At 64.8% G+C, this 45173-nt stretch carries 35 protein-coding genes and 2 tRNA genes (1 of these 37 cut by a window edge); 27 read left to right on the top strand and 10 right to left on the bottom strand.

Going from position 1 to position 45173, the window contains the following annotated elements; genetic code table 11:
- The 3 genes in view from V6M89_RS01690 to V6M89_RS01700 are tightly spaced (at most 13 nt apart) and all read right to left on the bottom strand, a layout consistent with a single transcriptional unit that may run on beyond the window.
- Positions 1-1427 carry the 5' portion of a hypothetical protein gene (locus tag V6M89_RS01690; RefSeq protein ID WP_332851525.1) on the bottom strand. It extends 136 nt beyond the left edge of the window, so 1427 of the gene's 1563 nt are visible here — the first part of the coding sequence; its start codon is at positions 1425-1427; its stop codon lies beyond the left edge, outside the window.
- 13 nt (positions 1428-1440) lie between these two features.
- The gene (locus V6M89_RS01695; protein WP_332851526.1) at positions 1441-2109 is read right to left on the bottom strand and encodes a polar amino acid ABC transporter permease; all 669 of its coding nucleotides are present in this window, start codon (positions 2107-2109) and stop codon (positions 1441-1443) included.
- Positions 2106-3719 (bottom strand): transporter substrate-binding domain-containing protein, encoded by a 1614-nt coding sequence (locus tag V6M89_RS01700; protein WP_332851527.1) that lies wholly within the window; start codon positions 3717-3719, stop codon positions 2106-2108. The genes V6M89_RS01695 and V6M89_RS01700 overlap by 4 nt, the downstream gene beginning before the upstream one ends.
- Before the next feature lie 163 nt (positions 3720-3882).
- Here V6M89_RS01700 and V6M89_RS01705 point away from each other — a divergent pair, with 163 nt between their 5' ends.
- The 22 genes from V6M89_RS01705 to tssA all read left to right on the top strand — a co-directional run bounded on the left by V6M89_RS01705 (position 3883) and on the right by tssA (position 33297).
- Entirely contained in the window at positions 3883-4521 is a 639-nt protein-coding gene (locus tag V6M89_RS01705) for a hypothetical protein (protein ID WP_332851528.1), read from the top strand.
- Complete coding sequence (locus V6M89_RS01710; protein ID WP_332851529.1) at positions 4522-8415, top strand: hypothetical protein; 3894 nt, start codon at positions 4522-4524, stop codon at positions 8413-8415.
- A 244-nt stretch (positions 8416-8659) separates the two neighbouring features.
- The gene (gene tssB / locus V6M89_RS01715) at positions 8660-9193 is read left to right on the top strand and encodes a type VI secretion system contractile sheath small subunit (protein WP_217945839.1); all 534 of its coding nucleotides are present in this window, start codon (positions 8660-8662) and stop codon (positions 9191-9193) included.
- A gap of 49 nt (positions 9194-9242) precedes the next feature.
- Positions 9243-10736 (top strand): type VI secretion system contractile sheath large subunit, encoded by a 1494-nt coding sequence (gene tssC, locus V6M89_RS01720; RefSeq protein WP_332851530.1) that lies wholly within the window; start codon positions 9243-9245, stop codon positions 10734-10736.
- Between the two features lie 76 nt (positions 10737-10812).
- A complete protein-coding gene (locus V6M89_RS01725; protein WP_116993407.1) occupies positions 10813-11298 on the top strand; it encodes an Hcp family type VI secretion system effector in 486 nt (161 codons plus the stop codon).
- Between the two features lie 140 nt (positions 11299-11438).
- Positions 11439-11897 (top strand): type VI secretion system baseplate subunit TssE, encoded by a 459-nt coding sequence (gene tssE / locus V6M89_RS01730; protein WP_332851531.1) that lies wholly within the window; start codon positions 11439-11441, stop codon positions 11895-11897.
- A 25-nt stretch (positions 11898-11922) separates the two neighbouring features.
- Entirely contained in the window at positions 11923-13674 is a 1752-nt protein-coding gene (gene tssF, locus V6M89_RS01735) for a type VI secretion system baseplate subunit TssF (protein WP_332851532.1), read from the top strand.
- Positions 13662-14678 (top strand): type VI secretion system baseplate subunit TssG, encoded by a 1017-nt coding sequence (gene tssG / locus V6M89_RS01740; protein ID WP_332851533.1) that lies wholly within the window; start codon positions 13662-13664, stop codon positions 14676-14678. The genes tssF and tssG overlap by 13 nt, the downstream gene beginning before the upstream one ends.
- A 5-nt stretch (positions 14679-14683) precedes the next feature.
- Entirely contained in the window at positions 14684-17380 is a 2697-nt protein-coding gene (gene tssH / locus V6M89_RS01745) for a type VI secretion system ATPase TssH (RefSeq protein WP_332851534.1), read from the top strand.
- The gene (locus V6M89_RS01750) at positions 17377-19368 is read left to right on the top strand and encodes a type VI secretion system Vgr family protein (RefSeq protein WP_332851535.1); all 1992 of its coding nucleotides are present in this window, start codon (positions 17377-17379) and stop codon (positions 19366-19368) included. Before tssH ends, V6M89_RS01750 begins: the two co-directional genes overlap by 4 nt.
- 1 nt (position 19369) lies before the next feature.
- The gene (locus tag V6M89_RS01755) at positions 19370-20107 is read left to right on the top strand and encodes a toxin-antitoxin system YwqK family antitoxin (RefSeq protein WP_332851536.1); all 738 of its coding nucleotides are present in this window, start codon (positions 19370-19372) and stop codon (positions 20105-20107) included.
- A 112-nt stretch (positions 20108-20219) separates the two neighbouring features.
- Positions 20220-20606 carry a DUF4280 domain-containing protein gene (locus V6M89_RS01760; RefSeq protein ID WP_332851537.1) on the top strand — a complete coding sequence of 129 codons (387 nt, stop codon included), beginning with the start codon at positions 20220-20222 and terminating at the stop codon, positions 20604-20606.
- A gap of 22 nt (positions 20607-20628) precedes the next feature.
- Entirely contained in the window at positions 20629-20883 is a 255-nt protein-coding gene (locus V6M89_RS01765) for a hypothetical protein (protein WP_332851538.1), read from the top strand.
- Positions 20880-21764, top strand: a complete 885-nt coding sequence (locus V6M89_RS01770) for a substrate-binding periplasmic protein (protein ID WP_332851539.1) — start codon at positions 20880-20882, stop codon at positions 21762-21764. Before V6M89_RS01765 ends, V6M89_RS01770 begins: the two co-directional genes overlap by 4 nt.
- Before the next feature lie 9 nt (positions 21765-21773).
- The gene (locus tag V6M89_RS01775; protein WP_332851540.1) at positions 21774-23060 is read left to right on the top strand and encodes a dicarboxylate/amino acid:cation symporter; all 1287 of its coding nucleotides are present in this window, start codon (positions 21774-21776) and stop codon (positions 23058-23060) included.
- An 8-nt stretch (positions 23061-23068) separates the two neighbouring features.
- Positions 23069-24490, top strand: coding sequence for a cation:dicarboxylate symporter family transporter (locus V6M89_RS01780; RefSeq protein ID WP_332851541.1), 1422 nt, complete (start codon positions 23069-23071; stop codon positions 24488-24490).
- 22 nt (positions 24491-24512) lie between these two features.
- A complete protein-coding gene (locus V6M89_RS01785; RefSeq protein ID WP_332851542.1) occupies positions 24513-25019 on the top strand; it encodes a hypothetical protein in 507 nt (168 codons plus the stop codon).
- Positions 25020-25037: 18 nt separating this feature from the next.
- Positions 25038-26363: a type VI secretion system baseplate subunit TssK gene (tssK, locus tag V6M89_RS01790; protein WP_332851543.1), complete on the top strand. Its 1326-nt coding sequence runs from the start codon at positions 25038-25040 to the stop codon at positions 26361-26363.
- 10 nt (positions 26364-26373) lie between these two features.
- On the top strand, positions 26374-27141 hold the full coding sequence (locus tag V6M89_RS01795) for a DotU family type IV/VI secretion system protein (protein ID WP_332851563.1): 768 nt from the start codon (positions 26374-26376) through the stop codon (positions 27139-27141).
- 127 nt (positions 27142-27268) lie between these two features.
- A complete protein-coding gene (locus V6M89_RS01800; protein WP_332851544.1) occupies positions 27269-31408 on the top strand; it encodes a type VI secretion system protein in 4140 nt (1379 codons plus the stop codon).
- A gap of 23 nt (positions 31409-31431) precedes the next feature.
- Positions 31432-32070, top strand: coding sequence for a formyltransferase family protein (locus V6M89_RS01805; protein WP_332851545.1), 639 nt, complete (start codon positions 31432-31434; stop codon positions 32068-32070).
- Positions 32071-32082: 12 nt separating this feature from the next.
- A complete protein-coding gene (gene tssA / locus V6M89_RS01810; RefSeq protein ID WP_332851546.1) occupies positions 32083-33297 on the top strand; it encodes a type VI secretion system protein TssA in 1215 nt (404 codons plus the stop codon).
- Positions 33298-33301: 4 nt separating this feature from the next.
- On the opposite strand, the gene V6M89_RS01815 is transcribed toward tssA, so the two are convergent.
- Together V6M89_RS01815 and V6M89_RS01820 are read right to left on the bottom strand one after the other, a co-directional pair.
- Complete coding sequence (locus tag V6M89_RS01815) at positions 33302-33427, bottom strand: hypothetical protein (protein ID WP_332851547.1); 126 nt, start codon at positions 33425-33427, stop codon at positions 33302-33304.
- Between the two features lie 124 nt (positions 33428-33551).
- On the bottom strand, positions 33552-34004 hold the full coding sequence (locus V6M89_RS01820; protein ID WP_332851548.1) for a hypothetical protein: 453 nt from the start codon (positions 34002-34004) through the stop codon (positions 33552-33554).
- A 182-nt stretch (positions 34005-34186) separates the two neighbouring features.
- Here V6M89_RS01820 and V6M89_RS01825 point away from each other — a divergent pair, with 182 nt between their 5' ends.
- A complete protein-coding gene (locus tag V6M89_RS01825) occupies positions 34187-35698 on the top strand; it encodes a mechanosensitive ion channel family protein (RefSeq protein ID WP_332851549.1) in 1512 nt (503 codons plus the stop codon).
- Between the two features lie 80 nt (positions 35699-35778).
- Here V6M89_RS01825 and V6M89_RS01830 read toward each other — a convergent pair.
- The 4 genes from V6M89_RS01830 to V6M89_RS01845 all read right to left on the bottom strand — a co-directional run bounded on the left by V6M89_RS01830 (position 35779) and on the right by V6M89_RS01845 (position 38946).
- Positions 35779-35854 (bottom strand) — tRNA-His (locus tag V6M89_RS01830).
- Positions 35855-35967: 113 nt separating this feature from the next.
- Entirely contained in the window at positions 35968-36798 is an 831-nt protein-coding gene (gene murI, locus V6M89_RS01835) for a glutamate racemase (protein ID WP_332851550.1), read from the bottom strand.
- Positions 36798-38327 carry a fumarate hydratase gene (locus V6M89_RS01840; protein ID WP_332851551.1) on the bottom strand — a complete coding sequence of 510 codons (1530 nt, stop codon included), beginning with the start codon at positions 38325-38327 and terminating at the stop codon, positions 36798-36800. Before V6M89_RS01840 ends, murI begins: the two co-directional genes overlap by 1 nt.
- 28 nt (positions 38328-38355) lie before the next feature.
- On the bottom strand, positions 38356-38946 hold the full coding sequence (locus V6M89_RS01845) for a YqhA family protein (protein ID WP_332851552.1): 591 nt from the start codon (positions 38944-38946) through the stop codon (positions 38356-38358).
- Positions 38947-39170: 224 nt separating this feature from the next.
- Here V6M89_RS01845 and acs point away from each other — a divergent pair, with 224 nt between their 5' ends.
- The 4 genes from acs to V6M89_RS01865 all read left to right on the top strand — a co-directional run bounded on the left by acs (position 39171) and on the right by V6M89_RS01865 (position 43614).
- Positions 39171-41159, top strand: a complete 1989-nt coding sequence (gene acs, locus V6M89_RS01850; RefSeq protein ID WP_332851553.1) for an acetate--CoA ligase — start codon at positions 39171-39173, stop codon at positions 41157-41159.
- Positions 41160-41327: 168 nt separating this feature from the next.
- Positions 41328-41418: transfer RNA gene (locus V6M89_RS01855), tRNA-Ser, on the top strand.
- A 230-nt stretch (positions 41419-41648) separates the two neighbouring features.
- Complete coding sequence (locus tag V6M89_RS01860; RefSeq protein WP_332851554.1) at positions 41649-42959, top strand: tyrosine-type recombinase/integrase; 1311 nt, start codon at positions 41649-41651, stop codon at positions 42957-42959.
- The gene (locus V6M89_RS01865; RefSeq protein ID WP_332851555.1) at positions 42952-43614 is read left to right on the top strand and encodes a DUF4102 domain-containing protein; all 663 of its coding nucleotides are present in this window, start codon (positions 42952-42954) and stop codon (positions 43612-43614) included. The genes V6M89_RS01860 and V6M89_RS01865 overlap by 8 nt, the downstream gene beginning before the upstream one ends.
- Positions 43615-43661: 47 nt before the next feature.
- On the opposite strand, the gene V6M89_RS01870 is transcribed toward V6M89_RS01865, so the two are convergent.
- On the bottom strand, positions 43662-43967 hold the full coding sequence (locus V6M89_RS01870) for a helix-turn-helix transcriptional regulator (protein WP_332851556.1): 306 nt from the start codon (positions 43965-43967) through the stop codon (positions 43662-43664).
- Between the last annotated feature and the right edge of the window lie 1206 nt (positions 43968-45173).

The following is a 45173-nucleotide window of genomic DNA, read 5'->3' on the forward strand; positions in this document are numbered from 1 at the left end:
ACCGGATCGAGCACATAGCGCGATTCGGAAATGAAGCGCGCGCACTCCGTCAGCAGCGGATCCAGGTGCTGGCGCTTGTTCTGTTCCCATTGCGCCATCCAGCCATCCTCGATGATGTTGTTGCACAGGATGTTGAGCACGCTGCTGGTGCTGTTGTTGGCCAGGTAGTAGCAGCCCAGCAGCGGCGACACCAGGAAGATGTTCGAGCTCAGCGCATCCATCGCCGAGTTGCTCAGGATTAGGTTGACCTTCTTCATCTCCTTGTAGCGCGCCCCCATGATCATGATCTTCTGGCAGGTGGTGGCGATCGCGCTGGCGGCCGCCACGGCCGGCCCGGTCACGCCGCCCAGGTCGGCGAACAGGCCGGCCGTGGACACCGCCAGCTGCGTGGTCTGGATCGCCGCCAGCGCCGCGTGCTCGTTGCGGCTGGTGCGCAGCAGATCGGCCACGGCGTCGCAGGCGTCGCGGGCGTCGCCCGGCAGCAGGAAGCCGCGCTGCACCGTGGTCTTGCGCGCCTTGTGCCAGTCCATCGCCGCCGTGCCCCAGTTGTTGGCCGCCTTGGCGCCGGCCTTGACCTGCTGCACCAGCGGTAGGGCGGAGCTGATGAAGTCGGCCATGAACTCCACGCCCAGCTCGGCCAGGATGACGTTGATGTCGAGCGAATCGAACAGCTCGAACAGCAGCCGCAGCACCTTGTCGAAGCCCGGCACCTTGAGCATGGTGGGGAAGTCGAAGCCGGGGATGTGGATCTTGCTGAAGTCGATCTCGCCCAGGTTGATGTTCGGCAGGTCCAGCGTCGGCAGGTTGACGTTGGGCAGGCTGATGTCGGGGATGGCCAGGTGCGGCAGGCTGACGTTCAGGTCGATGTTGAAAAAATCCGGGAACAGGTCGCGGATGCGCGGGAAGGCCACGTCGAAATCGATGTTCAGTATTTTGCTCAGGTCGAACAGCAGCGAGGGCATGTTCAGCTCGGGGAAGGTCAGCCCGATCTTGAACACCAGCGCGCGCAGCGAGATATCCGGCAGCAGGTCCTTGAACTTGATCAGGCCCTTCAGGTTCAGGCGCACCGTCGGCAAATTGAAGCCGGGAATAGCGCCCAGCCGGATGTTGGGGATCAGGTTGATATCGAAGTTCGGCAGGCCGATGGCGGGTATGCGGAAGTCGACCAGCCCGCGCAGGTCCAGTCCCTTGAACAGGTCGATGTTCAACTGCGGAACGCTGAAATGCGGCACCGCCACGCCGGGTATCGCGCCCAGTTTCTTCTTGCAATCCTTGGCATCCTTGGCCAGCGTCTTGGCGTCTTCCACCCGGCTCTTGGCGCGCAGCTGGGTGCCGTTGAACATGGCCTTCAGCGATTCCTTGCGCTCACGCTTGATGTGCATGAAGGCTGCTTGCAGTGCGATCTCTTCGTTGAAAGTGAGTGGCATGACGGAACGCTCCTCAAGATATCTGTGCGTGGGACTGCGTTAGTTTGCGATGGATGCCGGCCATGAAGGCCGACGTCTTGAAGCGGCCGATCAGCGCCGTGAACACCAGCGCGGTGATGACAAAATAAAAGCTGCAGTAAATGTACACCGGCACCATGACGCTGGTGCCGGTGGCGGCGATCACCGTGTTGCAGCGGCTGACCAGTTCGCTCACGCCGACCAGCGACGAGGCGCTGGAGGCGATGAAGGAAATCAGGAACACATTGATCCAGGTGGGGATGAACAGCAGCGCCGCGCCGATGTCGCCGCGCTTCCAGGCGCGGTGCGCCACCACCAGGCTCTCGGAGGTGAACGACAGCGGCGCCGCCGACAGGCCGATCACCGCCTTGACCCACTGCGGTATATGCAGCGTGACGCTGCTGCCCGGCAGCGTGAACTCGGCCGGCAGCACGAACACCGCGTAAAAGATCAGCGCCAAGGTCGGCACGCCGCGGAAGAAGGTCGACACCTGTTCGGCGACGACGGCGGTGCGGCCATGCCGGGTCACGCGCAGCCAGGCCAGGCCCGCGCCCATCAGCGAGCCCAGCGCCACGGCGCACACCGCGATCAGGATATTCCACAGGAAGCCCTGCAGCAGGAAGGGCGTCCACGTCAGCAGGAAGGCCAGGGTCTCGTTGTTCATGGTCGCTCCGCCGTTGGCAGCCAGGTTTTTTCCACGTAGTTGAAGATGCGCGTCCACAGGCTGGTGATCAGGTAGAAGGTGATCAGCAGCACCGTCATGGTCACGAAGATATTGCCCTTTTCCGCGATCAGCAGGCTGCTCGCGCTCAGCAGTTCCGGGATGGCGATGGCCGAGGCGATCATGGTCTGCTTGGTCAGGTTGATCAGCGCCTGCTTGACCGGCCAGCTGGCGTACTGCGCGGTGGGCGCCAGGTGGTTCAGCCGCAGCCGGTAGCCGGCCTCGGTGGTGCGCACATGGGCGGCGGCCTCGAGGAAGGCGCGCATCACCATGCCCGCCGTGTAGTAGCCGGAACAGAACGCCGCCACCGCGAACGCCGGCAGCTTGACGCCGAACTGGTGCATGGTCCAGCCGCCGAGGCCGAAGAAGATCAGGTACATCATCAGCAGCGGCGGCGTCAGCCGGCCGTAGGCCATGATGGCGTGGATGGCCTGCGTGCCCCAGCCGCCGCGGCCGTCGACCGTGACCGCGGCCGCCACGCCCAATGCCAGGCTGACGCCGACGCCGGCGGTAATCAACAGCATGGTATAGCCTATGCCTTGCAGGAACTGGGTGCGGTCGTAAGGGTCGTAGACGAAGTTCAGGTCCACGCCCAGCTGCTCCTTGATCCACAGCCCCACCGCCTGCACGCCGGCCGCATCGGTGCTGGACACATTCTCGGCGCTGCGGCAGGCGGCGATCCAGTGGCCGCTGCTGTTGCGCACGCACTTGTAGAGCCCGGCCGCGTCGCGCTCCGACCAGAGCGCCTTCTGCGCCGTCAGCCACGAGGTGGAGGCGATGCCCCACCGATTGTTGGCCTCCAGCAGCCAGCCGGTGCGGTGCAGCTCGGCCACGATATTGCCCAGCGCCAGATCCAGTTCGCTGCCGCTTTCATTGCGCGAGATGAAGATCGCCATCGGCGTGATCAGCGCGTTCGGCAGCGGCATGGTGTAGCCCTGCCACTGGGGCAGCTTGCTGGTGTTGGCCAGCGCCGCCGTCGCGTACAGGAAGCCCGAACATTGGCCGTCGCGCAGCGCCAGTTGGGCGTCGCGCACGGTCTTGTAGTTTTGCAGCTCCAGCAGATAGCGCTCGCTCATCGGCTTGTTGAAATAGCTGCCTTGCACCGCGCAGATGGTTTCATGGCGTATCTTGGGCCAGGCGTCGACCGCGTCGCCCGGTTTGAACAGCACGTTGACGCTGGTCTCGTTGTAGCCCGGCTCGATGGCGGTGGCGATCTTGCGTCGCGCCGGCGTGTCGCCGACGGTGGAGATCAGGATGTCGACATCGCCCAGCTCCAGCTTCTGAAAGCGGTTCTCGGTGGTGATGCTGACTTTTTTCAGGGTCACGCCCAGGCGCTGGGCGATCAGCGCGGCGATGTCGCTCTCGAAGCCGACCACCTCGCCCTGGGCGTTGAGTGAATTGAAGGGGCTGAAGTCGGTCTTGACGCCGACCCGGATCACGCCGTTCTTGCGGATGCTGTCCAGCGCCGGGCTGCTGTCGGCCGCCTGCGCGCCCAGCGCCACGAGCAGCAGACCGATGAGACCCAGTACTTTTAAAAAAGCGCTATTCCACATTGTCGTTTTCTCTGGGCCGCGGACCGGGGTTCATGCTACCCCAAGGCAGGCTCATCGCGCAACGACGGCGCTACCGACTGTGGTGTGGCGGGGCTTGGCGGCCGATTGCGTTATCAAGCTGCTCATGATATTGTCAATCGACACTTGTCCTTCCGAGACATCCATGCTGCATCCCCTGGCCAGCTTATGGCGCCACTCCAGTCGCGTCACGTTCTACGAATCTGGCGGCCAGGCCGGACAGTCATTGCTGCACAGCGGCGTGCCGATTCCGGGTGCGCGGCGGCGTTTCTCGTCGTCCGACGACGCCAGCACCTACCTGCGCTTCTGGCTGGGCGAACCGGCCGCGCGCGCCGAACTCAAATGGATACTGCAACGCTCCGGCCCCTCGCTGGCGTCCGGCCACGGGGGCGCGGACGGCTGGCTGAACGCGCTGGCCGGCCGGCTGATGAGCGGCGCCGTCATCGTGCTGGAAGAGCTGAGCCGGCAGGCCCAGCCTGGGCGGCTGGTGGCGCCGTCCACGGCGGCCGCGTCGGCCGCTGCGCTGTCGGCCCTGCCGGCGCTGAGCGCGGCGCCGGCCATTCCGGTGGTGCCCGACCTGCTGCCGGCGCTGGAGGACATCCGCATCGAAGGCGCGGAAGTGCTGCCGGAGCTGAACCAGGCGCTGGCCGAGGTCAACGCGACCATCTCGACGGTGGGCTCGGCCTCGTTGTCGCTGGAACCGGCGCCGAGCAAGGTGGCGGCGATCAAGACGGCGCTCAGCGACGCCACCTCGCGCACCACCTCCACCCTGGGCGCGCTGTAGATGAAAGTCATCGACCACTCCATCGAAGTGCTGCCGCAGTGTCCGGTCAACATCGCCAAGGCGGTGCAGAAGGCGGCCGACACCATCGTCGACCAGGGCAAGATCTTCGCCACCGAAGTCACGGCCACCGCCACCTCGCTGAACCAGGACATGCAAAAGGTGGCGGAGCAGATGAAGGCCATCCCGGACCTGCTCAATCCGCAGCCCATCATTGACTGCTGCACCGGCGTGCTGGAGCAGGCCGCCAGCGACCTGCGCAAGCTGGCCAACGACGCCGCCGCCATTCCGCAGCGCCTGCTGGCGCAGACGGCCGGCGTGCAGAAGGTGATCGATTCGGCCAACGGCGCGGTCGAAGCGATGAGCACGCTGCTGCCGGAGCTGTCCGGGCTGGTGCCGGACTTCGGCGCGCAAATGACCTTCTTCAACAGCCTGCCGGGGCGAGGGCAGGCGCTGGCCGAGCTGGCCAAGCGCACCGGCGTCATGGTCGAGCAATACGGGCGCGATCTGCTGCCGCTGTCCAAGCAGTTGCAGCAGTTGGGCACGATGCAGGGCGGGGCGGGCGCCGGCAATGCCGCGATGCAGGCGGTGCTGGCGCGCGCCGAACAGTTGCAAAACGATAGCCTGGCGCAGGTCAAGGCGCTGCGCGCTACGCTGGACGGCAACGTCGGCGATCTCGATACGGCGATGCAGGATGCCACCGCGCAGGCCACGCAAACTATCAGCGGCATTTCCGACCTGCTCAACGAGAAAGGCAATGCGCTGCTGGCGCCGTTGCAGGCGCAGATCGATCTGGTCGATCAGCTCAACAGCGCGCTGGGCGACGAGGCGCGCAACTGCGATGCGCTGTTTGATGAAGCCTCGTCGCAGCTGAGTCGCCTGGGCGACATCCTGATCAAGCCGCTGGCCGCCGCGCGCGCGCAGGTCGACGCCGTGATCGACCAACTGGCCGCAGCGGCCGCCACGGTGGACGGCATGGTGAAGAAGGCGATGGAGCCGCTGGACGCGCTGGAGCGGCGGATGGAGGCCATCAAGCAAGCCTTGCAGGAAGTGCTGGACGCGGTCCGCGCCGAGGTGGAGAAGGTGCTGCAACTGATGACCGAGCTGGACGGCGAGGCGGAAAACGCCAAGACCGTGCTGCGCCAGCTGCCGGAGAATTTCGTCCCGGTGCGCACCATGATCGCGGACGCCATCGCCATGCTGACGGAGGTGAAGGACAACATTCCCGTATTCGTTTCCGAGGCCAACAGCACGCTCGACGCCGCCTCAAGCGAGCTCGACCAGGCCGACGCCCTGTGCACCGGCGCGATAGAAATCTGCACCCGCTACATGATGAAGGCGCCGCCGTTGATGATGGCGCGCACGCTGTTCGTCGGCGTCAAGGCCATGATCCCCGGCGTGAAGACGGCGATCGCCGGCGCGCGTACGGCCGTGAAGGCGGCCGGCGACCAGGCCACCGGCTTGATGGAACAGGCCATCACGCTGGTCGATTCCCTGAATTCCTTGCTGGACCAGGCCATCGCGAAAGTGCAGGAGGCCATCGACGCGCTGGTGAAATTGCTGGAGCAGATGCAGGCGGCGCTGAAGCAAGTGTCGGACGCCGCCGAGAAAATCCCGCCGCTGCTGCAGGAGCAGCTGGACAAGGCCGGCGCGGCGCTCCAGCAAATCATGGACAAGGCGCGCGCGGCCGCCGAGCAGTGCCTGGCCAAGCTGCAATGCGAACCGCTGGTCAAACGTTTGCAACAGGAGCTGTCGGATCTGCTGGACCGTACCTTCAAGCCGCTGGAGGCGCAGATCCAGGCCGCAGGCGCGCCGTTGCAGAACGTCCTGCAACAGGGCAAGGCGGAGGTCGGCAAGGCGGCGGCGATGGCGCAGGACGGCTTGGGCAAGCTCAGTGCGGCATTGACCTCGGTGAAGCAGCAGGCCATGCAGCCATTGCAGAAGCTGACCGATACGCTGACCTCCGCGCGCGGTCAGGTGGATACGGTGAGCGGTACGGCGCGCCAGCAGGTGCGGCAGGCGGCGGACCAGGCGCTGTCGTATGTGGACCAGGCGTCGCAGGCTATTTCCGGCTTGAACATCCGCGCGGTAGGCGACCAGATCGCGCCGTATGCGCAGTTCTACGACGACGTGGCGGGCACGTTCAGCCAGGTGCAATCGCAGGTGCAGAGCGCCGCCAATGTGGCCGATAAGGTGAACAGCTGGAAGAGCGATGCGCAGCAGTCGGCTAATGATTTGCTGGACCGCGTGCATCAGGCGGCGGACGAGGCGCAGCAGGGCGCGAGCGAGGTGCAGACGGCGGCCGACAACACGGCATCCGGGGCGCAGAGTGCGGGCGAGTCCATCGTCGATAGTCCGGTGTCGGAGCAGGTGCAGGCTTCGTTCGACGGCATGAAGCAGGATGCCGAGGGCGTGGCGGCGGAGTCCGATGCGGCATTGGCGGACATGTCCGGATCGCTGGACGATGCGCAGAAGGAATCGGAGACGGCGACCGATCCGTATGTGCCGGATACCGACGCCATGCTGGCAGATGTGAAGGCGGAGGCGGACAAGGCGGAGCAGGCGGCCAACGCGGCCAAGGAGTCGGAGCAGGCGTTGGCGGCGCAGGTGGTCGCCAGCGAGAAGGACGTGGGCGCAGCGGCGGACGACGCGGCATCGCAAACGACGGCGATGAAGGATGAGGCGCAGGCCGCTATCAACAAGACGGTGGCGCAAGTGGAGGCGGTGCAGGCGCAAGTCAATGCGGCGCGCGCCGAGGCGATCAAGGCGGAGTCGATAGTCGATGCGGAAGTGGTCAAGCACGGCGGCACGTCAGCGAACGCCGATGCCAAAGCCGCCGCCACCGACGCCGCTACCGACACCGCCGCCGCGTCCGCCGCGAGCGATGCCACCGCCACCAGCACAAACGATGCCGCCGTCACCGACGCTGCCGCGCCAGCGGCAACCGACGCTGCAGCCGCTGCTGAGGGGGCAGCGCCCGTCGCTCCCGGCGCGGCGCCAGCCGATGCTGCGAAGGGTGACACCGCCGCAGGCGATGCGACATCCGCCGCTGCCGCGCCAACCGGATCGGCCGGTGAGGCCGCAGACGCATCGGCAACAAAAGCGCCCGCAGATAAAGATGCAGCCAGCGCGCCAGACACTACCGCTGCTGACGCCCAACAAGCAACTGGCGACAAGCCCGCAGCCGCAGACGCACCGTCCGCCGAAGCCTCTACCGCAGCTGCGCCGAAGTCCGAAACGCCAACAGGCGATACGCCAGCAGCGGACGCACCCAAAGCCGCTGCGCCAACAGCCGACGCGCCTGCTGCGGATGCACCCAAAGCCGCCGCGCCAGGAGCCGATGCGCCAGCAGCCGAAAAGCCAACTGCAGACGCGACGCCATCCGCACCAGCAATCGATCCTGCCAAACCGCCTTCGCCCGCCGCACCTGCGCCGCGTCCGAAAGCCGGAGCTGCCATGCCCACGGGGGCAGATGCCGCGACTGGCAAGATGCCAGCGACTGCCGACAGCATGGCAGCCCCAACGACCCAAGCTGCAGAAGCGGCAAAACAACTCGACCCACTCGCCGCCGCGAGCGAGAAAGCGGCAGCAAGCAAAGTCGCTACCGATGCCGCCTCCATCGCCAAAGCCGCCGCCGACAAAGCCGCCGCCGCCACCGAGGCCGCCACCAAAGCAAAAGCCGCCACCGAGGCTGCCGCTCAAGCCAAAGCCGCCGCCGACTCGGGCAGCGCCGCCGCAGCCGCCGCCGACAAAGCGAGCTCAGCCAAAGCACTGGCCGACAAGCTCAACGCCGCCAAGGAAGCCGCCGCCAAACTGCCCGCCCACGATCCGAACGCGGCGTTACAAAACTTCAAGGATGCAATCCCCCCACCGCCCAACACGCCGCCCACCAGCTGACGACGCTGTCACCAATTTGTCATCTGAGCGCGTGGCGAAAATATAACGGGCCAAATTTTGAAAAAGCTTGTGAGCTAAAGAATTTACATTTAATATCAATTGAGTATCGGAAATCTTTGTACCTATCAATTACGTTGCGGCTCCGCGAAATGGTGGTAACACGAGAAGTAGCTTAGTGCTCAGTCCGCCTGTTTTTGAAATAGATGTATCGTCGGCCGCTAGTCACCATAATGTGAGGATGTGAATGTCAGATAGCTTACAAAAATGGGTAGGACGCAACCGTCCCCCACGTGTGCAAATCACGTACGACGTCGAAATTGGTGACGCCACTGAAAAAAAAGAGCTGCCCCTGGTGGTCGGCTTGCTGGCCGACCTGTCCGGCCAGCCGTTGGTGCCGCTGCCCAAGCTCAAGGCCCGACGCCTGATCGAAATCGATCGCGACAACTTCAACGAAGTCATGGGCAAAATCGCCCCGCGCCTGGACCTGTCCGTGCCGGACACCCTCAAGGGCGAAGGCAATCTCAAGGTGGAACTCAACTTCACCGAGTTCGACCACTTCCATCCGGAATCCATCGTCACGCAAGTGCCGCGCCTGGCCAAGCTGCTGGAAGTGCGCCAACAACTGCGCGACCTGCTCGGCAAACTCGATGGCAACGATGAGCTCGATGCGCTGCTGGAAAACATCATCCAGAACACGCAAGAGCTGAAAACACTCAAGGACCAGGAACCGGCCGCCGACGCGGCGCCGGCGGCGGACGCAGAAGCGACCCCATCCTGATAGCGCGCCCACGCGTGCTTCCCCTCATCGTTTAAGAGAGAGCTAAATCATGGCTACTAGTCAATCCGCCAAGGGCGGCGCCAAGTCGACGGAATCCGCCGGCGAGCTGAGCTTACTGGACCGCATCGTCCAGGAAGGCAAGATGGCGATCGAACCGTCGCAAAACGCTTACGCCAAAAAACTGCTGGGCCAGTTCGCCACGCAGGTGCTGGACGAAGGCATGAAGACCGCACCCGACAAGGGCGTGGTCGCAATGATCAACGAGCGCGTGGCCGAGATCGACCGCATCCTCAGCGACCAGCTCAACGCCATCATGCACCACGAGGAATTCCAGAAACTGGAAGGCTCCTGGCGCGGCCTGCACGACATGGTGTACGGCACCGAAACCAGCACCACCCTCAAGCTGCGGCTGCTGAACGTGTCGAAGAAAGAACTGCTGAAAGACCTCGAAGGCGCGGTCGACCACGACATGAGCGTGCTGTTCAAAAAAATCTACGAAGAAGAGTACGGCACCTTCGGCGGCGCCCCGTATTCGGTGCTGATCGGCGACTACTACTTCGGCCGCCACCCGCAGGACGTGGCGCTGCTGCAGCGCTTGTCCAAGGTGGCCGCCGCCGCGCACGCGCCGTTCATCACGGCCGCCGCGCCGTCGCTGTTCGACATGACCGAGTTCACCGAGCTGGGCGTGCCGCGCGACATGTCGAAGATCTTCGAAAGCGCCGAGCTGGCCTCGTGGCGCGGCTTCCGCGAATCGGAAGACTCGCGCTACATCGCCATGGTGCTGCCGCGCTACTCCGCGCGCCTGCCATACGGCGCCAAGACCAACCCGGTGGAGAGCTTCAGCTTCGAGGAAGACGTCGACGGCCGCGACCACAGCAAATACCTGTGGGCCAACTCGGCCTACCAGCTGGGCCTGCGCATCACCGACGCCTACGCCAAGCACAGCTGGACCACCGCGATCCGCGGCGTCGAAGGCGGCGGCAAGATCGAGGGCATGACCGCCCACACCTTCAAGACCGACGAAGGCGACATCGTGCTCAAGTGCCCGACCGAAGTGGCGATCACCGACCGCCGCGAGAAGGAGCTCAACGACCTCGGCTTCATCGCCGTGGTCAACTCCAAGGGTTCGGACTTTGCCGCCTTCTTCGGCGGCCAGACCGTCAACAAGCCCAAGCTCTACAACCTGGATGCGGCCAACGCCAACGCGGCGCTGTCGTCGCGCCTGCCGTACGTGCTGGCGGCCTCGCGCTTCGCGCACTACATCAAGGTCATCATGCGCGACAAGGTCGGCAGCTTCCAGACCCGCCAGAGCGTGGAGAACTACCTGAACTCGTGGCTGAGCGGCTACGTGCTGCTGAGCCCGAACGCGACGCAGGGCGAGAAGGCCCGCTTCCCGCTGGCCGAAGGCCGGGTCGACGTGACCGAGAAGCCGGGCAAGCCGGGCGCGTACTCCGCCACCGTGTTCCTGAAGCCGCACTTCCAGATGGAGGAGCTGACCACGTCGATCCGCCTGGTGGCCGAACTGCCGGCCGCCGTCGGTTGATGCCAGTCCACACACACTGATGTCCCCGCCCATCCGGCGCAGCCGCCGGGTGGGCCCATAAAATTTGGAGCCAGCAATGTCTGACGTACTCATTTTGGATTTGGGCACCACCATCAAAGGCAACTGCATGGTGACCGGCTATGCCGACAAGGTGATCGTGCTGTCGTATTCGCACAGCGCCTCGATGCCGCTGCAAATGGACGCTTCGAACACCGAGCGTACCTCCGGCCGTCCGGTGTTTTCCGAGATTTCGTTCTCGAAAATGTCTGACCTGTCGACCACGGAAATGTACAAGGCCTGTACCCAGGGCACCAAGATCGGCGTCGCCAAGCTGCACGTGGGGCGCGTGGAAAACGGCAAGTACATGAATTTCTTCACGTACGAAATGACCAACGCCATGATCTCGAACATCAGCACCTCCGGCGGCGGCGGCATTCCATCGGACTCGTTCTCGATCAGCTTCACCAAGATCAAGTGCGACTACACCCAGCAGCAGTCGGACTCGACCGCGAAGGGCACCGGCACCTGGAACTGGAACCTGGAGACGATGAAAGCGGATTGATGCCCGGGTACGCCGCGCCGTCATTCCCGCGCAGGCGGGAATCCATGCACCATAGGCTCAGCTGGCGTTCTATGGATTCCCGCCTGCGCGGGAATGACGGGGGCGGGGCCTCGTGTCTCTTTCCGTATCGTTGAGAAACTATGTCTAAAGCCATCACGGCGTCGCTTGTGCCCATGTTTGACCGGTTGACCGGCGTGCTGCACGCCTCGCCGGACGGCCGGTTGCTCGATGGCGGCGGTTTGCAGCACTCGCTGCAACTGGACCTGATGCGCTTGTTCAACGTGCGCAATGCCTTGACCATCCGCGAATATCTGGAAGGCGATCCCACCGTGCTCGACTACGGCCTGCCCGATATGCTGGGCCTGTCGCCGCAATCGGACCAGGACCTGTTCGTCTGGTCGCAGGTGCTGGAGCGCAGCCTGGCGCTGTACGAACCGCGGCTGTCGCACGTCAAAGTGGACGTGACCGCCGATCCGGCCAAGCCCTTTGCCGCGCGCGCCGCGATCGCCGCCGTGGTGCTGCTGGGGCAGCAGCTGTGCCGGGTCAATTTCGACGTCGCGCTCGATGCCCGTTCCGCCGCGATGCAGGCGGCCGCATGACGGTCGGGCAGCGGGAGGCCATGCCGTGAGCGACGACATCCTGGAATACTACCGGCGCGAGCTGTCCTACCTGCGCACCCAGTCGGCCGACTTCGCCACGCGCTATCCCAAGGTGGCGCAGCGGCTGGTGCTGAGCGGCGGTGAATCGGCCGATCCGCACACCGAACGCCTGATCGAATCGGTGGCCTTCCTGACGGCCCGCGTGCACCGCGACCTCGACCGCGATTTCCCCACCATCGCCGGCGCCATGCTGGACAACCTGTGCCCGAGCCTGACGCAGCCGGTGCCGGCCATGACGGTGGTGCAGATGAAGCTGGACTCCTCGCAAGGCAAGGTGATGGCCGGCATGCCGGTGGCGCGCGGCGCCATGTTGTCGACCACCGCCGCCAGCGGCGAGAACTGCCGCTTCCAGGTGGCGTGGAACACCACGCTGTGGCCGTTGAAAGTGGCGGCCATCAAGATGGAAGACACGCGCACCCTGCGCCTCGACCTGCGCTGCGACACCGGCCTCGACGTCTCGGAGCTGGAACTGGATCGCCTGCGCCTGCACCTGTCCGGCGACCTGATGACGACCATGCCGCTGCACGAACTGCTGATCAGCGGCCTGGAGCGTATCGAGCTGCTGGCCGGCGGCGGCCAGCTGCACCGCCTCGGCCCCAACAGCCTGAGCGAAGTGGGCTTCGACGAAAACGAAGCGATCCTGGCGCAACCGGCGCACGCCCATCCGGCCTATGCGCTGTTGCAGGAATACTTCGCCTTTCCGCGCAAGTTCCAGTTCTTCGACCTCAGCGGCCTGCGCGGCTTGCTGGGGCAGGGCGAGGGCTTCTCGCTGCGCTTCGTGTTCAACCGCAGCGCGCGCGTGTTGTCGCAGCTGAGCGCCGACAACTTCCTGCTCGGCTGCGTGCCCGCTGTCAACCTGTTCCCCGTCACCAGCGAGCCGATCCGCCTGCATCGCCGCCACTACGAATACATCCTGGTGCCGGACTACCAGCGCGAGGCGGTGATGGAAGTGCATTCGGTGGTCTCGGTCACCGCCTCCGATCCGCGCGCCGAGCGGCCCAGCATCATCCCCAGCGTGTTCGCCGAATCGGCGGCCGACGCCGAGGACGCCAAGGTGTTCTGGTCGCTGCGGCGCGAGGTGAGCATGCGCAAGGGCATCACCGGCACCGACGTCTACCTGAGCTTTGTCGACCGCACCGACGTCCACAGCACACCGGACGAGCCGGTGGTGTATGCGCAACTGCTGTGCACCAACCGCGGCCTGGCCGAGCAGATCGCTCCCGGCACCCGTTTCTACGGCGAAGGCATTTCCACCTCGACCGACATCCGCGCGTTGTACCAGCCCAGCGCCCAGCGGCCGCCGGTGATGGAAGCCAAGGCCTTGTGGTCGCTGGTGGCCTTGCTGCGCCTGAACCACCGCTCGCTGGTGGACGGCACCACCGGCGTCCACACCTTGCAGCAGATGCTGATGTTGTTCGCCGGCGACAGCGCGCGCGACCAGGCGCAGGTGCGCGGCGTCAAGAGCATGGCGGCCTCGGTGGCCACCGCGCGCCTGGGCACCGATACCTGGCGCGGCCACTGCCGAGGCACCGACATCGTGCTGGAGTTCGACGCCGACGCCTTCGTCGGCACCTCGCCGCTGGTGCTGGCCGGCGTGTTGTCGCGGTTCTTTGCCTTGTACACCTCCGCTAATTCCTTCGTCCGCCTGGCCGTCACGCGCGGCGGCGAACCGTGGATGCAGTGGCCTGCCATGAGTGGACGCCAATGCCTGATCTGATGACGCTATTGCGGGACGACCCGCATGCCTTCGATCTGTTCCAGGCGATCAGCATCCTGGAGCGCAGCGAACCTGCGCGCGCGCACGTCGGCACCTCGGTCGGCATGGATGAGGCGTTGCGGCTGTCGGCCCAGGTGGACCTGGCGTTCGCGCCGAGCGACGTCAGCGGCCTGAACGAAAGCAAACAGCCCGGTCCGCCGTTGACGCTGAAGACGCCGGTGCTGACGCTGGCAGGCTCGCAAGGCCCGCTGCCGATGCCGTTCACCGAGCTGCTGATGGAACGCCGCCGCGTGCGCGACATGTCGGGGCTGGATTTCCTGGATATTTTCAACCAGCGGCTGCTGGGCTTCCTGTACCGCAGCCGCCGCAAGCACCACCTGGCGCTGAGCACGGACAGCATCAACCACGCGCCCATCGTGCGCAGCCTGGATGCCTTGTCCAGCCTGGGCCGGGCCGAAGGCGTGCGCGGGCCGGACGGCCAGCAAGCCTGGCTGCGCCACGCGGGCTTGCAGGGCGCGGCGCCGCGCTCGATGGTGTCGCTGCTGGCCGTGGTGCGGGACCGCATGGGCGTGCATTTCAGCGGCAAGCAGTTTGTCGGCGGCTGGCATGCGCTGGCGCTGTGCGACCGCGCCAAGCTGCACGATCCCGGCAAGCCGGCGCCGATGACGGCGCGGCTGGGCATGGGCGCCAGCCTGGGCGCGCGCGCGTGGGACCAGGGCGCCGGCATGGCGCTGGACGCGCCGCCGCTGCAACCGGCGCAGTTTGCCGCCTTGCTGCCCGGCGCAAAAAACAACTCCCTGCTGGGATGGCTGGTGGCGCGCCATCTGCAACGCGACATCCAGGTGCGGCTGCGGCTGGACCTGGCGGGGCAGCCGGCAACGCGCTTGAGCGCCAGTGGCGATTTGCCGCCGCGCCTGGGGCTGAGCACCTGGCTGTGCAGCCCAGGACCTTCGAGCGCGCCGCACCAGCCGGCGAACTTCCTGCTGTCGACGGAAGAGGATTGAACGGCATGGAAATCGATATCCGCACCTTGCTGTCCAAGCTCAACCCCGAATGCAAGCGGGCGATGGGGCATGCGGCCGAGCTGTGCGTGAAGCAAACGCAGTACAACGTCGAGCTGGAGCATTTGCTGTTCACCTTGCTGGAAGAGCGGGCGCCGGATTTTGTGGTGGTGCTGCAACGCTTCGGCATAGGCGAGAGCGCGGTGACGGCGCAGCTGCAGCGCAGCATGGATGGCTTCAAGCGCGGCAACGGCCGCACGCCGGCCCTGTCGCCGCACTTCATACCGTTGTTCCAGGAGGCATGGCTGCTGAGCTCGATGCTGCTGGGCAGCCAGCAGGTGCGCTCCGGCACCGTGCTGCTGGCGATGCTGGAAGTGGACAGCCTGCGCGGCATGCTGATCGAGAGCGCGCCCGAACTGCTGAAAATCCCGCGCGACCAGTTGAAGCAGGAGCTGCCGTCGCTACTGAGCGCTTCGTCCGAGGATGGCGGCGTCACCGGCGCGCCGTCCGCCGCGCCGGCCGCGCAGAATAGTGCACAGACGGGCACGATGCCGACGCCGCAAAGCGCCGGCGGCGCCACGCCGTCGCTGGACCAGTACACGGTGGACATGACGGCACTGGCGCGCGCGGGCCGCATCGATCCCATCCGTGGCCGCGACGCCGAGATCCGCCAGATCATCGACATCCTGTTGCGCCGCCGCCAGAACAATCCCATCCTGACCGGCGAGGCCGGCGTCGGCAAGACCGCCGTGGTGGAAGGCTTTGCCCAGCGCATCGCCGCCGGCGCGGTGCCGCCGTCGCTGGCCAATGTGGTGGTGCGCACGCTGGACCTGGCGCTGTTGCAAGCGGGCGCCGGCATCAAGGGCGAATTTGAAAATCGCCTCAAATCGGTGATTGCCGAGGTGCGCGCCTCGGCCACGCCCATTATCCTGTTCATCGACGAAGCGCACCAGCTGATCGGCGCTGGCGGCAGCGAAGGGCAGGGCGACGCCGCCAACCTGCTCAAGCCGGCGTTGGCGCGCGGCGAACTGCGCACCATCGCCGCCACCACCTGGGCCGAGTACAAGAAATACGTCGAACGCGATCCGGCGCTGGCGCGCCGCTTCCAGGTCGTCAAGGTGGAAGAGCCGACCACCGACGCCGCCATCGGCATGTTGCGCGGCATGGTCGCCACCTTGGAAAAACACCACGGCGTCGAGATCCTCGACGAAGCCGTGACCGACGCCGTGCGCCTGTCGCACCGCTACATCTCCGGCCGCCAGTTGCCGGACAAGGCCATCAGCGTGTTGGACACGGCCTGCGCCCGCGTCGCCATCGGCCAGGCCGGCGCGCCGCAGCAGCTGGAGGCGCTGGAACACGACATCGTCCTCAACAGCGAAGAGTTGCGCATCGCCCGCCAGCAGCACGCGCGCGGCGAGGACCGGGCCGCCGTCATCGCCAAGATGGAGATCCAGCAGGCGCTGCTGCAGGCGCGTCAGGAACGGCTGATAGAGAAGCTGGCCGAGGAGCGCCGCGCCGTCGAGGAAATCCTGGTGCTGCGGCGCGAAATCGCTGCAGCCGCCGACGACCACGCTTCGCTCGACGACGAGGAGCGCATCTCGCGCGGCGACCAGTTGCAGCGCCTGCAAAAAGGCCTGGAGGCGATCCAGGACGACGAGCCGCTGGTGCCGGTGTGCGTCGATTCAAAGATCGTCGCCGGCGTCATCTCCGGCTGGACCGGCATCCCGGTCGGCAAGATGCTGGCCGATGAAATCCACACTGTGCTGCAATTGAAGGAACGGCTGGAAGACCGCGTGGTCGGCCAGCCGCAGGCGCTGGACGCCATCGCCCGCCGCGTGCGCACCTTCCGCGCCGAGCTGGACGATCCGAGCAAGCCGGTCGGCGTGTTCCTGCTGGTCGGCCCCAGCGGCGTCGGCAAGACCGAGACCGCGTTCGCGCTGGCCGACATGCTGTACGGCGGCGAACGCAATATGGTCACGATCAATATGTCGGAGTTCCAGGAAGCGCATTCGATCTCCAGCCTGAAGGGCGCGCCCCCCGGCTACGTCGGCTATGGCAAGGGCGGCGTGCTGACCGAGGCCGTGCGCCGCCGCCCGTATTGCGTGGTGCTGCTGGACGAAATGGAAAAAGCCCACCCGGACGTGCTGGAGCTGTTCTTCCAGGTGTTCGACAAGGGCACGATGGAAGACGGCGAAGGCATCACCATCGACTTCAAGAACACCCTGATCCTGCTGACCTCGAACGCGGCGCAGGACGTCATCACGCAAGCCTGCGCCAACGGCAAGCGGCCCGATGCGACCGAGCTGATCGAGCAACTGCGGCCGGCCCTGCTGCGCCAGTTCAGTCCGGCCTTCTTGGGGCGGCTGGTGCTGGTGCCGTACTACCCGCTGGGCGACGAGCAGATCAGCAACATCGTCGACCTCAAGCTGGCCAAGCTGGCGGCGCGCTTTGCCGAGAACCACAACGCCCGCTTTACCTGGGACGACCGCGTGACCGAGGTGATCACCGCCCGTTGCACCGAGGTCGACAGCGGCGCCCGCAACATCGATTTCATCCTGACGCAGACCGTGCTGCCGTTGCTGTCGTCGCTGGTGCTGGAACGCATGTCCATGCTCAAGCCCTTCACCGCCATCCACATGAGCGTGGGCGCCGATGAGCACTTCGCCTACGCCTTCCGCGACCATCCGCTGCGAGGCCAGCCATGAGGACCGGCTTCGAACAGCCCGGCGGCCTGCTGAGCGTGTCCTCGCCGTTCGGCGACAACGACCTGCTGTTGGACGCGGTCGAAGGCAGCGAGGGGATTTCGGAACTGTTCAAGTTCAACCTGCACATGCGTTCCGGCAGCACCAGCCTGAGCGCGGCCACCGTGGTCGGCAAGACCATGACGGTGACGCTGGACGTCACCGGCGGCACCAAGCGCTATATCAGCGGCATGGTGTCGCGCTTCATCCAGAGCGGCTTCGACCAGGACTTCGCCACTTACGAGGCCGAGGTGGTGCCGATGCTGTGGCTGCTGACCCTGTCGCGCGACCGCAAGATCTACCAGGCCAAGTCGGTGGCGGACATCATCAAGGCCGTGCTGGGCGCCTTCAGCATCACCTTCGACGACAAGCTGACCCAGACCTACGACCCGGTCGACTACATCGTGCAGTACGACGAAACCGCGTTCGACTTCATCTGCCGCTTGATGGAGCAGGCCGGCATCTTCTATTTCTTCACCTTCAGCAGCAGCGCGCATACGATGGTGCTGGGCGACGCCTCGTCCAACTTTGCCGATTGCGCCGGCGCGGCGGCGGTGCGCTTCTTCCCGCGCACCGGCATGAACAACGCCATCGACACGGTGTCGCGCTTCGCCCACGAGAACACCATCGCGGTGAAGAAGGCCACCGTCAACGACTACGACTTCATCAATCCCAGCACCTCGCTGGAAGGCACGCATTCGGCCGCCGGCGGCAGCGGCGCGGTGTACGAGTTCGCCACCGGCCACCTGGCGGCGGCGGCCGCCACGGCGATCGCCCAGTTGCGGGTGGAGGCCAGCCAGGTCAACGCCGAAGTACTGCGCGGCGACAGCTTTTGCTACCCGTTCAGCGCCGGCGCCAAGTTCACGTTGTCCGAGCATTTCGTCGATGCGCTCAACGCCGCCTTCGTGCTGCGCCGCGTGCACCACACGGCGCGCGACGACATGTACACCAATTCCTTCGAGGCGTTTCCGGTGACAGTGCCGTTCCGTCCGCCGGTGCAGACGGCCCGTCCGCGCGCGGTGGGCTGCGAGACGGCGCTGGTGGTCGGCCCCAGCGGCGAGGAAATCTGGACCGACAAGTACGGCCGCATCAAGGTGCAGTTCCCATGGGACCGCGACGGCGCCAAGGACGACAAGAGCTCGACCTGGATGCGGGTGGCGCAGTCGGTGGCGGGCAAGGGCTTTGGCGCGCTGTTCCTGCCGCGCGTGGGGCAGGAGGTGGTGATCACCTACCTGAACGGCGATCCCGAGCGGCCGCTGGTGACGGGCTGCGTCTACAACGGCGAAAACACCACGCCGGCCGAGCTACCGGCCAACCAGACCCAGACCATCATGCGCACCTGGTCGTCCAAGCAGGGCGCGGCCGGCAACGAGCTGCGCTTCGAGGACAAGAAGGATTCCGAGGAGCTGTACATGCATGCGCAGAAGGACATGCTGACCGAGATCGAAAACGCGCTGACCACGACGGTGAAGAAGGGTGCGGAAATCCATACGCTGCAAGAGGGCGACCGCACGGTCGATGTGCAGAAGGGCAAGGAGACCCACAACGTCAAGGGCACGCGCGAGGTGACGGTGACCGGCGACGAGACGCATACCAACGCCGCCAAGTTCACCCACAAGGTGACCGGCGACTATGCGCTGACCATCGATGGCAAGCTGACCATCACGGTGACGGGCGACATCAGCATCAAGTCCAGCGCGGCGGTGACCGAGGAATCCGGCACCACCTACGGCATCACGGCCGGCACCGCGCTGACGGCCAAGGCGGGTACTGCTCTGACCAACCAGTCCGGCACCGAGCTGACCAACAAGGCCGGCACGAATATGACCAACCAGGCGGGCGTACAGATGGACAACAAGGCGCCTGTCATCAACAGCAAGGCCGATGCAACCCAGACCGTGGAGGCCGGCGCGATGCTGACCCTCAAGGGCGCCATGGCCAAGGTGAACTGACATGACGACCGAAACCGATCTGCCACCAGAACCGCTCTCCGCAGAAGCCGCGCCGCCTGCCGCGCCGCAGCTGTTCGAAACCCAGGGAGACGGCGGCCAGGTGCTGCAACGCGCCTGGCTGCGCGACGGCGTGCTGCACGGCCCGTTCGAACAGTTCAGCGAGGCGGGCCGCACCTTGATGAAGACCCACTTTGAAGCGGGCAAGATGCACGGCGCCATGGCGGTGTTCGCGCCGGACGGCAAGCTGGTGCAGCAATCGCAGTTCCAGCACGGTATTGCGCACGGCCTGATGGAAACCTACGTCAACGGTCGCTGCGTCGCGCGGCAGATGATGGTGGACGGCGTGGCGGCCGGCCAGTCGCTGTCCTACGACGAGGCCGGCCACCTGACCGCGCGCCTGAACATGTTCGACGGCCAGATCCACGGCTCGGCGGAATTTTTCTTCGAAGGCCTGCGGGTGCGCAAGTCGCACTACAAGGCCGGCCTGATGGACGGCGAGTCCACCGACTACGACGCCCAGGGCGGCGTGGTGCAGACCTGCACCTACCGCGCCAACCTGCTGCATGGACCGCTGCGCCGCTACTGGCCGGATGGCGAGCTGATGGAAGAGGTGATCTACCGCGATGGCAAGCCGGTCGGCTCGCCGGCGCGCTTCGACCCCAAGGGCAAGCGCACCGACAACGCCGCCGCCTCACCCGCGATACTGGACCGGCTGCAAAAGCTGGTGAGGGGTAGCTGATGGTAACGTCGAAATACCTGTCATTCCCGCGCAGGCGGGAATCCATGCTGAGCCTCCGAGCATGCGGCGTATGGATTCCCGCCTGCGCGGGAATGACGATGGAGGACGTTTGATGGGACAACAGGTCTGCATGGGCGCGATGCTCAAATGTTCGTTCGGCGTGGCGCCGGGCACGTTGATGGTACTGCCGGCCAACGCCGTGCTGACCGCCGTGCCCGACGCCAACATCATGGACAACAAGCCGATGGTAAACATCCTGCCGTTCGGCATGTGCCAGTCGATGGCCAACCCGATGGTGGCGGCTGCCACGGCTGCCGCCCTGGGCGTGCTGACGCCGATGCCGTGCATCCCGGCCACCACCGCGCCGTGGGTGCCGGGCTCGCCGACCGTCCTGATCGGCAATATGCCGGCGCTGAACAATTCGTCGAAACTGATGTGCATGTGGGGCGGCGTGATCGAGATTAACGCGCCGGGCCAGACCACCGTTTCCATTCCTTGAACCCCTCACCGCGACCGCCACCATGGAATACCGATTCAGCCTTACTCCCCGCCTGATCGCGCTGGCCATCTTCTCCGGCGTGGCGCTGCTGGTGCTGTTGTTTGCCCTGGGTTATCAGGTTGGGTTGAGCATGGCCGAGCGTCCCGCGCCGGCCGTGGTCGACAACGCGGCGAACCGCGCCCGCCAGCAGGTGAAGGGCAAGATCACCGGCGACGCCGCCGCGGCCGCCGCGCCCGCGACCGAGCGCGTGAACGCCGCGCAAAAGGCCGCGCAATGAGCCGCCTGAAAAATTTTGTCTTGCTGCTGGGCGCGCTGTGCCTGTGCAACTCGGTGTGGGCGCAGGGTGGATCGAAGGCGCGCGCGGCAACATCTTCCGCGGCCGCCGAAGCCGACCGCTCGCCGCTGGTCAAGGTGGCCGACGGCCGCCTGCTGGCGCCCGAGATCGCCCGCATCGTCACGCGCGGCGAGCTGGTGATCGCCATGCTGGCGGCCGACAATCCACCTTTCTTCTCGGTCAAGAACGGCGACCTGGTCGGCACCGACGTCGATCTCGCCAGATTGATCGGCAAGGAACTGGGCGTGCCGGTGCGTTTCGACCGCAGCCCAAAAACCTTCGACGGCGTGGCCGAAGCGGTGGCGGTCGGCCAGGCCGACCTCGGCATCAGCCGCCTGGCGCGCACGCTCAAGCGCGGCCAGTCGGTGCATTTTTCCGTCGCCTACATGCGGCTCGGGCACGCGCTGCTGATCAACCGCATCCGCTTCGCCGAGGTGGCCGGCGACCAGCCGCTGCCGCAGGTGATACGCCACTTCACCGGCACCATCGGCGTGATCGCCAATTCGTCATGGGAGGAATTCGGCCGCCGCAACTTCCCCAAGGCCAAGCTGGTCAGCTACCCGACCTGGACCGACGTCGTCAACGCCGCCAAGAAGGGCGAGGTGGTGGCGGCCTATCGCGACGAGCTGGAAGTGATGCAGATCGTGAACAACGACCCCGGCCTGGCGCTGACCTTGCGCACCGTCACCTTCAACGACCTGGAGTCGCCGCTCAGCATCATGGTCGGCATCCGCGACCTGACCCTGCTGTCCTTCGTCAACGAGCTGATCGCGCAGCGGGCTGAAAAGCCCACCGCCAGCGACGTGCTCAAAGCCATCAAATAAGGAAACCACGTGGACGCTCCAACCGGCATGCAGCGTTTCCAGCACTGGGCTTTGAACCCGTGGACGGTGGTCGGCTGCGTGCTGGCCGGCGGGCTGCTGGGCTGGGCCGCGCCGTCGCTGGCGCGGCACTTGGGCGCGGTGGGCGTCGTCTATGTCGACCTGCTGAAGATGATCGTGCTGCCGTTCATGATTTCGGCGGTGATCTTCAGCCTGCAAAACCTGTACCGCGACGGCGGCGCGGCGCGCATCTTCAAGCGGGTGGTGGTGGTGTTCATCAGTTTCTCGCTGATCGTGGCGGTGCTGGCGACGGTGGGCTCGCTGCTGGTGCGGCCGGGCGGCAACCTGCCGGCCGAGACCCGCGCCGCGCTGGGCAAGATCATCAGTGCCGACGGCGAGAGCAGCAACACCGAAATGGCGCTGCGCGCGGAGGAGGCGCCGCCGCACCATACCGATCTGAAGGATGTGCTGCAATCGCTGATCCCGCAAAACATCTTCGCCTCGCTGGCGAATGGTGAAACGCTGAAGGCGCTGGTGTTCGCGTTGCTGTTCGGCTTTGCCGCCGGCCAGGTGCCGAGCCGCATCTCGGGCGGCTTGCACCAGGCGCTGGAGACCATCTACCACGCCTGCCAGACGCTGACGCGCTGGGTCAACCTGCCGATACCGTTCGTGCTGGTGTGCATGGCGGCCAGCCAGGTGGCGCAGACCGGCCTGCAGCCGATCGCCGCGATGGCCGGCTTCGTGATCCTGTTCCTGCTGGTGTCCGGCGTGCTGATGGCGCTGGCGATGGTGCTGATCAGCCGCCGCGCCAGCGTGTCCTACGGCGCCGTGCTGGCGGCCATGCGCGAGCCGTTCGCGCTCGGCGTGGCCACCAACAACAGCGCCACCTGCATGCCGGCCATGGTCAGCGGCCTGGTCGACCAGTTGCAGTTCGCGCGCGCGCGGGTCGAGCTGCTGGTGCCGCTGAGCATCTCGCTGCTGCGGGTGGGGGCGGTCGCGTATTTCGTCTGCAGCACGCTGTTCATCGCCGCGCTGTATGGACGCTCGATGTCGCCGCTGGACCTGGGCGTGCTGGTGCTGGTGTCGGTGCTGTCCGGCTTTGCCTCGGCCGGCATGGCGGGCGTGGTGACGGTGTCGCTGGTGGGCACCATCTGCAGCTACCTGACGCTGCCGTTCGAGGCCGCCTTCATCCTGCTGATCGCGGTCGATCCGATCTGCGCCATGGCGCGCACGGCGGTCACGGTGATCGGCAGCTGCGCCGCCGTGGCGACCATCTGCGCCGAACCCGTCAAGCTCTAGGCCAGGCCATGCAGACCCTCGCCAAACCCGCCATGTTCCAGATCAGGGATATCTTCCAGCATCCCGCCACGCTGCTGGGCGCGATGCTGCTGGGCGGCTGGATCGGCACGCTGTTTCCCGGCAGCGCGCCCTTGCTGGCGGCGGTGTCGATGCTGTACCTGTCGCTGATCCAGATGGCGGCGCTGCCGTTCGTGATCCTGGCGGTCTACTTCGGCTTGCAGCGCCTGCCGTCGGAGCCGGGGGCCGGCGTGCGGCTGGCGCGGCTGGCCGGCATGGCGCTGCTGGCCATGCTGCTGTGCGCGGTGGTCGGCGTGCTGGCGGCCAGCCTGGCCGGCGCCGGTTCCGGCATGTCGGCGGCGCAGACGGCGGCGCTGGGCAAGCTGGCGCTGCGCTCGGAATCGCAATTCACCATGACCATGCGCGGCGCCGACGACGCCGCCGCATCGTGGGACATCGGCGCACTGGTGCCGGAGAATTTCTTCGGCGTGCTGGCCTATGGTTCGCTGCCGTCGGTGCTGATCGGCGTGCTGTGCTTTGGCGCCGCCGTGTCGGTGCAGGACCCGCATCGTTCGGCCCAGCTCAGCGGCATCTTCGAGGGCATGTACCGCGCGCTGGAATCGCTGGTGAACCGCTTCAACACCTTGCTGCCGGCCGCCGCCTTCGTGCTGGCGGCGGCCGCCACCGCCAGCGCCGGGGTCGAGGCCATCGTCTTGCTGGGCAGCTTCCTGGCGACCTTCCTTGCCGCCGCCTTCGCGGTGTGCGCGGCGGCCATCGCCATCATTTGCTGGAAGTTGAACAAGTCGCCGTGGCTGGTGCTGATGGCGCTGCGCGAACCGATCACGGTCTGCCTGTTCTCGCCGGTGGCGGTGGCGGCGGTGCCGGGCTTTATCCAGGGCATGAGCGTGCGGCTGGGCTTCAGCCGTGGCATGGTGGAGCTGGTCTCGCCGATCGCGCCGGTGTTCATCAAGGCCGGCGAGGCGATGTTCTTCGCGGTGTTGGCGATCTTCATCGCCAACCTGTACCACCATGCCTTGAGCGCCGCCGACATCGCCCTGATCTGCGCGCTGTCCTGGGCCGCCGCCTTGTGGTCGGTGGGCATTGCAGGAGTGAAGTCAGTGCTGCTCGGCGGCTTCGTGATGGCCTCGCTGGGCCTGCCGCTGGAGGCCGTGCTGCCGGTGTTTATGCTGGTCGAAGTGTTGTGCGAGGGGCCGAGGAATTTACTTTCCTTTCTTATATCATCGGCTCTGATTGCCTTGGTAGCGGATGGTCTGTATATTAATAACGAGCAAGATTCCGAAGTGTGGCATCCGTCCACGCTGAAGCTCGTCTTCACCCGCAAGCAAGCGCTGTCCGTGTTGTTCCTGTTGTTGATTGCTCTGTTCACAGTGTTTTGCGCCGGCGTGGGCTATGGCCTGCGCAAGGCCTTTTGAAGACTGACTTATGCAACTGAAGATGACTTCGATTCCTCGCCGCGGCACGCTGCTGTTTGTGCTGCTCGCTGTGCTGCTAGGCTTGCTTGCGGGCTGCGGCGCCACGCGCGCGCTGTTCGGCCCCAGCATGGCTTCGCCCAGCTGGAAGGCGCTGACCCTGCGCGCCGCCGACGACGCCAACAGCAATAGCGCGGTGGCGGTGGACGTGGTGCTGGTCAAGGATCAGGCGGTCCTCGATTCGCTGCTGACCATGCCGGCCTCGAAATGGTTCGCCTCGCGCGCCGAATTGCAGCGCACCTTCCCGGAAGCGCTGACGGTCTACCCCTACGAGCTGGTGCCGGCCCAAACGATCAAGCTGAACGATAAAAAGTGGGGCGACCAGAAAGCCTGGGCCGCGCTGGTGTTTGCCGGCTACGCCAATGCCGGCGAGCACCGCGCCCGCCTGCTGCTGAACGCCTCGGGATATGTGGTGCAACTCAACGCGCAGGGCTTTGTGGCGAGCGAGCCCAAGCCCGGCGCAGCACAGTAAGTTTATGGAAGCCGCTCAATGACCGACCCTCAACTTTCACATCGCATCCAGTGGCACGAAGGCATGATGCTGACGCCACAGCACTTTCAGCAGGAGGGCGCGCGCCTCGACGCGCTGCTGGCCTGGCAGTCGATGGCGACCAATCCCTACGGCTGGGGCGTGCGCGAGCTCGTCATCGACGAGGCGCTTCTGACCACCGGCCTGCTGCGCATACAGCAGCTGCAGGCGATCCTGCCCAACGGCATGGCCGTGACCTACGATAGCGCGCTGGCGCAAGGCTTGCCGCTGGAGCTGGACCTGGCGCCGTGGGCGGAGGCGATGGCGCAGCAGGATCTGTCGGTGTACCTGGTGGTGGGCAACACGCGCTCGCTGCGCCAGCCCGGCCAGCCGGCCATGTTCCGCGGCATCGAGAGTCCGACGGTGGAGGACGAGGTGTCGCAGGCGCTGCCGGCCGACGTGCCGCGCATGGCGGTCAACCTGGCGCTGGCGGCCGGACCGGTGCCGTCGGCCGCCTACACCGCGCTGCGGCTGATGACGGTCAACAAGGGCAACGAGATCGTGCGTCGCGGCGCCTTCCTGCCGGCGATGCTGGACCTGCCGGCCGCCTCCAGCGTGCTGCAGCGCGCGCAGCAGCTGGCCACCCACATGCGCAACAAGGCGGTGTTCCTGGCGCGCCAGACCGCGCAGCCGTCGTCGCGCACCGAGGACCGTATCAATATGCTGGAGCAGAAGGCCCGCCTGGCCAGCCTGATCATGAACCTGCCACTGCTGGAAGCCTTGCTGCGCAATCCTGTCGTGCATCCGCTGTCGCTGTACCTGGCGCTGTGCGCGCAGTTGGGGCCGCTGGCGACCTTGCGTCCCGGCGCCGTGCCCATCATGCCGCCGGCCTACGACCATGCCGATTGCGGCCCGGCCTTCGACGCCGTGCTGAGCGCGCTGACCGACCTGGTGGGCGAGGTCAGCCAGGAATGGAAGACCTGCGTGTTCAACTACGACGGCCAGGCGTTCTCGCTGGCGATGCAGGCCGACTGGCTGGGCGCGCGGCTGGTGATCGGCCTGCGCGGCCAGCCGGACCGCGAGGCCACGCAATGGATGGCGGGCGCGGTGATCGGCTCGCAGACGGTGTGGACCTCGCTGACCGACCGCCGCGTGCTGGGCGCGCCGCGCACCCGCATCGACGCCGCGCCCGAGCTGGGCCTGCGCGCCAGCGCCGGCTACACCCTGTTCAGCGTGGAGGTGTCGGACGAATTCATCGTGGCCGATCAGGCTTTAGTGATCAGCAACGCCAATGAAAGCCTGCTGGCGCAGCGCCCGCAGGAAGTGGTGTTGTTCATAAAGGGATGATGCCGTGAGCATGCTATCTAACAGTGCAAGTAGTTCCTCGCCGGCGCCGGCCTGGAGCGGCGCGGTCAGCGAGGGCGTGGACCTGGCCTCGGTGCAGTTCCGCGATTTCTATGACGTGCTGTCGCGCTCGGCGCAGGCGGCCACGCGGGTGGGCGAGGGCGAGGCCAAGTCGGCCGCCGAGGCGCTCAGCCGCCAGCTGTGCCAGCTGATCGAGCTGCAGTCGCTGGAGGCGCGCCGCATCGTCGGCAAGGCCGGCATGGAGGCCGAGGCGCAAGGCCGCTTCCTGAAGGCGGCGCTGGCCGACGAGGTGCTGCTCAACACCGAATGGGCCGGACGCAATCACTGGCGCCATGTGCTGATCGAGACCACGCTGTTCAAGTCCAGCTTTGCCGGCGAGCGCGTGTTCGACGACCTGGACCAGTTGCTGCGCGAGCGCGAGGCGTCGCGCCGCAACGTCGGCCGGCTCTACCTGTATTTGTTGTCGCTGGGCTTCCAGGGCCGGTATCGCGGCCAGAAGCAGGACAAGATCGCCGAGTACCGGCGCGAGCTGTTCCAGTTTGTGTATCTGCGGCCGGCCGATCTGCAGGGGCGCGACCGCACGCTGTCCGAGCAGGCGTATGCCAGCACGCTGTCGCACCTGGCGGCGCGGCGCCTGCCCAAGTTCAATCGCAGCGGCCTGATGTTCGTGCTGGCGCTGCTGATTTTGCTGGGACTGTCTGAACTGCTGTGGTTGTGGCAATCGTGGCCGGTGCGCGCCGCGCTCGCCACGACAGTGTGATTTATGAGCATAACTCGTCATTCCCGCGCAGGCGGGAATCCATGCGCCGCATCAGGTCAGGCGCAGTATGGGTTCCCGCCTGCGCGGGAACGACTTACTCCGGGATGAGCACATAGTGTTGAACTTCTTGTCTGATAACACGGCCATAGCCACCTTGCTGGTGCTGACGCTGCTCGTCATGCTGCTGTTCGCCATCGTCATCTGGGCGGCGATGAAGGGCGCGGAAAAAGCCGACAAGCCGGCCGAGCAGAAGCCGCGCCAGATCAGCGCCGATTCGCTCAAACAATCGTTCCGCGTGGCGGTCGAGCTGATCGAAAACAATATCGCCGCCCGCTCCGAACGCTACAGCCTGGCGTGGACGCTGGTGCTCAACGAGGGCGCCGCCGGGCGCGAACTGCCGCTGCTGCAATCGGGCCTGCAAAGCGCGCTCAGCGCGGACAGCACGCTGACCGCCGGCGCCCACGGCATCAACTGGAATTTCTTCGACCAGGGCATCGCGGTGCAGCTGCACTCGGACTCGCTGGGCACGCCCGACGCCGACGCGGCCGGCGCCGACGCCATGGCCAACACCACCTGGGACGACTTCCTCGGCCTGTGCCGCAACTACCGGCCGGAGCGGCCGTTCGATTCCATCGTGGTGGCGCTGCCGGCCAGCGCGCTGCTCGACGTCGAGGGCGCCGGCCAGCTGGACCTGGCCGCGCGCGCCAAGGCCATCCACCGCCGCCTGTGGCTGGCGCAGAACCGGCTGGCGCTGCGCTTCCCGATCTACCTGGCGATCACCGATTGCGAAACCATCCCCGGCTTCGCCCGTTTCGCGGCGGCGCTGCCGGAACCGCTGCGCCGTTCGATGCTGGGCTGGTCGTCGCCGCACGAGCTGGTCGCGCCGTTCCAGGCGCAGTGGATCGACACCGTGATGAACGAGGTCGGCCGCACGCTGTCCGACAGCTGCGCCGAGCTGTGCGCGCTGGAGCCGTCGGACTCGGACAGCAGCGAATACTTCCTGCTGCCCAATCAGGTCGAGCGCCTGCGCGCCGGCCTGAAGATGTTTGCCGAAGAACTGATGCGGCCCAGCGCCTACCACGAGCCGTTCCTGCTGCGCGGCATTTACCTGACCGGCGATTGCAGCGACGAGGCCGCGCTGCTGGGCGAGGGCCAGGCGCCGGCGCCGGCCGACAACGACGGCTTCGTGGCGGTCGAACCGGCAGCCGCGGCCACCGCCGCCTTGCCCGACTGGGCCGAGCCGTCGCCGGCCGCCGACGCGCCCGCATACCGGGCCGGACGCGACAGCGCGGTGCCGGCCTTCCTGCGCGATATTTTCGAGCGCAAGATCTTTGCCGAGGCCGGGCTGGTGCGTTCCTCTTCGGTGCACCGCATGCGCCGTCCGGCGATGAACCGCGTGGCGCGCTGGTGCGCCGTGGCGCTGCCGGTGATCTGGGTGCTGGGGCAGGTGTTTTCCGCCGTGCGCCTGCACGGACTGGGCGCCGACGTGGTGAGCTATCTGCAAACGCTGAGCCACGACACCAGGATGAGCCAGCTGGAGAAAAGCCAGCATGTGGTCGATCCGCAGCAGAGCCAGCAGCGCGCGCGCGAGGCGCTGACGAATATCGAGCAGCTCTCCAATGCCCGCCTGTGGTCGCCGTTCATGCCGGGCTCCTGGCCGTGGTTCGACGATCTGCAGGACCGGGTGCAGCGGCGCATGGAAAAGGGCTTTGCCGAGAATGCCTTCGACCCGCTGCGGCGCTCGGCCTACGCCCACGTCAGCCAGCTGACCGGCAAGCCGCTCGACGCCCGCACCGGCACCCTGATCATCGGCGGGCAGTGCGCCGCGCCGATGGCCACGAAGCAGCTCGGGGCGACCGGCGCCGGGCTGGACGTGGCCAATACGCTGGAATATGGCACGCTGAGCGCCTACGTGGATTCGGTCGCGCAACTCGACCAGGCGGTGCAGGCGATGATGCGGCTCAAGTCGCCCGATGCCGGCACGCCGTCCGGCGAGGATCTGGCGCTGGTGGTGCGGGTGCTGCTGAACAGCGAGATGAACGGCAACCTGGCGCGCACCGCCGCGCTGTTCCGCAAGGTCGCCAAGGGAGAGCCGACGCTGATCATCGAGCCGATGCAGGAAGCCTCGGCCTGTTCGTTCGGGCTGGCGGTCAAGTCCTTGTCCAGCCGGCTGTTCCGCAACAACGGTTTGCTCAAGGCCGAACAAAGCATCAACGAAAGCCTGACCGCGCTGTACCAGGGCGATCCGAAAGCCGAGGTCAACCTCGTTCCCTGGCAGACGCTGCGCGGCGCGCTGCACGCGCAGGAAGCCTATCTGTTGACGGGCACGGGCGGATGGATGCATCGCGACAAGCTCGACCTCGGACCGTCCTGGTCCAATCTGCTGCTGCAGGTGGAAGGCGTTGCGCTGCTGGGCAAGACGGCGGCCGACGGCGCGCGGGCCCAGACCGAGGATGGCTTCCGCTGGTTCAGCGCGCAGTGGGACGCGCCGATGGCCGACGACAGCCATGCGCTGGGGCTGAGCCAGGGCCTGGAATGGTCGGACGCCAAATCGTCGTGGACCTTCGCGCCTGACCGCCGGGCATTGCTGGACGCGCTCAACGGCCTGTTGTCGCAGCCGTTCATGAAGTCCACCCACGTCGGCCGCCTGCCCGAGGTGCCGGCCGGCGCCACCGTCAGCTGGGACGCCACGCGGCTGGACCAGGTGCTGGCGCTGGCGGACGCGCGCAAGCGGGTGCAAACCGATTTCCTGCCGAAGTTCCCGGCCATGCTGCAGGGCCCGGCCGCCCGCCTGGCCGACGCCGCGCTGGCCGACAGCGCGCGCGACCTGCTGGCGCAGGCCTACATCGTCTCGGCGCGCGGCCTGCCGGCGCCGGTCAACGAGGCCGACCATGCGAAGGCCTTGCGGGTGCGCGCCTGGCTGCAGGAGAACGGCGGCGCCCAGGTGGCCGGGCAGCTGTCGGCCGTGCTGACGCAGGATGCGCTGAGCCGCCTGCAACAGCTGGACGACACGCTGATCCGCGCCGACCTGTTCGTGCCGCGCGACCGCGCCTTCCACGCCTGGAACGGCGCCAAGGGACCGCTGGTGGACGCTTTCGGCGCCTCGGACATGGGTGGCCTGCACGCTTACGTGGGGCAGCAGATAGGCTTCATCGAAGCCGCCGGCAAGAGCGCGGAAGCGCTGCTGGGGCAACTGGGCGGCGCCGCCGCCGACCAGCCGTCGGTGCTGCGCTGGCAGGCCACGGTGGCCGACCTCGGCCGCTACAAGCTGAAGAGCCCGAGCAGCAGCCTGACCACGCTGGAGCAGTTCATCCTGTCCGGCGCGGCCGAGCTGAGCATCGACAACTGCCTGGACAAGCTGTCGGCGCGCGCGGCCCAGCGCCGCGCCGGCGACCTGTTCGCCGAGCGCATGCAGGGATTGCAGGCGGGGCTGTACTCGCGCTGCCGCGAGCTGACGCAGACCCGCTACCAGGACACCTGGACCCGCTTCGCCGACGCCTTCAACGCCAGCCTGGCCAGCCGCGCGCCGTTCCGCGCGCTGACGCCCGACGCCGGCGGCAAGGGCGGCGCGGGCGAGCGGGTGCCGGCCGACGTCGAGGAGGTGGGCGTGGTGCTCAAGCTGTTCGACCAGGCCCATGTGCTGGCGCTGGCGTCCGACCGCGACGCCACGCGGCCGTCGCCGGCCAGCACGGTGCGCAAGGTCGACGACCAGATGCAGAAGGTGCGCGAATTCCTGGCGCCGCTGTACCCGGCCGAGGAGGGCCAGGCCGCCGGGCTGGACGTGATGGTGGAATTCCGCGCCAACACCGCCGTCGAAAGCGAGGGCAACAAGATCATCGACTGGTCGCTGGCGATCGGCGGCCAGACCGTGCACCAGCGCGACGCGCCACGGCCGCTGCGCTGGGAGCCGGGGCTGCCGGTGGTGCTGACCTTGCGGCTGGCGCAGGACGGCCCGGTGGTGCCCAAGGGCGAGGCCGGCCATCCCGGCATGGCGGTCGACGAGCGCACCGTCAGCTACCGCTTCGACGATCCGTGGGCATTGTTCAGCCTGGTGTCGGCCTACCGCGAGGCCGAAGCGGCGCCCGCCGCCGGCGCGCGTTCGCAATTGCTCAGGTTCGAGTTCCCGCTGAGCGCGGTCGGCGACGGCCGCATCGCCACCCGCGACAGCCGCGCCAAGGTGTATGTGCGGCTGACCGTGAGCGCGGCCGGCAAGCGCACGCCGCTGGTGTGGCCGCCGGTGTTCCCCGTCAAGGCGCCGGCCTGGTAGGCCGGGTTTATCGAGGTTTTGCCATGTCATCCTTGCCACCACCTCTCGTGCGCGTTGCCATGTTCGGCAGCTTCCATCGCGGCTTCCACGTGCTGAGCGAACTGCTCAAGGGGCCGCTGGCGCAGCGCGTGCGGGTGGTTGGCGTGGCCACCGACGACGTCGGCTCCGGCCATGTCAGCCGTGGGCGCCGGGTCTGGGCCTACCCGCACACCCCGGCCGAGGAGCTGATGGTGGAGCGGCTGGCGCTGTCGCACGGCATCGTGCCGTACAAGGGCCGCGTCAAGACGGACGAGTTCTACCGGCTCTACGAGGATCAGTGGAAGCCCGACCTGTGCATCGCCGCCACCTTCGGCCAGCGCATCGACGCCCGCCTGTTCGAGTGGCCGAGGCTGGGCTTCTACAACCTGCATCCCTGCATCGACGACGGCTGGCCCTCGCACTACGCCGGCCCCAATCCCTTCCAGGCCTTGCTGGACAACGGCTCCGACCATGTGCTGATCGCCATGCACGAGATCGACGACGGTTTCGATACCGGCCGGCTGCTGGCGCTGTCGGAGAAGATTTATGTGCCCACCGGCGCCACGGTGGTGGACTTGCACAAGCTGACCTCGCCGCTGGCGGCGAAGTTTTTTGCGTGCCAGCTCAGCAAGATGCTACCGTAGACGGAACCGCGCATGGCGACCATCAAAGACAATCTGCTCAACCTGGTCGACAAGGCGCGCCACTTGATTTCCGATGAGCGTACACCCAGTATCGAGACCCCGACCGCCCCTATGAACGCACCCAGCCTGCCGATACCGCTCTCCCTGATGAGCATGGAACACCAGCAGGAGCTGGAACAGTTGCTCAAGCCCCTGGCCGGCGACCAGCCCAGCGGCCCGGCGCTGCGCTACGATCCGATCTTTACCGAGATCCGGCTGGCGCGCGAGGAGGACGACCCCAGCCTGCCGATGGGCCAATGGGAGCGGCCGCTGAAGAAGGCCGACTGGCCGCTGATCGAGGAGCGCTGCAAGAGCATGCTGGGCAGCCGTTCCAAGGATTTGCAGATCGCCGCCTGGCTGCTGGAGGCGTGGACCCGGCAGTACGGCATCGACGGCCTGTATCGCGGCCTGAGCCTGGTGGACCGGCTGCTGCGGCAGTTCTGGGACAGCCTGCATCCGGCCATCCAGGACGGCGACGCCGACGCCCGCATCGCGCCGCTGGAGTGGCTCAACGAATCGCTGGCGGCGACGGTGCGGGTGCATGTGCCCATCCTGAAAATCAACGGCCGCAAGCCGCCGGCGCAGAGCCTGTCCGACTGGGAGCGCATGACGGCGCGCGAACTGGCCGGCCATCCGGGCGAGGCGCAGGCCAACGCCGACGGCGAGGCGCCGCTGACCCGCATCGAAGTGATCGCTTACGCCCATCAGCGGCTGGGGCGCGAGCTGGCTATCCGCCTGCAAGTGGTGCATCGCTGCCTGAACTGCCTGGAAACCATGTTGGCTTTTGTCGACCTGCAACTGGGTGCGCAGGCGCCGAATCTGTCTAAACTGAAGGGGACGCTGGTGGCGGTGGAGCGCGTGCTGCAACAGCTGGTCCCCGAGCAAAAGGAAGAAGAAATGACGACGCCGGAACAGCCGCAAGGCAGCGAGGAAGTGATCGGCATGGCGGCCGGCCTGGCGCCGCCGGCGGTGGCCCTGTCAGGCTGGAAGAACCGCGACGAGGCCTACGCCGCGCTGGGGGCGATCGCCGATTATCTGAGCCTGGTGGAGCCGCACAGCCCGACGCCCTATCTGCTGCGGCGCGCCGTCAACTGGGGGCGCATGCCGCTGCCCGAGCTGATGGCCGAGATTATCCGGGAAGAGGGCGACTTGAACCGCCTGGTGAATATGCTGGGCTTGCGCGAGTGAGGACTTAGCGCAGATGGTAGAGCGAGACGGTTTGGTCTTGCAAGGCGTTTTCCGAGCACAACACGTAGGTCGATGCGCAGGCCAGGCTGAGCAGCAAGGCGCCGAAGGCGATATGGAGGTAGCGTGCCATGACAAACTCCCGAGGGGTTGGACTTCCAGTGATTCCAGAATACCCCGGGAGTTGCAGGACCGGCATCAGCCGAATGTCCGACGCTTTGTAGGACTACTGCCCGTCTCTGTCTTTATGCTAACTTTTACTTGGTCTTCCAGACGATGAAGGCATCGCTGGGCGCGGTGTCCATGGCGTTCGACACTTGCAGCCAGTGTTGCAATTGTTCCGGCTGCTTGAGCTGGATGCCGGTGCCGTCGATGTAGCCGATCTGTTCGACCATCTTCGGGTCCATCTTGGCCTTGGACACGGTCGGCGCGCCGGCCACCATGCGGTCGTAGGCCTTGCGGGCCTTGTTTTCCCACTTGTGCAGGCTGCTCTCGTCGAAGCGGTTGGCTTCGAAGTAGACGGTCAGCGAACCATCCGGGTTGCCGTAGCCGACGATGCCGGCGCCTTTGCGGATGGTGGTGGAAGCGTTCACGTCAAACAGCGCGGTCGGCACGAACACGGCGGCGCGCCCGTTGACATCGGGACAACCGACCGGCGTGTCCTTGCTGTAGGTGGCGACTTCGTGCAGGGGTGTTCTCTCTTGGGACATGGCTGGGCTTAATCTGGAAAAGGGGAGGCGTTGCATGCGGATGCACAGACGTTCATTGTAGCGTCAATCTAGTTCCATTAGGCAACAGCAGTGCACAAATTTTTGTAACGACGCACGCGCGTTGCGCATGGGGTGGGATCGGTTCACAATACATGCAAGGTAGCAACGAATGAGGAGCCGGGATGCTGACGATAGATGGCCCGTGGATCAATCCATGGCACGCCGGTCTGGTTGCCGCCGTCCTCATCTGCAGCGTGCTGCAGCTGCTGCTGACCCGCTCCGATCCGGACAGCCCGCACATGTTCCGCCACAATCTGTTGTTCGGCGGCTTGTGCCTGCTGCTCAGCCTCTCCAGCAAGCTGATGATCGACATGGACCAGCGCCAGGCCGCCAGCCTGCTCGAAAGCGCCTCCATGCTCGGCTTCGGGCTGCTGCTGATACGCATCCTCGGCCTGACCGCGTTCCGCGTGCTGCTGCCGGCGCTGCGCATGCACCCGCCGCGCATCATGGAAGACATCCTGCTGGTGATCACCTACATCGTCTGGGGCCTGGTGTGGCTGCGCGTGGCCGGCCTGGACCTGAGCGGCCTGGTGACCACCTCGGCGGTGATCACCGGCGTGGTGGCATTTTCGATGCAGGAAACGCTGGGCAATATCCTGGGCGGCCTGGCGCTGCAACTGGACAACTCGGTCCGCATCGGCGATTGGATCAAGATCGACGACGTGCGCGGCAAAGTGGTGGAAGTCCATTGGCGTCACACGGCCGTGCAGACCAATAACGGCAGCCTGATCGTCATTCCCAACAGCGTGCTGATGAAATCGAAAGTGGACGTCTACAGCCGCGAGAGCAAGCCGGAGTTCCGACGCTGGGTGAATTTCTGGATCGAGAATGGGGTGCCGCCGCAACAAGTGATCGCCACCGTCCAGACGGCGCTGCGCCAGACCCATATCGAGCATATCTCGTCTGCCCGGCCGCCCGAATGCATCGTCGTCGATTACCGCGAAGGCTTGATCCAGTACGCGGTGCGCTACTGGCTGACCAACCCGGCCCACGACGACGGCACCGATTCCGCCGTGCGCATCCATTTCTACAGCGCCTTGCAGCGGCAGAGTTTGTCGCTGGCCCATCCTTGCATGGACATCCGCCTGAACGCCGATTCGGAGCGGCGCTCGAGCGCCCGGCTGGCGGCGGAAATGGACGTGCGCAAGCAGGCCCTGGCCAAGGTCGCGCTGTTTTCCGGCCTCACCGAGGAGGAACTGGCCAAGCTCGCCAAGGCGCTGCGCCACACGCCGTTCGTCAAGGGCGACACCATCACCCGGCAAGGCGCGGTGGCGCACTGGCTGTATTTGCTGGTCGGCGGCGAGGCCGACGTGTGGTTCGAGGCCGAAGGGCAGGAGCGCCTCCATTGCGCCACGCTCAAGGCCGGCGATGTGTTCGGCGAGATCGGCCTGCTGACCGGCGCGCCGCGCGGCGCCACCGTCACCGCCAAGACCGATGCGCTGTGCTATCGGCTGGACAAGGAAAATTTTGCATCCATCCTGCACGAGCGTCCCGAGCTGGCGGACGAATTCGCCCATGTGCTGAGCGACCGCAACCAGGTGCTGAGCGCCATCCGCAGCGACCATGCCGAGCCCGAGCAGGTACAGCAAGCCAACTACGTGGCGAGCATACGGCGGTTTTTCCGGCTGCATTGAGGTGTGTGCGGATCGGCCGCCCAAAACAAAAAAGCTCACAAGCACGCGCTTGTAAGCTTTATGTTTTACCGCGAATTCGGTGGGGTGGCTGATGGGGCTCGAACCCACGACAACAGGAATCACAATCCTGGACTCTACCAACTGAGCTACAGCCACCACTGATTTACTTCGCTTTGTCTACTGTTTCGTAGACAGGTGCCGAATTATACAAGCCAGTTTTGAATCCTGCAAATCTAAATGCGATGTTTCTTCAAAAAATTCCGGATTGTTTAAACGTCAACCTTTTCCACCGGCGGATGCAGGCCCAGCAGATTGGCGAAGGCCGGCGCCAGCGCACTGACGTCCGCCGTCGTATAACCGTGCAAGGAGGCGGCGTCGCCGCCGCTCTGCCGCAGCAGGCCGGCGGCGTCCAGCAGGCGCCCCAGTTGGCGGGCCACGGCGTCGCCGGTATCGATCAGCGTCACGTCGGGGTGGCCGTGAGCGTGCAGCACGCGTTCTATGCCCGACTTGACGAAAGGGTAGTGGGTGCAGCCGAGCACCAGCGTATCGGCGCCCTGGTCCAGCAGCGGCGCCACATATTGCTCCAGCAGCGCGGCGATGGCGGGGGTGTCCAGGTCGCCCAGTTCAATCTGGTCGACCAGGCCGACGCACGGTTGCAGCAGGAATTGCGCCTGGGTGGCGGCGCTGATCTGCTCGCGCAGCAGCAGGAATTTTTCGCCCTTGAGCGTGCGCGCCGTCGCCAGCACGCCGACCTTGCCGCTGCGCGTGGCAGCCGCGGCCGGCTTCAGGCCGGGCTCGACGCCGACCACCGGCAGATCGGGATAGCGCGCCCGCACCGCCTTGATGGCGGCCACGGTCGCGGTGTTGCAGGCCACCACCAGCGCCTTGATGCCGCGTTCCAGCAGGAAGGCGGCGACCAGCAGCGCGCGGTCGACCACGTATTGTTCGGTTTTTTCGCCGTAGGGCGCATGGCCGGAATCGGCGAAGTAGATCAAGTCTTCAGCCGGCAGCTGCGCCCGGATGTGGCGCAGCACCGACAGCCCGCCCACGCCGGAGTCGTAGACACCGATGGGAGCACCGGGAGAGCGGGCGGCGTGCATCAGGCGGTAACGACCGGAACGTTCAGTTGCTCGATCTTGGCTTTCCATTCCTTCGGACCGGTTTCGTGCACCGAAGTACCGGCGGCATCGACCGCCACCGTCACTGGCATGTCAACCACGTCGAACTCATAGATTGCTTCCATGCCCATGTCGGCAAAGCCCAGCACCTTGGCGCCTTTGATTGCTTTCGACACCAGGTAGGCCGAGCCGCCGACCGCCATCAGGTAGGCCGACTTGTGCTTCTTGATCGATTCGATCGCCACAGGGCCGCGCTCGGCCTTGCCGATCATCGCGATCAGGCCGGTTTGTTCCAGCATCATGTCGGTGAACTTGTCCATGCGGGTGGCGGTGGTCGGGCCGGCTGGGCCGACCACTTCGTCGCGCACCGGATCGACCGGGCCGACGTAGTAGATCACGCGGTTCTTGAAGTCCACCGGCAGTTCCTCGCCCTTGGCCAACATGTCCTGGATGCGCTTGTGGGCGGCGTCGCGGCCGGTCAGCATTTTGCCGTTCAGCAGCAGGGTTTGGCCCGGCTTCCACGAAGCGACTTCTTCCTTGGTCAGCGTGTTCAGGTCGACGCGCTTGGATTTTTCGGTGTCCGGCGCCCAGCTGACGTCAGGCCAGGTCGACAGCGGAGGCGGCGTCATGTAGGCAGGACCGGAACCGTCCAGTACGAAGTGGCCGTGGCGGGTGGCGGCGCAGTTCGGGATCATCGCGACCGGCTTGGAAGCGGCGTGGGTCGGGTAGGTCAGGATCTTCACGTCCAGCACGGTGGTCAGGCCGCCCAGGCCTTGGGCGCCGATGCCCAGCGCGTTGATGCGGTCGCACAGTTCGATACGCAGTTCTTCCAGCTTGTTCTGCGGGCCGCGTTGCTTGAGCTCGAACATGTCGATGTCTTCCATCAGCACTTCCTTCGCCATCAGCATCGCCTTCTCGGCGGTGCCGCCGATGCCGATGCCCAGCATGCCAGGCGGGCACCAGCCTGCGCCCATGGTCGGCACGGTCTTCAGCACCCAGTCGATCAGCGAATCGGAAGGATTCATCATGACCATCTTGGATTTGTTTTCCGAGCCGCCGCCCTTGGCAGCGACCTTGACGTCGACGGTGTTGCCTTCAACCAGTTCCATGTGGACCACGGCCGGTGTGTTGTCCTTGGTGTTCTTGCGGTCGAAGTGCGGGTCGGCCACGATCGACGCGCGCAGCTTGTTGTCGTCGAAGTTGTAGGCGCGGCGCACGCCTTCGTTGACGGCGTCGGTGACGGTGCCGGAGAAGCCCTCGAAGCGCACGCCCATGCCGATCTTCAGGAAGACGTTGACGATGCCGGTATCCTGGCAGATCGGACGCTTGCCTTCCGCGCACATGCGCGAATTGGTCAGGATCTGAGCGATCGCATCCTTGGCGGCCGGGCTTTGCTCGGCGTCATAGGCGCGCGCCAGATGCTGGATATAGTCGGCAGGATGGTAGTAGCTGATGTACTGGAGCGCGGCGGCAACGGATTCGATCAGGTCTTCTTGCTTTATGATGGTCATGATGTTCTCGCGTGGGTTAGTGGGATACTTAGTGGGATTCGTTGTGGGTCAGCGTGGTGATGCGGTCGGTGTACGAGATCGCCAGCGCCGACAGCAGGAAGACCGCGTGGATGCCGGTTTGGGCGATCAGCGTCTTTTCATCGTAGACGCTGGCATTGATAAAGGTCTTCAGCAAATGGATGGACGAGATGCCGATGATGGCCATCGCCAGCTTGGTCTTCAGCACGGAGGCGTTCACGTGCGACAGCCATTCCGGCTGATCCGGGTGGGTATCGAGATTCATGCGCGAGATAAAGGTCTCGTAGCCGCCGATGATGACCATCACCAGCAGGTTGGAGATCATGACGACGTCGATCAGGCCGAGCACGACCAGCATGATGGTGGTTTCGTTGAGTTTGGCCGGCACCGGCGCGCCGGGCACGGCGACGGCCTGGAATATGTGCTGGAGCGCGGCCTCGTTGCCCAGGATGGCGCCGATCAAGTCTTTCAGCTCGACCCAGAAATGGAACACGTAGACGCACTGCGCCAGGATCAAGCCCAGGTACAGCGGCAACTGGAGCCAGCGCGTCATGAAGATAAAGGCGGGCAGCGGTCGCAGCTTCGGTTGTGGCTTGGTCATTACGGCGGGACTCCTTGAATTGGTGCATGCTAGTGGGATAGCCGACATTTTACACGTGCTGCCCAGCAATCGCAGCGGCGTGTGGCTACTACGTATGGTTGATGAAATATTGGTAAAATTGCATAGGGCATTACATCCTCCGCCGGGGATCACCAATCTGTAAGGGCTCAGTAAGCGACGAAGTTTATGTTTATGGCAAACGAATTCAAACACTGGAGACACGTATGAGCAGCACTACCACCCAACAAGGTCCACAGGAATCCCGCGTCTTTACACCCCCGGCGGAGTTTGTGGCGCAGGCCACCGTAGCCGGCATGGAAGCCTACAACGCGCTGTGCGCGGAAGCTGAGGCCGACTACGAAGGCTTCTGGGGCCGCCTGGCGAAGGAAAACCTGGTCTGGCAAAAGCCGTTCACCAAAGTCCTGAACGAAGACAACGCGCCGTTCTACAAATGGTTTGAAGACGGCCACCTGAACGTGTCGTACAACTGCCTGGACCGCAATCTGCAAAACGGCAACGCCGACAAGACCGCCATCATCTTCGAAGCGGACGACGGCAAGTCGGTCAACGTCAGCTACAAGGAACTGCACGAGAAAGTCTGCAAATTCGCCAACGGCCTGAAATCGCGCGGCATCAAGAAGGGTGATCGCGTGATCATCTACATGTCGATGTCGGTGGAAGGCGTGGCTGCGATGCAGGCCTGTGCGCGCATCGGCGCCACGCACTCGGTGGTGTTTGGCGGCTTCTCCGCCAAATCGCTGCAGGAGCGCATCATCGACGCCGGCGCGGTAGCCGTGATCACCGCCGACGAGCAACTGCGCGGCGGCAAGAACCTGCCGTTGAAAGCCATCGTCGACGAAGCGCTGGCGCTGGGCGGCTGCGACACCATCAAGGACGTGATCGTCTACAAGCGCACCGGCGGCAACATCAACTTCCAGGCGGGTCGCGACCTGTGGCTGCATGAGTTGGTGGCCAACCAGCCTGCCGAGTGCGAGCCGGAGTGGGTGGATGCCGAGCATCCGCTGTTCATCCTGTACACGTCGGGCTCGACCGGCACGCCCAAGGGTGTGCAGCATTCGAGCGGCGGTTACCTGCTGTGGGCCGCGCTGACGATGAAGTGGTCTTTCGACATCAAGCCTAGCGATGTGTACTGGTGCACGGCCGATATCGGCTGGGTGACGGGCCACAGCTACATCGCCTACGGTCCGACGGCGGTGGGCGCGACGCAAGTGGTATTCGAAGGCGTGCCGACTTTCCCGAACGCCGGCCGCTTCTGGGACACCATCGCCAAGCACAAGGTCAGCATCTTCTACACCGCGCCGACGGCGATCCGTTCGCTGATCAAGGCGTCGGATGTGGATCCGAAAGTGCATCCGAAAAATTACGACCTGTCGTCGCTGCGTTTGCTGGGCACGGTGGGTGAGCCGATCAATCCGGAAGCGTGGATGTGGTACTACACGCAGGTGGGCGGCGAGAAGTGCCCGATCGTCGATACCTTCTGGCAGACCGAGACCGGCGGCCACATGATCACCCCGTTGCCAGGCGCGACGCCGATGGTGCCGGGTTCGTGCACCTTGCCGCTGCCGGGCATCATGGCGGCCATCGTGGACGAGGCTGGTGTGGATGTGGCGAACGGGCAGGGCGGTATTCTGGTCGTCAAGCGTCCTTGGCCTTCGATGATCCGTACCATCTGGAACAATCCTGAGCGCTTCAAGTCGAGCTACTTCCCGGAGGAGCTGGGCGGCAAGATGTACCTGGCTGGCGATGGCGCGATCCGGAACAAGGATACGGGCTACTTCACCATCACCGGGCGTATCGATGATGTGTTGAATGTGTCGGGTCACCGTATGGGGACGATGGAGATTGAATCTGCGCTGGTGGCCAATCCGTTGGTGGCTGAGGCTGCGGTGGTGGGCAAGCCGGATGATACGACGGGTGAGTCGATCTGCGCGTTTGTGGTGCTGAAGCAGGCGCGTCCGACTGGGGATGAGGCCAAGAAGCTGGCGCTGGAGCTGCGCAATTGGGTGGCCAAGGAGATTGGTCCGATCGCCAAGCCGAAGGAGATTCGTTTTGGGGATAATTTGCCGAAGACGCGTTCGGGCAAGATCATGCGGCGCTTGCTGCGCGTGTTGGCTAAAGGCGAGGTGATTACGCAGGATGTGTCCACGTTGGAGAATCCGGCGATTTTGGAGCAGTTGAAGGAAGCTTCCTGATCGACTGCGTCGCTCCCGCGAAAGCGGGAGTCCATACTGAGTTTGCCGTAGCCGAACGTTCAAGATGGGCGCTGAAGGTAGCAAAGATACCGGAGCGGCAAATAATGTTGGTACTCTTTGGAATCTTTGCTATAATTCGCGGCTTCTCCGAAAGGGGAAAGTAATGCAGGAGAGGTGGATGAGTGGTTGAAGTCGCACGCCTGGAAAGCGTGTATAGGTTCATAGCCTATCGGGGGTTCGAATCCCCCTCTCTCCGCCAAGGATACAGCTCAGGAAGTACACAGACGTCTAAACCGTCGCAAAAAAACCGCTTAAGATCTTGAATCTAAGCGGTTTTTTTGTTTCTGGACGCATCAGGACGGCTCCCGACGTCCAACTCCGGTGCGTGCAAGTTTGGGGGCTCCAGCTCAACAGGACACCGCACGGTGCCCCAAAAACTTAAAAAAAGGACTATATTGATCTTTACAGCAGGCCGCATAGGAGGTCGCCATGCCCAAGATCATTACTCCTCTGACAGACTTACTCGTCCGTAACGCCAAGCCGCGTGAGAAGCCGTACAAGATGTTCGACGGTGACGGAATGTACCTGGACGTCGCGCCCACCGGCTCCCGCATCTGGCGGTTTAAGTTCCGCCAGGCCAACGGCAAAGAAAACACGCTGACGTTCGGCCCTTATCCGGAAATCACCTTGCACGAGGCGCGAGAAAAGCGCCTGGCGGCCCGCCGTCTTCTGCTGCAAGGGATAGATCCGGCCAAGCACCGCGATGACGCCAAGCGCCTGCTCAAGGAAAAGGCATCCAACACGTTCGAGAAGATCGCCCGCGAGTGGCACGCCAATAAAGTGCCGACGTGGAGCGACCGAACGGCCAAGAACACCATCCAGCGCCTGCAAGCGGATATCTTCCCGGCAATTGGCCGCATGCCTATCGATGAGATCAAACATCGCGACCTGATTGTCGTGTTGCGCAAGATCGAAGATCGCGGCGCGAACGAAGTGGCGCACCGCCTGAAAGCTGTGTGTTCGCAAATTTTCAGCTATGCGATCCAGTGCGGTTTTATCAGCCAGAATCTTGTATCCGATATGAAGGACGTGCTGAAAACTGTACGCACTGGGCATTTCGCCGCCATCGACGCCGATGAACTGCCACAGTTCCTTACCATATTGGAGCGGAACGAGGCACGCATGTTCGCGCCGACGCGGATCGCACTCCGCCTGATGCTACTGATCTTTGTGCGGACCAGCGAGTTGATCGAAACGCCCTGGAGCGAGATCGACCTGGAGCGCGGCGAATGGATCATTCCTTGGCAGCGCATGAAGCGCGGCAAGCTGACCGTCAATCCGGACATGACTAACCATCACGTTTGCCTGTCCCGGCAGGCATTGGCGTTGCTGCGCGAATTGCATGCCATCACCGGGCGCAGCAAGCATCTATTCCCGAACCAGCGCGATCCCAAGAAACCGATCAGTAACAACACGATTTTGGTCGCGCTGGGGCGCATGGGTTACAAGGGGAAGATGACCGGCCACGGGTTTCGGGCGCTAGCGATGAGCACGATCAAGGAGCGCTTGGGATACCGGCATGAGGTCGTGGATCGGCAGCTGGCGCATGCGCCAAAAGACAAGGTCGCCAGCGCTTACGACCGCGCTCAGTTCCTTGTCGAGCGACGCAAGATGATGCAGGACTGGGCTGATTACATCGACGCCGTCAGCGGAAAGGGCGGGTCGCCGAAACGATCAAGGTTAACGCTGGTTAAAAGTGAATACAAACGAGATGACGGAACAGGAGACCATCATGTCTAAATATGTTTTGCCCCTTACCGATACGCTCATCGAGCAAGCTGCTCCAAAAGAGAAACCATATAAACTATTTGACGGTGCCGGTCTGTACCTCGAAGTGACGCCTGGCGGAAGCAAGATCTGGCGTATGAAGTATTGCCAGCGTGACGGCCGAGAATATGTTCTTACGTTTGGCCGGTATCCTGAAGTCGCCATCGACAAAGCTCGCGAACATAGACTCACTGCGCATCAGATATTGGAACCGGAGCAGGATCCTGGAATAGAATTTAATCGGAAAAAACTGTATCCACTACCAAAGCCGATTCCAATCGATGAAATATTTGACGAGCCCGAGTGGGAACATGTGCAGTCGAGCATTTTGCATGCTAGCCGGCACGCTATCCACGATCTCGAAGCTGCCTTATTTCCCTCGCTGGAACGCATCCCCACCGATGAAGCCGGGCATAACATCCAGCAGGCCGCCATCCGGCAAGTCGAGCAAGACGGGTTACAGACCATATATCGCCAGCTAGAAAGCGTAGCGACAGCGCTTGCCGCAAGTTATTTGCAGAGTGGGATGAGCATGGAACAATTGGTCAGCGCGATGAACGATACGAGGAGCAGGATGCGTCGTGCTGACGATAAGGCGTACTCACCGCGTATGCGACAAACAGGGTGAAGATCCAGAGCGGCATCGGTTATCGATAAGCCTCGCCGGCGCCGAAGTTATTTAGGCTTTCCCGGTGACTGGCAATGGACGGAACCGATCGCCGATTCCTTCTTGGTGTCGCGTGAGGTGACCTGGCTGTTGGTCTGAAAGGCCGGGCCACGCTGCGCGACGCGCGCGTCGATCCACTGCATCACGTCATCGTACAGCCACGCCACCGAACGAGCCGACAGCTTCACCGGTGCGGGGAACATATGCAGTTTAATTTCGCGGTACAGTGTCGCGCGCGACATGCCGCATAGCTGCAGCACTTCGCGAATGCGGATCAAGCGACGCGTGCCTGGTACGGTTTTGGTGGTGTCCATGTTCTCCCCTTTCTTATCTCGAAAAGCCTTTAGGTAAAGTAGCCGTTTCGAGTAGCGAGGTACTTGCGGCAGCGCTATAAGTATTGCAGAAGGGGATGGCGTACAGCATCATTCTTGTGTGGGTTAGTGCTGCTAGATTTTTTCTCGTGTCGCCCCATGCCGTGAAGTTTAGGGTTGCTAGCTAGCTTGGATGCATCGCGGAGCTTGATATTATCAAGCGAAATGGAGCGAAGTTGGCTAATGCAGGATAGGCTCGCGCCGGTAAATGTGCTCCACTGCTTTCGCGTTAGCTCTCGGTGTGCGCTCGCGCGGAGTTGCGTGACGGCGCCAGGATCGTTATTACTTCGGACAGCCGATCAGATGTGCAGTGAAGAGGGGGTTGCAGCTTTCGCGACAAATAAATCGACGAGAATTTCATGCTGGTGATGCCGGCGCGATGCCAGGTGGAGGACAATATGTTTTTCGACGCGAAGGATCGCCCTTCGCGCATCTTGGCATCGCGCCAGGCGTAGCGCTCGTCACGCGCCCTTAGTCTCCACATTTGTTTTTAGATTGGCTTCGCCTTTGAGCGAACCTGCGATCAGCCTGGATTGGCTGCATCCTTATTGCGCATCCTTCCCCAGAGGACGATGCGCGTCACATCGTGCGCATTCACGCACCGTCCCCACCTCACGCGGCGATCTGCCGCCGCGTGCATGTCGATACGCCGCCCTAGTCCGCGGCGCAAACCGCGCGTCGTTACTGGCGGCCTGCTGCCAGTGACGACGCGCTAGCAACCAAGCGCTATATGGGCTCCGCCGCTGTTTTCTCAGTGACGCAGGCCAGTGACAGCGGATCTACCGCTATCAGCGCAGCAGAACGCTGCTTGCCAACCTTGCCCCTCGTGGGCCGACAACGTGTGCGAGGCACACCCCATGGACCCTGGGTAACTGGTCCTACCGCGATCAGGCTTCTACAAGGAGCGGTTCGCGGCGCCATACGCGCATGCGGCGCGGGCAAGCAGTGAACATACCGCATACACGGGAGTGGTGTCCCGGGGCCTTTACAAACCGTCCTTGCTGCGGCAAGCACGGTGGCCAGAAACACTCTATATGAACGCCTCCCGTTTGCCAGGCATTTCTACGATTTGCCAAACAGATTCGGCTGCAACTTTATATCCGGCCTATATGCGGGTGGAATCCCGCTGGCCCCGATGGAATCCGCTGA

Source organism: Duganella sp. S19_KUP01_CR8, from assembly GCF_036688705.1.
Lineage (GTDB): Bacteria > Pseudomonadota > Gammaproteobacteria > Burkholderiales > Burkholderiaceae_D > Rugamonas.

Coding starts and splice junctions, on each gene's coding strand:
- V6M89_RS01695 (WP_332851526.1), bottom strand. CDS start 2,109: ATGAACAACGAGACCCTGGCCTTCCTGCTGACGTGGACGCCCTTCCTG.
- V6M89_RS01700 (WP_332851527.1), bottom strand. CDS start 3,719: ATGTGGAATAGCGCTTTTTTAAAAGTACTGGGTCTCATCGGTCTGCTG.
- V6M89_RS01705 (WP_332851528.1), top strand. CDS start 3,883: ATGCTGCATCCCCTGGCCAGCTTATGGCGCCACTCCAGTCGCGTCACG.
- V6M89_RS01710 (WP_332851529.1), top strand. CDS start 4,522: ATGAAAGTCATCGACCACTCCATCGAAGTGCTGCCGCAGTGTCCGGTC.
- tssB (WP_217945839.1), top strand. CDS start 8,660: ATGTCAGATAGCTTACAAAAATGGGTAGGACGCAACCGTCCCCCACGT.
- tssC (WP_332851530.1), top strand. CDS start 9,243: ATGGCTACTAGTCAATCCGCCAAGGGCGGCGCCAAGTCGACGGAATCC.
- V6M89_RS01725 (WP_116993407.1), top strand. CDS start 10,813: ATGTCTGACGTACTCATTTTGGATTTGGGCACCACCATCAAAGGCAAC.
- tssE (WP_332851531.1), top strand. CDS start 11,439: ATGTCTAAAGCCATCACGGCGTCGCTTGTGCCCATGTTTGACCGGTTG.
- tssG (WP_332851533.1), top strand. CDS start 13,662: ATGCCTGATCTGATGACGCTATTGCGGGACGACCCGCATGCCTTCGAT.
- tssH (WP_332851534.1), top strand. CDS start 14,684: ATGGAAATCGATATCCGCACCTTGCTGTCCAAGCTCAACCCCGAATGC.
- V6M89_RS01750 (WP_332851535.1), top strand. CDS start 17,377: ATGAGGACCGGCTTCGAACAGCCCGGCGGCCTGCTGAGCGTGTCCTCG.
- V6M89_RS01755 (WP_332851536.1), top strand. CDS start 19,370: ATGACGACCGAAACCGATCTGCCACCAGAACCGCTCTCCGCAGAAGCC.
- V6M89_RS01760 (WP_332851537.1), top strand. CDS start 20,220: ATGGGACAACAGGTCTGCATGGGCGCGATGCTCAAATGTTCGTTCGGC.
- V6M89_RS01765 (WP_332851538.1), top strand. CDS start 20,629: ATGGAATACCGATTCAGCCTTACTCCCCGCCTGATCGCGCTGGCCATC.
- V6M89_RS01770 (WP_332851539.1), top strand. CDS start 20,880: ATGAGCCGCCTGAAAAATTTTGTCTTGCTGCTGGGCGCGCTGTGCCTG.
- V6M89_RS01780 (WP_332851541.1), top strand. CDS start 23,069: ATGCAGACCCTCGCCAAACCCGCCATGTTCCAGATCAGGGATATCTTC.
- V6M89_RS01785 (WP_332851542.1), top strand. CDS start 24,513: ATGACTTCGATTCCTCGCCGCGGCACGCTGCTGTTTGTGCTGCTCGCT.
- tssK (WP_332851543.1), top strand. CDS start 25,038: ATGACCGACCCTCAACTTTCACATCGCATCCAGTGGCACGAAGGCATG.
- V6M89_RS01795 (WP_332851563.1), top strand. CDS start 26,374: ATGCTATCTAACAGTGCAAGTAGTTCCTCGCCGGCGCCGGCCTGGAGC.
- V6M89_RS01805 (WP_332851545.1), top strand. CDS start 31,432: ATGTCATCCTTGCCACCACCTCTCGTGCGCGTTGCCATGTTCGGCAGC.
- tssA (WP_332851546.1), top strand. CDS start 32,083: ATGGCGACCATCAAAGACAATCTGCTCAACCTGGTCGACAAGGCGCGC.
- V6M89_RS01815 (WP_332851547.1), bottom strand. CDS start 33,427: ATGGCACGCTACCTCCATATCGCCTTCGGCGCCTTGCTGCTCAGCCTG.
- V6M89_RS01820 (WP_332851548.1), bottom strand. CDS start 34,004: ATGTCCCAAGAGAGAACACCCCTGCACGAAGTCGCCACCTACAGCAAG.
- V6M89_RS01825 (WP_332851549.1), top strand. CDS start 34,187: ATGCTGACGATAGATGGCCCGTGGATCAATCCATGGCACGCCGGTCTG.
- murI (WP_332851550.1), bottom strand. CDS start 36,798: ATGCACGCCGCCCGCTCTCCCGGTGCTCCCATCGGTGTCTACGACTCC.
- V6M89_RS01840 (WP_332851551.1), bottom strand. CDS start 38,327: ATGACCATCATAAAGCAAGAAGACCTGATCGAATCCGTTGCCGCCGCG.
- V6M89_RS01845 (WP_332851552.1), bottom strand. CDS start 38,946: ATGACCAAGCCACAACCGAAGCTGCGACCGCTGCCCGCCTTTATCTTC.
- acs (WP_332851553.1), top strand. CDS start 39,171: ATGAGCAGCACTACCACCCAACAAGGTCCACAGGAATCCCGCGTCTTT.
- V6M89_RS01860 (WP_332851554.1), top strand. CDS start 41,649: ATGCCCAAGATCATTACTCCTCTGACAGACTTACTCGTCCGTAACGCC.
- V6M89_RS01865 (WP_332851555.1), top strand. CDS start 42,952: ATGTCTAAATATGTTTTGCCCCTTACCGATACGCTCATCGAGCAAGCT.
- V6M89_RS01870 (WP_332851556.1), bottom strand. CDS start 43,967: ATGGACACCACCAAAACCGTACCAGGCACGCGTCGCTTGATCCGCATT.